General features: G+C 57.0%; 52 protein-coding genes, 2 tRNA genes and 1 riboswitch (2 of these 55 cut by a window edge). Of the genes, 24 read left to right on the forward strand and 30 right to left on the reverse strand.

Annotated features, from left to right (window positions below; all coding sequences use genetic code 11):
* Positions 1 to 219 carry the beginning of an ABC transporter ATP-binding protein gene (locus BLT38_RS07605; RefSeq protein ID WP_083344629.1) on the reverse strand. It extends 1,779 nt beyond the left edge of the window, so only the first 219 of its 1,998 coding nucleotides appear in the window; the start codon lies at positions 217 to 219; its stop codon lies off the left edge, out of view.
* Positions 220 to 298: 79 nt separating this feature from the next.
* Here BLT38_RS07605 and hemW point away from each other — a divergent pair, with 79 nt between their 5' ends.
* The 4 genes from hemW (at position 299) to BLT38_RS07625 (ending at position 6,383) form a co-directional block, all read left to right on the forward strand.
* Positions 299 to 1,501: a radical SAM family heme chaperone HemW gene (gene hemW, locus BLT38_RS07610; protein WP_083344630.1), complete on the forward strand. Its 1,203-nt coding sequence runs from the start codon at positions 299 to 301 to the stop codon at positions 1,499 to 1,501.
* Positions 1,498 to 2,577, forward strand: a complete 1,080-nt coding sequence (locus tag BLT38_RS07615; protein ID WP_083344631.1) for a threonine aldolase family protein — start codon at positions 1,498 to 1,500, stop codon at positions 2,575 to 2,577. Before hemW ends, BLT38_RS07615 begins: the two co-directional genes overlap by 4 nt.
* Before the next feature lie 38 nt (positions 2,578 to 2,615).
* Positions 2,616 to 2,860, forward strand: a riboswitch (cobalamin riboswitch).
* 34 nt (positions 2,861 to 2,894) lie between these two features.
* The gene (locus BLT38_RS07620; protein ID WP_083344632.1) at positions 2,895 to 5,339 is read left to right on the forward strand and encodes a TonB-dependent receptor; all 2,445 of its coding nucleotides are present in this window, start codon (positions 2,895 to 2,897) and stop codon (positions 5,337 to 5,339) included.
* Between the two features lie 102 nt (positions 5,340 to 5,441).
* Positions 5,442 to 6,383 carry a hypothetical protein gene (locus BLT38_RS07625; RefSeq protein WP_083344633.1) on the forward strand — a complete coding sequence of 314 codons (942 nt, stop codon included), beginning with the start codon at positions 5,442 to 5,444 and terminating at the stop codon, positions 6,381 to 6,383.
* A 73-nt stretch (positions 6,384 to 6,456) separates the two neighbouring features.
* On the opposite strand, the gene groL is transcribed toward BLT38_RS07625, so the two are convergent.
* Both groL and BLT38_RS07635 read right to left on the reverse strand, forming a co-directional pair.
* Positions 6,457 to 8,124 (reverse strand): chaperonin GroEL, encoded by a 1,668-nt coding sequence (gene groL, locus BLT38_RS07630; protein WP_083344634.1) that lies wholly within the window; start codon positions 8,122 to 8,124, stop codon positions 6,457 to 6,459.
* A 134-nt stretch (positions 8,125 to 8,258) separates the two neighbouring features.
* Positions 8,259 to 8,552 (reverse strand): co-chaperone GroES, encoded by a 294-nt coding sequence (locus BLT38_RS07635; RefSeq protein ID WP_083344635.1) that lies wholly within the window; start codon positions 8,550 to 8,552, stop codon positions 8,259 to 8,261.
* Between the two features lie 212 nt (positions 8,553 to 8,764).
* On the opposite strand from BLT38_RS07635, the gene BLT38_RS07640 reads away from it, so the two are divergent.
* Genes BLT38_RS07640 through BLT38_RS07655 form a run of 4 tightly spaced genes read left to right on the forward strand, consistent with a single transcriptional unit; the run spans position 8,765 to position 11,763 of the window.
* On the forward strand, positions 8,765 to 9,433 hold the full coding sequence (locus BLT38_RS07640) for a hypothetical protein (RefSeq protein ID WP_083346980.1): 669 nt from the start codon (positions 8,765 to 8,767) through the stop codon (positions 9,431 to 9,433).
* A 2-nt stretch (positions 9,434 to 9,435) separates the two neighbouring features.
* Positions 9,436 to 10,167 carry an SDR family NAD(P)-dependent oxidoreductase gene (locus BLT38_RS07645; protein ID WP_083344636.1) on the forward strand — a complete coding sequence of 244 codons (732 nt, stop codon included), beginning with the start codon at positions 9,436 to 9,438 and terminating at the stop codon, positions 10,165 to 10,167.
* Between the two features lie 35 nt (positions 10,168 to 10,202).
* Positions 10,203 to 10,985 (forward strand): hypothetical protein, encoded by a 783-nt coding sequence (locus BLT38_RS07650; protein WP_083344637.1) that lies wholly within the window; start codon positions 10,203 to 10,205, stop codon positions 10,983 to 10,985.
* On the forward strand, positions 10,975 to 11,763 hold the full coding sequence (locus BLT38_RS07655; protein ID WP_083344638.1) for a tetratricopeptide repeat protein: 789 nt from the start codon (positions 10,975 to 10,977) through the stop codon (positions 11,761 to 11,763). The genes BLT38_RS07650 and BLT38_RS07655 overlap by 11 nt, the downstream gene beginning before the upstream one ends.
* Positions 11,764 to 11,780: 17 nt before the next feature.
* Here the strand turns inward: BLT38_RS07655 and BLT38_RS07660 are convergent, their stop codons facing one another.
* The 9 genes from BLT38_RS07660 to BLT38_RS07700 all read right to left on the reverse strand — a co-directional run bounded on the left by BLT38_RS07660 (position 11,781) and on the right by BLT38_RS07700 (position 21,862).
* Positions 11,781 to 12,215, reverse strand: coding sequence for an Rrf2 family transcriptional regulator (locus BLT38_RS07660; protein WP_083344639.1), 435 nt, complete (start codon positions 12,213 to 12,215; stop codon positions 11,781 to 11,783).
* Between the two features lie 33 nt (positions 12,216 to 12,248).
* Positions 12,249 to 12,602 (reverse strand): globin domain-containing protein, encoded by a 354-nt coding sequence (locus BLT38_RS07665; protein ID WP_083344640.1) that lies wholly within the window; start codon positions 12,600 to 12,602, stop codon positions 12,249 to 12,251.
* Positions 12,603 to 12,707: 105 nt separating this feature from the next.
* Positions 12,708 to 14,456 (reverse strand): ABC transporter ATP-binding protein, encoded by a 1,749-nt coding sequence (locus tag BLT38_RS07670; RefSeq protein WP_083344641.1) that lies wholly within the window; start codon positions 14,454 to 14,456, stop codon positions 12,708 to 12,710.
* A gap of 2 nt (positions 14,457 to 14,458) precedes the next feature.
* Positions 14,459 to 15,142, reverse strand: coding sequence for an FKBP-type peptidyl-prolyl cis-trans isomerase (locus BLT38_RS07675; RefSeq protein WP_083346981.1), 684 nt, complete (start codon positions 15,140 to 15,142; stop codon positions 14,459 to 14,461).
* A 19-nt stretch (positions 15,143 to 15,161) separates the two neighbouring features.
* Positions 15,162 to 17,528 carry an LptF/LptG family permease gene (locus BLT38_RS07680; protein WP_083344642.1) on the reverse strand — a complete coding sequence of 789 codons (2,367 nt, stop codon included), beginning with the start codon at positions 17,526 to 17,528 and terminating at the stop codon, positions 15,162 to 15,164.
* Between the two features lie 93 nt (positions 17,529 to 17,621).
* Positions 17,622 to 18,368, reverse strand: coding sequence for a response regulator transcription factor (locus BLT38_RS07685; protein ID WP_083344643.1), 747 nt, complete (start codon positions 18,366 to 18,368; stop codon positions 17,622 to 17,624).
* On the reverse strand, positions 18,365 to 19,327 hold the full coding sequence (locus tag BLT38_RS07690) for a sensor histidine kinase (RefSeq protein ID WP_083344644.1): 963 nt from the start codon (positions 19,325 to 19,327) through the stop codon (positions 18,365 to 18,367). Before BLT38_RS07690 ends, BLT38_RS07685 begins: the two co-directional genes overlap by 4 nt.
* Positions 19,324 to 20,748, reverse strand: a complete 1,425-nt coding sequence (locus tag BLT38_RS07695) for a PP2C family protein-serine/threonine phosphatase (protein ID WP_172838182.1) — start codon at positions 20,746 to 20,748, stop codon at positions 19,324 to 19,326. Before BLT38_RS07695 ends, BLT38_RS07690 begins: the two co-directional genes overlap by 4 nt.
* A 127-nt stretch (positions 20,749 to 20,875) precedes the next feature.
* Positions 20,876 to 21,862 carry an acyl-CoA desaturase gene (locus BLT38_RS07700; RefSeq protein WP_083344646.1) on the reverse strand — a complete coding sequence of 329 codons (987 nt, stop codon included), beginning with the start codon at positions 21,860 to 21,862 and terminating at the stop codon, positions 20,876 to 20,878.
* 192 nt (positions 21,863 to 22,054) lie between these two features.
* On the opposite strand from BLT38_RS07700, the gene ruvC reads away from it, so the two are divergent.
* Positions 22,055 to 22,561 (forward strand): crossover junction endodeoxyribonuclease RuvC, encoded by a 507-nt coding sequence (gene ruvC / locus BLT38_RS07705; protein ID WP_083346982.1) that lies wholly within the window; start codon positions 22,055 to 22,057, stop codon positions 22,559 to 22,561.
* Positions 22,558 to 23,193: a hypothetical protein gene (locus tag BLT38_RS07710; protein WP_083344647.1), complete on the forward strand. Its 636-nt coding sequence runs from the start codon at positions 22,558 to 22,560 to the stop codon at positions 23,191 to 23,193. Before ruvC ends, BLT38_RS07710 begins: the two co-directional genes overlap by 4 nt.
* A gap of 1 nt (position 23,194) precedes the next feature.
* Here the strand turns inward: BLT38_RS07710 and rsmA are convergent, their stop codons facing one another.
* Positions 23,195 to 23,983 (reverse strand): 16S rRNA (adenine(1518)-N(6)/adenine(1519)-N(6))-dimethyltransferase RsmA, encoded by a 789-nt coding sequence (rsmA, locus tag BLT38_RS07715; protein ID WP_083344648.1) that lies wholly within the window; start codon positions 23,981 to 23,983, stop codon positions 23,195 to 23,197.
* A gap of 61 nt (positions 23,984 to 24,044) precedes the next feature.
* Between rsmA and glgA the strand changes: the two genes are divergently transcribed.
* Positions 24,045 to 25,499: a glycogen synthase GlgA gene (glgA, locus tag BLT38_RS07720; protein ID WP_083344649.1), complete on the forward strand. Its 1,455-nt coding sequence runs from the start codon at positions 24,045 to 24,047 to the stop codon at positions 25,497 to 25,499.
* A gap of 32 nt (positions 25,500 to 25,531) precedes the next feature.
* Here the strand turns inward: glgA and BLT38_RS07725 are convergent, their stop codons facing one another.
* Genes BLT38_RS07725 through BLT38_RS07740 form a run of 4 tightly spaced genes read right to left on the reverse strand, consistent with a single transcriptional unit; the run spans position 25,532 to position 29,780 of the window.
* Positions 25,532 to 25,993 carry a DUF3037 domain-containing protein gene (locus tag BLT38_RS07725; RefSeq protein ID WP_156785052.1) on the reverse strand — a complete coding sequence of 154 codons (462 nt, stop codon included), beginning with the start codon at positions 25,991 to 25,993 and terminating at the stop codon, positions 25,532 to 25,534.
* Positions 25,971 to 26,735, reverse strand: a complete 765-nt coding sequence (locus BLT38_RS07730; protein ID WP_083344651.1) for a HipA family kinase — start codon at positions 26,733 to 26,735, stop codon at positions 25,971 to 25,973. Before BLT38_RS07730 ends, BLT38_RS07725 begins: the two co-directional genes overlap by 23 nt.
* Before the next feature lie 5 nt (positions 26,736 to 26,740).
* On the reverse strand, positions 26,741 to 28,129 hold the full coding sequence (locus tag BLT38_RS07735) for an APC family permease (RefSeq protein ID WP_083344652.1): 1,389 nt from the start codon (positions 28,127 to 28,129) through the stop codon (positions 26,741 to 26,743).
* Positions 28,130 to 28,175: 46 nt separating this feature from the next.
* Entirely contained in the window at positions 28,176 to 29,780 is a 1,605-nt protein-coding gene (locus tag BLT38_RS07740; protein WP_083344653.1) for an ArnT family glycosyltransferase, read from the reverse strand.
* 120 nt (positions 29,781 to 29,900) lie between these two features.
* On the opposite strand from BLT38_RS07740, the gene BLT38_RS07745 reads away from it, so the two are divergent.
* Positions 29,901 to 30,833, forward strand: coding sequence for a neutral zinc metallopeptidase (locus BLT38_RS07745; protein ID WP_083344654.1), 933 nt, complete (start codon positions 29,901 to 29,903; stop codon positions 30,831 to 30,833).
* Here the strand turns inward: BLT38_RS07745 and uvrC are convergent, their stop codons facing one another.
* On the reverse strand, positions 30,834 to 32,780 hold the full coding sequence (gene uvrC, locus BLT38_RS07750; RefSeq protein ID WP_083344655.1) for an excinuclease ABC subunit UvrC: 1,947 nt from the start codon (positions 32,778 to 32,780) through the stop codon (positions 30,834 to 30,836).
* A gap of 244 nt (positions 32,781 to 33,024) precedes the next feature.
* Between uvrC and BLT38_RS07755 the strand changes: the two genes are divergently transcribed.
* Positions 33,025 to 33,762: an OmpA family protein gene (locus BLT38_RS07755; protein WP_083344656.1), complete on the forward strand. Its 738-nt coding sequence runs from the start codon at positions 33,025 to 33,027 to the stop codon at positions 33,760 to 33,762.
* A gap of 68 nt (positions 33,763 to 33,830) precedes the next feature.
* On the opposite strand, the gene ribA is transcribed toward BLT38_RS07755, so the two are convergent.
* Positions 33,831 to 34,466 (reverse strand): GTP cyclohydrolase II, encoded by a 636-nt coding sequence (ribA, locus tag BLT38_RS07760; RefSeq protein ID WP_083344657.1) that lies wholly within the window; start codon positions 34,464 to 34,466, stop codon positions 33,831 to 33,833.
* Between the two features lie 75 nt (positions 34,467 to 34,541).
* On the opposite strand from ribA, the gene BLT38_RS07765 reads away from it, so the two are divergent.
* The gene (locus BLT38_RS07765) at positions 34,542 to 35,888 is read left to right on the forward strand and encodes a sensor histidine kinase (RefSeq protein WP_083344658.1); all 1,347 of its coding nucleotides are present in this window, start codon (positions 34,542 to 34,544) and stop codon (positions 35,886 to 35,888) included.
* Here the strand turns inward: BLT38_RS07765 and BLT38_RS07770 are convergent.
* The gene (locus BLT38_RS07770; protein ID WP_083344659.1) at positions 35,885 to 36,754 is read right to left on the reverse strand and encodes a ChbG/HpnK family deacetylase; all 870 of its coding nucleotides are present in this window, start codon (positions 36,752 to 36,754) and stop codon (positions 35,885 to 35,887) included. The two genes, BLT38_RS07765 and BLT38_RS07770, sit on opposite strands and share 4 nt — an antisense overlap.
* A 321-nt stretch (positions 36,755 to 37,075) precedes the next feature.
* Between BLT38_RS07770 and BLT38_RS07775 the strand changes: the two genes are divergently transcribed.
* From BLT38_RS07775 to BLT38_RS07785, 3 genes are all read left to right on the forward strand, one after another.
* The gene (locus tag BLT38_RS07775; protein WP_231966811.1) at positions 37,076 to 38,515 is read left to right on the forward strand and encodes a sugar transferase; all 1,440 of its coding nucleotides are present in this window, start codon (positions 37,076 to 37,078) and stop codon (positions 38,513 to 38,515) included.
* Positions 38,516 to 38,557: 42 nt separating this feature from the next.
* The gene (locus BLT38_RS07780; RefSeq protein ID WP_083344661.1) at positions 38,558 to 40,228 is read left to right on the forward strand and encodes an NAD+ synthase; all 1,671 of its coding nucleotides are present in this window, start codon (positions 38,558 to 38,560) and stop codon (positions 40,226 to 40,228) included.
* Between the two features lie 305 nt (positions 40,229 to 40,533).
* Entirely contained in the window at positions 40,534 to 41,460 is a 927-nt protein-coding gene (locus tag BLT38_RS07785; RefSeq protein ID WP_083344662.1) for a DsbA family protein, read from the forward strand.
* A 68-nt stretch (positions 41,461 to 41,528) separates the two neighbouring features.
* On the opposite strand, the gene BLT38_RS07790 is transcribed toward BLT38_RS07785, so the two are convergent.
* Positions 41,529 to 42,842: an NCS2 family permease gene (locus BLT38_RS07790; RefSeq protein ID WP_083344663.1), complete on the reverse strand. Its 1,314-nt coding sequence runs from the start codon at positions 42,840 to 42,842 to the stop codon at positions 41,529 to 41,531.
* On the opposite strand from BLT38_RS07790, the gene BLT38_RS07795 reads away from it, so the two are divergent.
* The 3 genes from BLT38_RS07795 (at position 42,841) to nadC (ending at position 46,297) form a co-directional block, all read left to right on the forward strand.
* Complete coding sequence (locus tag BLT38_RS07795; protein WP_231966812.1) at positions 42,841 to 44,055, forward strand: DNA topoisomerase IB; 1,215 nt, start codon at positions 42,841 to 42,843, stop codon at positions 44,053 to 44,055. The genes BLT38_RS07790 and BLT38_RS07795 overlap by 2 nt on opposite strands.
* A 107-nt stretch (positions 44,056 to 44,162) precedes the next feature.
* Entirely contained in the window at positions 44,163 to 45,440 is a 1,278-nt protein-coding gene (gene nadA / locus BLT38_RS07800) for a quinolinate synthase NadA (RefSeq protein WP_083346983.1), read from the forward strand.
* Positions 45,440 to 46,297: a carboxylating nicotinate-nucleotide diphosphorylase gene (gene nadC / locus BLT38_RS07805; protein ID WP_083344665.1), complete on the forward strand. Its 858-nt coding sequence runs from the start codon at positions 45,440 to 45,442 to the stop codon at positions 46,295 to 46,297. The genes nadA and nadC overlap by 1 nt, the downstream gene beginning before the upstream one ends.
* Positions 46,298 to 46,344: 47 nt before the next feature.
* On the opposite strand, the gene BLT38_RS07810 is transcribed toward nadC, so the two are convergent.
* The 4 genes from BLT38_RS07810 to BLT38_RS07825 all read right to left on the reverse strand — a co-directional run bounded on the left by BLT38_RS07810 (position 46,345) and on the right by BLT38_RS07825 (position 50,649).
* A complete protein-coding gene (locus BLT38_RS07810) occupies positions 46,345 to 47,322 on the reverse strand; it encodes a carbohydrate kinase family protein (protein ID WP_231966813.1) in 978 nt (325 codons plus the stop codon).
* Between the two features lie 99 nt (positions 47,323 to 47,421).
* Positions 47,422 to 48,288, reverse strand: coding sequence for an inositol oxygenase family protein (locus BLT38_RS07815; protein ID WP_083344666.1), 867 nt, complete (start codon positions 48,286 to 48,288; stop codon positions 47,422 to 47,424).
* A 91-nt stretch (positions 48,289 to 48,379) separates the two neighbouring features.
* Entirely contained in the window at positions 48,380 to 49,399 is a 1,020-nt protein-coding gene (locus tag BLT38_RS07820) for a LacI family DNA-binding transcriptional regulator (RefSeq protein WP_083344667.1), read from the reverse strand.
* Between the two features lie 29 nt (positions 49,400 to 49,428).
* On the reverse strand, positions 49,429 to 50,649 hold the full coding sequence (locus tag BLT38_RS07825; RefSeq protein ID WP_231966814.1) for a GRP family sugar transporter: 1,221 nt from the start codon (positions 50,647 to 50,649) through the stop codon (positions 49,429 to 49,431).
* Positions 50,650 to 50,943: 294 nt separating this feature from the next.
* On the opposite strand from BLT38_RS07825, the gene BLT38_RS07830 reads away from it, so the two are divergent.
* Positions 50,944 to 51,261, forward strand: a complete 318-nt coding sequence (locus tag BLT38_RS07830; RefSeq protein WP_083344669.1) for a Rieske (2Fe-2S) protein — start codon at positions 50,944 to 50,946, stop codon at positions 51,259 to 51,261.
* Here the strand turns inward: BLT38_RS07830 and BLT38_RS07835 are convergent.
* The gene (locus BLT38_RS07835; RefSeq protein WP_083344670.1) at positions 51,258 to 52,901 is read right to left on the reverse strand and encodes an NAD(P)/FAD-dependent oxidoreductase; all 1,644 of its coding nucleotides are present in this window, start codon (positions 52,899 to 52,901) and stop codon (positions 51,258 to 51,260) included. The two genes, BLT38_RS07830 and BLT38_RS07835, sit on opposite strands and share 4 nt — an antisense overlap.
* 117 nt (positions 52,902 to 53,018) lie before the next feature.
* On the opposite strand from BLT38_RS07835, the gene BLT38_RS07840 reads away from it, so the two are divergent.
* The gene (locus BLT38_RS07840; protein ID WP_083344671.1) at positions 53,019 to 54,065 is read left to right on the forward strand and encodes an NAD-dependent epimerase/dehydratase family protein; all 1,047 of its coding nucleotides are present in this window, start codon (positions 53,019 to 53,021) and stop codon (positions 54,063 to 54,065) included.
* A gap of 54 nt (positions 54,066 to 54,119) precedes the next feature.
* Here the strand turns inward: BLT38_RS07840 and BLT38_RS07845 are convergent.
* The 3 genes from BLT38_RS07845 to BLT38_RS07855 form a co-directional block, all read right to left on the reverse strand.
* Positions 54,120 to 54,194 (reverse strand) — tRNA-Cys (locus tag BLT38_RS07845).
* 98 nt (positions 54,195 to 54,292) lie between these two features.
* A tRNA-Gly gene (locus BLT38_RS07850) sits at positions 54,293 to 54,367 on the reverse strand.
* A 114-nt stretch (positions 54,368 to 54,481) separates the two neighbouring features.
* On the reverse strand, positions 54,482 to 55,069 hold the full coding sequence (locus tag BLT38_RS07855; protein WP_083344672.1) for a class IV adenylate cyclase: 588 nt from the start codon (positions 55,067 to 55,069) through the stop codon (positions 54,482 to 54,484).
* 58 nt (positions 55,070 to 55,127) lie between these two features.
* Between BLT38_RS07855 and BLT38_RS07860 the strand changes: the two genes are divergently transcribed.
* A complete protein-coding gene (locus tag BLT38_RS07860; RefSeq protein WP_331711412.1) occupies positions 55,128 to 56,177 on the forward strand; it encodes an L-threonylcarbamoyladenylate synthase in 1,050 nt (349 codons plus the stop codon).
* Between the two features lie 18 nt (positions 56,178 to 56,195).
* Here the strand turns inward: BLT38_RS07860 and BLT38_RS07865 are convergent, their stop codons facing one another.
* Entirely contained in the window at positions 56,196 to 56,462 is a 267-nt protein-coding gene (locus BLT38_RS07865) for a hypothetical protein (RefSeq protein WP_083344673.1), read from the reverse strand.
* A gap of 164 nt (positions 56,463 to 56,626) precedes the next feature.
* Between BLT38_RS07865 and BLT38_RS07870 the strand changes: the two genes are divergently transcribed.
* On the forward strand, positions 56,627 to 57,043 hold the beginning of the coding sequence (locus BLT38_RS07870; protein ID WP_083344674.1) for a glycoside hydrolase family 88/105 protein. The gene runs 831 nt beyond the window's last position; only the first 417 of its 1,248 coding nucleotides appear in the window; it begins with the start codon at positions 56,627 to 56,629; its stop codon lies beyond the right edge, outside the window.

The following is a 57,043-nucleotide window of genomic DNA, read 5'->3' on the forward strand; positions in this document are numbered from 1 at the left end:
GTAGCGGTCGGTGGCCACCAGGACAAGGTATGGGCCTACGACGTCCGCGCTTGCTTTGAGCAGGATGGAAGCAAAGCTGAGGCCCGCATGGCCCGCATATGGGCGCATGTAGGTGAGCAGACGCTTCATCAGGCGGCTGTCATACGCCTTTCCAAGCACCTCTTCGTCGTGCGCGGACTTTGCGGTGGGTTTCGGCTTCTCTTTGCTTTTCTTGGCCATGCCTTGTCTGATTGTAGATGTCTTTGTGGCATGCTTCGGCTCACGATTTTTACAGCGCATACATGGGAAAATAGAAACAATGCACCCCCACGACGCCACGCTCGGCCTGTATATGTCTGTGCCGTTCTGTCGGCAGAAGTGTACTTTCTGCAACTTCGCGTCCGATGCGTTTCCCCCGGCGCGGATGACGGCGTATGTCGACAGGCTAGTAGCGGAAGTTGAAGCGTCGCGTGAGTTTGCCGCGCAACATCAATTAATCGTGCCGCAACGGGTCGATTCCGTGTTTCTGGGAGGCGGAACGCCGTCATTGCTGGAACCAGAACAGATGGCGCGTGTTTTTGCGGTGCTGCGTGCGACTTACCCCTTGGAGCAGGATGCGGAAATCACAGTGGAAGCGGCTCCGGGGCAGATTTCGGATGATTTACTCGACGTGTTGCTCCGCAGCGGCGTGAACCGCATTTCACTTGGCGTGCAGAGTTTTGTCGATGCCGAATCGCGTGCCGTGGGCCGAGTGCACACGGGCGATGCTTGTCTCGCGGAGTTGAATCGTCTGCGTGCTGCCGGGATTAGCAACCTGAACGTCGATTTGATTGCGGGATTGCCGCATCAGACGGCTGCGTCGTGGTCACATTCCCTGCAGACTGCGATGGATGCGGGCGTGGAACATGTGTCGGTGTACATGCTTGAAGTGGACGAAGATTCGCGATTAGGGCGTGAACTGATTGGCCCTGGTGTTCGTTATGGGGCGCACGCCGCGCCGACGGATTCACTTGTAGCCGATCTGTATACCCAAGCGTGCGAGAAGTTCGATACTGCAGGGCTTGCACAGTATGAGATTTCGAACTTCGCGCGTGCGGGCTATGCGTCGCGGCACAACCTGAAGTACTGGAAGCGCGATGCGTATTTTGGTTTTGGGCTGGATGCGCATTCCATGCTGCGCGCGCAAAACGATAGCCGCGCGTCGCGCTTTGCGAATGGCGATGAACTTGATCCTTACATCGCAGGCAGCGAAGCCGTCGAAGTGGAACACATCAACATGCTGGGCGAGTGGGAAGAGAGTATCTTCCTGGGACTGCGGTTGATTGATGGCGTTTCGATTGCGGAGTTGCAACAGGCGTTTCCTGCATCGTGGGTGAATGCATTTGCTGAGCGAGTGCAGAGCTTGCAACGCGATGGGTTGATGCGGTTGGAAGATGGTCGCGCCATGCTGACGCAGCACGGACGTATCGTGTCATCGAGCATCTTTGGTGAATTGCTGGCCGATGAGCCAGCGGTGGCATGAGTGCTCCCAAAGGATTAGGAGAAGTGACGATGGAAGTGATTGATCTGCGCAGCGACACCGTAACCAAGCCCACGCCGGAGATGCGTGAGGCCATGTCCACCGCCGAGGTGGGCGATGACGTGTACAGCGAAGACCCGACGGTGAATCGCCTGGAAGAGCGCGCTGCGGAGGTCTTCGGCATGGAGGCGGCGATCTTTGTTCCCACAGGATCCATGGGGAACCAGATTGCATTGCGCCTGCATACAGAACCGGGTAGGGAAGTTGTCTGCGAATCGCGTGCGCATGTGCTGGATTGGGAGATGGGCATGGCCGCGATGTTTAGCGGATGCCAGCTTCGCACGGTGCAAGGGGAGCGCGGCATTCTTCGCTGGAAAGACATTGAGCCTGCGCTTGCCACAACGGGTTTGTATTACAAGGCTCAGACTGGGCTGATTTGGGTGGAGAACACACACAACATGGCTGGCGGATCAGTTACGCCGCTGGCAGTGATGCGCGAGCTTCGCGATGGTGCGCATGGTCGCGGATTGCCAATTCATCTGGATGGTGCGCGCGTTTTCAATGCCTCCACCGCGTTGAAAACGGATGTCGCCACACTGACTGCAGGCTATGACTCCGTGAACTTCTGCCTGTCGAAGGGACTATGCGCGCCCGTTGGATCACTGCTTGTCAGTTCCCGCAAGAACATCGACAAAGCACGGCGTATTCGCAAGGCGCTGGGCGGCGGTATGCGTCAGGCAGGCGTGCTGGCAGCGGCTGGATTAATTGCACTGGATGTGATGTCGAAGCGGCTGGATGACGATCATGCCAATGCGAAGCTGCTGGCGCAGAAGATTGCGGATGTGGACGGTATCTCCGTTGATCCTGCGGAAGTGGAGACAAACATCGTTATCTTCCGCACGGAATTTGATGCGCCCGCCTATGTGGCTTCGCTGAAGGAGCGTGGCGTGTTGGCCAGCGCTATCAATGCAAATACGGTTCGTTTTGTTACCCATCATGATGTAAGCCAAGAACAATGCGCGTGTGCCGGTGAGATTGCTGTTGATGTTGCTGCGGAGATGCTTTTAGAAACCGCATAAAACAAGGCATTTACGCTGTACACTGGCAATACACGTTTTGAGTGCAATTCTGAAGAGGATTGCTTTGTTCAACACAAGCGCAGCGGAATGCATTGGGAAGCGCGGTGAGAATCCGCCACTGCCCCGCAACTGTAAGCGCGCATCTTCGACCATGTTTCGAAGACACATTCTTTTCGTGACACAGCTATCACTGCGTAAGTGGGAAGACAGCATGTGCAGGATACGAAGACTTTGTGCGATGCGCGTAAGTCAGGAGACCGATTCCGCTGCTGGTTGTAAGCCATGCTCCCGCGGGGGAAGCAGAGGAGAATTCTGATATGTATCGCATCGCTCAAAAGCGACGCGCAGCAGCGCAGTTATGTGCAGTTGCCGTGTGCGCTCTCACCGCATCGGTTGCCCACGCAGTTGTAGTCCGCGGCATGGTCCGCGATCCGCTGGGGCGTCCTGTCTCCACCGCGCATGTCCGCCTGGTCAAGGGAACGCAGGTCGTGGCCTCCACGGTCACATTGCCAGATGGTTCCTTTGAAATTCGTTCAACGGAAGATGGTCGTTTTCTGCTGATTGCGGATGCGCCCACGTTTTCTCCGCAGGTGAGTGATTCATTTTACGGACGCCCGCTAGATGTGGTGCAGAAGACTCTGCAACTCACGATCAGCCCCATCAAACAGGACATCACCGTCACAGCGACAGGCGAACCCACTCCTGTACAGCAGACCAGCGCAAGCGTGTCATTGATCGATCAGCAGGCTCTGAGTACTCGTGCCGATGTTGTGAGTGAACTTCGCCTGCAACCCGGTGTTGCGATGGTGCAGACCGGCCAGTACGGCGGTGTGACATCGATGTTTGTACGTGGTGCAAACTCTGACGCAAACAAGATCCTGATTGACGACGTGCCAGCAAACGATGTGGGTGGAGTATTCGATTACGGCACCGTATCTTCGACCGCAGTCGCTTCAATCGAGACGCATCGTGGCCCCGACAGCATCCTGTATGGAACGGACGCGCGTGCTGGTGTGGTGCGTTTTGAAACGCCGCATGGAACCACGCTGAAGCCCGTGCTGACGTACTCCGGTGATGCAGGCAATCTGCACACGTGGCGCAATGAAGGCACGCTGTCCGGTACTTATGGCAAGGCCGATTACTTCGGTGCTTTCTCGCGCTTTGATAGTTCCAATGCGCTGCCGAATGACCGTTATCACGTGGCAACTTCCGCGGCGAACCTGGGCTACAGCTTTACCGCAAAAACAAGCATTCGCGGAACCGTTCGCAATGCTGTCAGCGCTACTGGAATTCCCGGTGCATGGGACTTCCAGGGGCTTGCGCAGAACGGCAAACAGGGCGATCAGGACACCTACATGAGTGGCGTGTTGGACGACACACGCGGCAATGGTTGGCACAACACCTTCCGCTACATTGGCGCGCGCAAGCGTGAGCAGTCTCGTTACTTCGCCGCTGTGGGAACGCCGGATGGCTATGGCGAATACTTTGGCAACACCGTAACGATCCGTGGCGCCAACGGAACAAAGGCTACTGGCCAGGTCATCGTTGGATACGATCCGTTTCCCACTTACTACGAGATGGTGAACAACCGCGACGGTCTTGACTATCACACCAGCTACAGCTTCAATCGTCACCTATCTTTGGTGGGAGGTTTCCGCTTCCAGGATGAGCGTGGAGCATATCGCTATCCGTTGTATGGCGAAAACGACCAGGTGGGGCGCAGCAATTACGATTACACCCTCGCGTTCAATGGTGAAGCGTGGCATCGGATCTTCTATACCGTGGGCGGAGCGATCCAACGCAACTCACTGTATGGAACGGAAGGACAGCCGCAGATTGGGCTTTCGTACTACCTGTTTCGCCCGGCACGCGGATGGTTCCATGGAACACATCTACGCGTCCAGTTTGCGAAAGGTGTGCAGGAACCAAGCTTGAGTGCGCAGCTTTCTTCGCTGTTCCAGAAGCTGATTGGAATTGGAGATACCGCAGATATTGCGAACTTCCATGTAAGTCCGATTGGTGCGCAGCGCAGCCGCGTCTATGAAGGTGGACTCGATCAGAATATCTACTCTGACAGTGCCATTCTGCATTTGACTTACTTCCACTCGACCTATGGACGGGGGACTGAGGGCGTTCCTGTAACGCTCTACAACGCTTATTTCCATCAGAACCTACCCGTGGCGTTGGGAAGCTTCTATCTGAATTCCCTTGATACGCGGTCTACAGGCGTGGAGGCATCGCTCGAATACCAGGTGCTGCATCACCTGTTCCTGCGTGCCGGATATACGTACCAGGATTCACTGGTGAAGCAATCGTTCTCCAGCGATGCACTGGCGGCGTTAGGTGGTTCAACGACGATCAACCCGAACTATCCAGGTATTCCCATCGGGCAGTATTCGCCGCTGGTGGGGCAGCGTCCCTTCCGTCGTCCGCCGCAGACGGGATTCTTCATGGCCCAATACACCACGACGAAGTGGTCTGCAGCAGTGAAGGCCGCTGTCGCTTCACGAGCAGATGATTCCACGTTTATCGACGCTTATTCCAACTCGTCGTTCGATAACTCCATGCTGCTGCCCAACCGTAATCTCGATCCCGGATTTACCAAGCTGGATGCGAACTTCACGTATCAGGTGCGTCCGTCCGTTGCGTTGTTTTCGCAGTTAGACAACCTGCTGAACAACCAGCACATGGGTCCGATTGGTTATCCATCGTTGCCGTTTACCTTCCGTGTCGGTTTGAAGGTGCGTATCCCGCACGAGTAATCAATCGCGTTATGTGTTGAACATGCGCCATTACTGAAGCAAAAGGCCCACGCTGAGCGTCTCATCAGCGTGGGCCTTTATGATTTGGGCCGGAGGAATTTCATGTTGGCACGTCTTCGTTTTGCAAGTACTGCTTTGGCGCTGGTTTTTGCTGCGCTACCTTCTCATGCACAGGAGGGTCCGTACAACGTTCGCGTGGTGTTGCGCGCCGAAACAAAAGGGCAGCCCTCGATTCTGCAACCGGCCGATCTCCGCGTTCAGTTCGCCGGCAAGAAGATACCCGTGCAGCGGCTGGAACCATTGATCTCCAACCACAGCGCAAAACCTGTGCAGGTAGCCATCCTGATCGACGACGGTCTGCGCGGAAGCTTTGGCAACCAGATAGGTGAGATCCGCCAGTTTGCGGCCGATCTTGCGGCGGAGCATGTCGCCGTGGGCGTTGCTTATATGCAGAATGGCCGCGCTGTATTTGGCAACGGAGGTTTTACCTCTGACCCTGAAGTGGTCGAGAAGCAGTTGCGTTTATCCATGGGTGGTGCGGGCATCAGTGCCAGCCCATATTTCTGCCTGCAGGATCTGATCAAGAATTGGCCGGGAGATAAGACAGGACCGCGTGCGGTGTTAATGATCACGAACGGTATTGATCTGTACAACGGTGCTCCCACTCCGAACAACCAATATAGCCCATACGTGCAGGCGGCAATTGTGGATGCGCAGCGCGCAGGCGTGCCGGTGTATTCCATCTACTACGGTCGCTTTGACAATCATCCCGGCTTCGCCAGCTTCAGTGGACAAAGCTACCTGGGCGATCTGGCCGATAGCACCGGTGCAAACACCTTCAATCAGGGAAGCCTGAATCCGCCGAGCATCAGCCCGTACCTCAAGCAGTTTGAAAAGAACCTGAATGAGAGCTGGCTGCTATCGTTCCAGACGGGAACACGCAAGTTGGAACAACTCAAAGTCGATGGAGCGAAGGGAACCAAGCTGTACGTGCAACGCCTCGCGCAGGGGACGGAAGCAACAGCGGGTGCTGTGCTTCGCTAGAAGCTTTGTATGAAGTAAGCAATAAGAAAGCCCCGGATTGCTCCGGGGCTTTTCTATTGGTCGTGCTTGAGGTTTAGTACATGCCGTCCATGCCGCCGCCATGCGAGTGGCCGCCGCCTGCCGGTGCTGCCTTCTCCGGAATCTCTGCGATGAGAGCTTCCGTGGTGAGCAGCAGGCCGGAGATGCTGGCTGCGTTCTGCAGAGCGGTACGGGTTACCTTGGTGGGGTCGATGACGCCAGCGGCAACCAGGTCTTCGAACTGGCCGGTCGCTGCGTTGTAACCCTGGTTGTCCTTCGACTCCAGGATCTTGCCCACAACCACTGCACCCTCTTCACCAGCGTTGCCAACGATCTGGCGCAGCGGCTCTTCGATAGCGCGGCGGATGATCGATGCACCGATCTTCTCGTCGCCTTCGAGGGTCTTGATGAGAGCATCAACGTCAGCAGCGCAGCGAACCAGAGCCACACCACCGCCCGGGACGATGCCTTCTTCAACGGCTGCACGGGTTGCGTGCATTGCGTCTTCTACGCGTGCCTTCTTTTCCTTCATCTCGGTCTCGGTAGCAGCACCGACCTTGATGACAGCAACGCCGCCAACCAGCTTGGCGAGGCGTTCCTGCAGCTTCTCGCGATCGTAATCGGAGGTGGTCTTCTCAACCTGGCTGCGGATCTCACGCACGCGACCGTCGATGTCGGCTTCCTTGCCGGCGCCGTCGATGATGGTGGTGTTGTCCTTGTCGATGGAGACGCGCTTCGCGGTGCCCAGGTCCTCAAGCTTCACGGACTCCAGCTTGATGCCGAGGTCTTCCGTGATGGCCTTGCCGCCGGTCAGGATCGCGATGTCGCCCAGCATGGCCTTGCGGCGATCGCCGAAGCCAGGAGCCTTTACAGCAGCAACGTTCAGCGTGCCACGCAGCTTGTTGACCACGAGGGTTGCCAGCGCTTCGCCGTCAACGTCCTCAGCAATGATGATGAGGGCCTTGCCGGTGCGGGCCACCTGCTCCAGGAGGGGCAGGATGTCCTTCATCGCGGAAACCTTCTTCTCGTAGATGAGGATGTATGGATCGTCGAACGAAGCTTCCATACGCTCTGCATCGGTCACAAAGTAGGGCGAGAGGTAGCCGCGATCAAACTGCATACCTTCCACAACGTCGAGCTGGGTCTCCATGCTCTTCGCTTCTTCAACGGTGATAACGCCGTCCTTGCCAACCTTCTTCATCGCTTCGGCAATGATGGTGCCGATCTGCGAATCAGAGTTTGCAGAGATGGTGCCCACCTGAGCAATCATGTCACCGGAAACCGGCTTCGACAGCTTCGACAGAGCGCCGCCAGTGACGATGCCGTTCTCGTCGCGCTTGCCCACGATGGCCTCAACAGCCTTATCGATACCGCGCTTCAGAGCGGTCGGGTTTGCGCCAGCAGCAACGGTCTTCACGCCTTCGCGGTAGATCGCCTGAGCCAGAACAGTAGCGGTGGTGGTGCCGTCGCCAGCAACGTCGCTGGTCTTGGAAGCAACTTCCTTCACAAGCTGTGCGCCCACGTTTTCGATCGGGTCCTTGATCTCGATTTCCTTGGCGACGGTGACGCCGTCCTTGGTGATCGTCGGGGAACCGAACTTCTTCTCGATAACAACGTTGCGGCCCTTGGGACCGAGGGTGACCTTGACGGCGTCTGCGAGCGTGTTCACGCCGCGCAGAATAGCCTGACGGGAATCTTCACCGTGCAGAATTACCTTTGCCATTGTCTTTCTTCCTTTGCATTCGCGCTCATTGCGCGAGTTAATTCAAAATCTGTCACTGCCGTTTGAGCAGAAGGGAAGCTGAAGTATTCATTCCAGTCAACGAAGGCGCAAAGCGCATCCGCAGCATGCAATGACTACTTGAGGATTCCGAGGACTTCTTCTTCACGCATGATCAGGAAGTCTTCGCCGTCCAGCTTGATTTCAGTGCCGGAGTACTTGCCGAAGAGAACCGTGTCGCCAGCCTTAACGTCCAGCGGGAAGACCTTGCCTTCATCGTTGCTCTTGCCCTTGCCAACGCTGACGACGGTACCCTGCTGGGGCTTTTCCTTAGCGGAGTCGGGGATGATGATGCCGCCGCGAAGCGTCTCGCCCTCTTCCAGGCGGCGCACCAGAATGCGGTCATGCAGCGGTGTGAAAGTCGATGCCATGGTGTTTCGTTCTCCTTGGGTGGTGGTCGATGGCAGTGTTAGCACTCCATCATTCCGATTGCTAATGTACGAACTGGCAGTCACCCGCGTCAAGTGCTAATCGATGAAATGTGAGTGAAAGGCACTCACGTCCGAATCTGCGACAGTGGCAGCGTCAGAACACGCCACGGCTACCGCGACAGAATGTACCTCGAAACGATAGAATGCAGGGCATGTTGTCCCGTCGTGCGCTCCCCGTCGTTGCCACCCTGCTGCTCTCTGCCGCACCGCTGCTTTCCGCTCAAAATGAGCGCCACGGACGTAAGTACAAGGCGCCGCCGGAGACCAGTCATCTCGAAATCCTCGTAGTGCGCGACTTCAACGGCAAGGTGATTGAGAACGCTGGCGTCGTCTTCCACCCGACCAAGGACGGCATTGACGAGGGCAACCTGGAAGTAAAGTCCGGGCCTGACGGCAAGGCCTTCATCGACATCATCCCGACGGGATCGGATGTGCAGGTTCAGGTAATCGCAAATGGCTTTGAGACCTATGCAGGGAACCTCAAGCTGGATGCTGCCTCGAAGCAGTTGACCGTCCGTATGAAGCGGCCGTCGTCGCAGGTATCTGCCTACGACGAGAACGAAGGTAAGGGCAATCTAAAGCGCAATGTCGGTGTGCAGGAGCCAATCCGCACTGGTACGGCACCTACGGCAGCGTCAAAGCCGTTGTCGGCCAGCGAGCCGGTGATCAAACTGCCTGCGCTGCCCAAGAACAAGCCTGCGGATGGCGATGCTACCATCCAGCCCGGAACAACGGCTGCTCCCGCGTCGAAGCAGCCCACAAAGACGGGTAACTCTGCACCGGTTGCAGATGGCACCCCAGCTCCGCCGCAAACCAACTAAGCATGACTTCTTCGCACGAGAGCCTCCGTGGGCGCCGCGTCGTGATTACAGGCGGTGTACGGAGGCTTGGTCGCGCCTTTGCCTTGGCATTGGCGAATGCCGGAGCTGACGTTGTTGTCACCACTCGCCACTCTGACGAAGAAGCAACAGAACTGCTACAGGCCATAAAGCCACTGGGTGGACGCTACGCAGCGGTGCAGAGCGATGTGACGGTCCCTGAACAAGTGAGCCGTGCCGTGGAAGAAGCCGCTGGCTTTCTAGGCGGCATCGATTTGCTCATCAACAACGCGGGAATGTTTGAATCAGCAAAGCTGGAAGACCTGACGCCGGAGCAATGGGATCGAGTCTTTGCAACAAACACGCGTGGGCCGTTCCTAATGGCTCGGGCAGCGCTTCCGCATCTTCGCAGCAGCCAGGGAAGAATCCTCAACATCGGTTCGCTCGGCGGTATCCGTCCGTGGATCACGCATGGTCACTACTGTTCCAGCAAGGCCGCGCTGCACATGCTGACGCAGACCATGGCGAAGGCCTGGGCTCCTGAAGTCAGCGTGAATGCGATCGCGCCAGGCATGATTCGGTTTCCTGATGAGCCGGAGCGCATGGCATCGAAGACACCGATGCAGCGTGATGGTTCACCAGCCGATGTAGTGAAGGCCGTATTGTTCTTTGCGTCGGCGCCGCAGTTCATCACCGGACAGATACTGGCTGTGGATGGCGGCCTTGGGCTTGCCTGAGCCTCCGCTTCGATACACTGGAAGCTGAACTGCTCATGTCCTCTGAAATTGTTCTCAAACCCTCTCCGGATGCTATTTCGCTTGCAGAACGACGCGAACAGCTTGCTGCTGTGCGTACGCAACTTGCGGAGTTGGAGGCGGAGCTTGCGCAGTTTCGCGCGCAGCTGAAGGCTTTTGAAGGCCGTTATCTGCGGCAGGTGGGCGTGCTATACGCCGAGCTGGATGAATTGGAAGCACGCATCACGGAACACGAGGCTTCGCTCTATGGATCTGATGCAGCGAAGCAACGTGCAGAAGAGGCGAAGCAGCGCGCGCAGGAAAGCCACGACGCCGCATTCGGCGAGGCTCGCGAAGCAGAAGAGTTTGATCCACCCACAAGCCTGAAAACACTCTTTCGTGAAGTAGCCAAGCGCATTCACCCGGACTTTGCACGTGACGATGCGGAGCAGCAGTACTTCACGCTGCTGATGGCGCGTGCGAATCAGGCGTACCGACGCGGCGATACAGAAATGCTGCAGCGCATGCTCGACGATCATCTTGAAATTAATGCGGTTGTCGCGGGTGAAACCACTGCTGCGGAGTTGCTGCGTATTTCGCGACAGATGCAACACGCCAAGCGCGACATTGCTTCCTTGGAGATGGAGCGCTACACGCTGCAGGGCAGTGAGATTGCAATGATGTTTCACGATGCGGAGAGGGCTGCGCTTGAGCATCGCGACCTGTTGACGGAACTTGCCGTCAGCGTGCGCGAACAGATTGCAGAAGCGCAACGTCGCTTTGATTTGATTGATCGGCAGATAAACGTTCATGGAAGATAATCCGCAATCCGGCCTGCAGCATGTCCCCGCAGGGTCAGGCTTGTCAGTGCATACGGCACGTTCCGGCATGATTGCGCGTGGTCGCCGCGACGCCGCCAGTGCAGCGTCAAACCCGCATTACAAGCAGGCACTGGAGCAGTACAACGCAGGCGATTTTGCTGCGGCTGCTGCATCATTCAAGTTGGCTGCAGATCAGGGACACGCCGAATCTCAGTACATCCTAAGCACGCTCTACGACGAAGGCGCAGGTGTTGCCAAAGACGATGAACAGGCTTCGTACTGGGAGCGCAAAGCAGCCGAGCAAGGCCATGCGTATGCGCAGGCCAACGTAAGTTTTCGTTATTACGCTGCGAACGATTTTGCGGAGGCATTCACCTGGTGCCAGCGTGCGGCGTACAGCAAACTTGCGTGGGCGCAGTACAACCTTGGCCTAATGCATCGCAAAGGTGAAGGCACGGAACAGAGCGACACGCAGGCTGCGTACTGGTACCGCCTTGCAGCCGCACAGAACTTTGCAGAGGCGCAGCAGAAGCTGGCAGACCTGTATTACTTTGGCCAGGGCGTGCCTCAGAATTATGTGCAAGCCGCGTCGTGGTATCGCAAAGCCGCCGACCAGGACAATGCAGAAGCGCAGTTTCAGCTAGGCCATCTGTACGCCATTGGCGAAGGCGTAGAGCACGACTACGTGCAATCGCGTTACTGGATTCGCAAAGCTGCGCAGCAAGGCCATGAGCAGGCCGTGAAGGAACTGAAACGTCGCCAGTATCGCGACGCATAAACGCTTCGTTCGCGAAATTAACCAGTGATCTGCACCAGCTTTTGAAGCGATGGCGTCTTCGCCATCTGCGCAAGGCTGTATCGATCCAGCGCGCGAAAGAACGCTTCGTACGCTTCATCCAGTGCGCTCTTTAACAGGCAGTCTTCACGCAATGGGCACGGTTGCGTCCAGCAATCGATGAGTCCACCTTTTGGCTCGGTGATGCGTACGATCTCGCCAATGCGCAAGGATTCGGGGCGGCGGCCCAACCGTAGGCCACCACCCCGTCCCTTTGCGGTTTCCACCAGCCCTGCCAGGCCGAGCTGATATGCCACCTTCACCATGTGCGTGTAGGGAACATGGAATAACTCAGCCGCAGCGCGTACCGTCACCACCGTCTCCAGTGGTTTGTCACGACTGGCCAGATACAGCAGAAGGCGCAGCGAAAGATCGGAAAATCGAGTCAGTTGCATGGTGCGTGTTCACAGTCTACGGCGCATCATTCGTTACGCCAGTGCTGGCTCCTCCGCGTAAATCTCTTTCTCTCGCGCGATCATCACATCGGCAAGCTGCTGATATGCGGCCGCCCACGCCTCCAGCACCTCAGGCGTAATGGCGTCGCCCAACACAATCTTCATAGCCTGCAGGAGATACCGGCCTACGAGCGGATACTGCTCCGGCGTGACGTGCGTCTGCACATGGCGCTGCGCGATCTTCTCCACGGCCGGCCCAAGATTCTGCAGCCGATCCAGGTTCGCAACATAGGCAAGAATGGACTGCGCCAGGCGCTTGGACTGCGCACCCGACTGCTGATCATCCATGTTGAACTGCGACTTCAACTCCGGATTCTCACCGATCATGTTTGCGTAGAAGACGCGCGTAATCTCCTCACCATGTTTAAGATAATGATTAAGAGGCGAAAGATTCAGTGACCTGGGTCACGCTGTTCGTTTATCGGAGCGGAGTTATTCTGCGACGATTTCTTCTTCGAGTTGCTGCTTCTCAAAGAGCTCTGCGTAATAGCCGCCTTCAGCAAGCAGTTCTTCGTGCGTGCCAAGCTGGGCGATACGTCCGTTGACCAGCACAGCGATGCGATCAGCGGAACGAGCTGTGGAGACACGATGTGCAATCAGGATCGTAGTGCGATCCTGCATCACCTCGCGCAGACCTTTAAGGATCTGCTCTTCCGTGTATGTGTCCACGGAAGCAAGCGCATCATCAAGGATGAGGACGCGCGGATTGCGCAGGATGGCTCGGGCAATCGATGTCCGCTGCTTCTGACCACCGGAAAGCGTTACACCGCGTTCGCCAACAAGTGTGCCGAAGCCATGCGGGAACTCAAGAATTTCCGCGGCAATGTGCGCGCGTCGTGCTGCTTCTTCAATCTGTTCATCCGTTGCGTCAGGCACACCAAAGGCGATGTTGTCGCGGATGGACGTAGAGAACAGGAACGTCTCCTGTGGCACAAAACCAATGGCACGACGCAGCGTCGCAAGCGGCCATTCGCGGATGGGCAAGCCATCAATCAACACTTCACCTGCGGGCGCATCCAGCAAGCGCGGAATCAGGTTCACAAGCGTCGTTTTACCGCTGCCAGTAGGACCAACAATCGCAAGCGATGATCCTGCTGGAATGGTCAGGTTCACACCATCAAGAATCTTCGGACCGCTGCCATAAGCAAACGTAAGATTACGGAACTCAATCTCGCCCTGCGGAACGGCATCAATTGCGACTGCGTTGCCGCTCTCATCCTGAATCGACGGAACAGCCTTCATCAACTCATCGATGCGCACAACCGAAGCAGTTCCACGCTGGAAGAGGTTGATGACGTAACCAAGAGCCAGCATGGGGAAGGTTAACTGCACCATGAAGACCATGTAACTGGTGAATTGACCCGCCGTAACGCGGCCGAGAACCACCTGATGTCCACCGACAAGCAGCGTCAGAACGATCGATAGTCCAAGAACAAACTCCAGCGTTGGCCACAACATGGCCATGATGCGTACAAGGAAAAGTGATCGACGGATGTATTCCTGATTCGCTTCTTCAAACGAACGCACCTCCGCCTCTTCCTGCGCGAAAGCGCGCACCAGTCGCACACCCGAGAAGTTCTCCTGAGCCTTTGCGCTGATCTCGGAGAACATGGCCTGAATACGCTCAAAACGCTGATGGATTCTGCGTCCCATCAACTGCACCACGACAGACGCAATCGGCAGCGGCAGGAACGCCAGCAACGTAAGCCGAGGCGAGATGCGAATCATGAAGGGAAGCGCCGCAGCCGTAAAGACCACAGTGTTTGCCGAGTACATGATCGCCGGTCCAAGCAGTTGGCGAACAGCATTCAGATCGTTGGTCGCACGCGCCATGATGTCGCCCGTGCGATGTTCATGAAAGAACGTGATGGATTGCTTTTCCAGCGATGCGAAGAGATCGTTGCGCAGATCGTATTCAATCTCGCGTGATGCTCCAATCAGGATCCATCGCGTGGCATACAAACAGACAGCGGCGACGCAGGCAATCGCAACCAGCAAGATCACATTTCGTGCGACGATGCCTTGCACTCCGTGATGAACCACGTCGTCCACCGCATGGCCAATGAGCAGCGGCATCACGACCTTCGATGCGTTGTAAAACAGAACGGCCACCGCTCCACGGACAAGATGTCCGCGATAACGGTTCAGGTAAGGGAACAGTGGCCGCAGTTTATCCAGCATCGTTACTCGTGGCGCTCCTCAGGACGTTCGGCAGGCTTTGCAGCAGGTGTTTGGCTTGCCGCGGGTGGAATCGTGGGACCTGCAGCGGGCTCTTCAAAGTGCGTTCCCGTAACAGGCTGTGGTGTATTGCCCTGGCCCACAAGCTCAATGTCAAAGACAAGGTCAGCCTTCTCAGGAATGACCGGCGGATGGCCTGCAGCGCCGTACGCAAGCTGCCACGGAATAATCAGGCGACGCTTGCCGCCTACACGCATTCCCTCAAAACCTGTGTCCCATCCGGTGATGACACGCTTCAAACCAATCGGGAAAACGATGGGTTCACCGCGATCAACAGAAGAATCGAACTTGGTGCCGTCAGTGGTCCAGCCGGTGTAATGCACGGTGTAGAAGACCACCTTGTCGGGTGGCATGGAGGGGCGAGCTTCTTCGCCATCACCAACCTTCAGGTCAATGAAACGCATGGAAAACAATTGAGCGGGTGTGCCGGTCGCGGCGGGCATGGTGCCCACGGCGGCGACGCCTTCGTTAGCTTTAGGATCTGCTGGCATAGGACGTGTCGGTGAAGTCGGTCTCAGTTTCTGTGGAGCCGTGGCGCTTTTCGCAGCCGTTGTTGCAGGCTTCTTTGTGGTGGTGGTTTGTGCCGCCAGCGTGGTGCTGACGATCAGTGCTGCTGCCAGTGCTCGCATCGTGTTCCTCGAATCCATTCTACGTCTGCGCTTTCAGCAGCAGGTATCCACCAGCCATGCCAAAGAGCAGGTCCGGCGACCACGCGGCAATCACAGGCGGCAGCGCATTCACGTTGCCCATGGCTTCAAAGATGGACGCAACCACCTGGTACGCAATCGCCATACCGATGGCTGTTGCAAAACCTGCAAGCGAGCCACGTTTACCCATGGTGAGCGCAAACGGCACAGCAAAGATTGCCATAACAAGCGTGATCAGCGGATACGCGAGTTTGCGATTCAACTGAACGCGCAAACGCATCGTGTCGAAACCGCTCTGCTGCAGATCGTTAATGTAGTTATTCAATTCGCCGAAGCTCATCTCCTGCGACTGGCGGTTGTCCTTCTTGAAGTACACAGGCTGCTCGCGTATCTCAGGGAACGATGCCACATCAAATGGCTCGTAAGAAGCGACGCTGTCGCCGTGGAAATTTCTCTCCCAGCCGTTCTCAAGCACCCATCGCTGCGCATGATTATCCCAGTGGGCAGCGCCCGCAAAGATACGACGACTCAGGTGGAAACTGTTCGGCTCAAACTCAAAAACTGTCAGGTTGGCAAAAACGTCTTTGTCTGGATCGAAGAACTGGTAATAGAAAATACGCGTGGGTTCGCCTACGGAATCCTGTTGGCCGCTGATCCATTTGCGATCGGGTCGAAGGAAGGTCTGCGCAGGCTTGCCTTTGATCACAGAACGTAATGCTTCCTGACGCCGATTTGCCTGTGGCAGGTAAAGCTCGTCAAACGTAAATAGCGACACAGCCAGGATGGCAGCAAGCGCCAGTAACGGAATGATCAGTCGATACAGGCTGACTCCACTGGCCTTCATCGCAGTCAGTTCACTGGAGCGGCTGAGCGCACCAACCGTAATCAATACCGCCAGCAGAGCGCAGAGCGGCGTCAGGTTGTACAGCATGTAGGGGATCAGATTCAGCAGGTAATCGCCCACGGTGATCAGTGGTGTGCGATTGCGGAAGATGTCCCCAATCAATTCGAAGAAGCTGAAGATCAGCGAGAGCATGATGAACGACGACAGCACCAACCCAAACGTGGTGAGGAACTGCCGCATCATGTAGTCGTCAAAGATAAGCGGGAAGCGGCTTTGCCGCGTGGGACGATGAACGGTCGTTGCGGCACGGTGTTCACCGCTCTCATCCGCTGGTGCGACGTGCACGCTCCGCATGCGTTTCGGTAGACGACGTTCAATCCAGACACCCACCGGAGCGAGTCCACGCGCCATGGTGGCGATCAGTCCCGTCTCTCCGCGCGACATCTGCCGCAGGAGAACTATGCCAACCGTGGCGAAGACCACATTCGCGGCCCACACGCCGACTACAGGTGCAATCTTCCCCTGCTTCGCCATGGCAACACCGATGGACGAAAAGAAGTAATAGACAAAGACGAGAGCCACCGTAAGTACGAAGCCGGTACTCTTACCGCCGCGCCGTGACGACAAGCCTAGCGGCACACCAACCAACATGAGAACAATGCAAGCCACTGGATACGACAGGCGCTTGTTCCACTCGATCATGTAGGTGCGGCCCTGTTCTTCATGACGACGCTGCCATAGCTCCGTAGCAGACATGGCAACCAGCGGAGTATCCGCATGACCCAGCTTCAGGTCTTCTTGCGAGCCAATCTGGATGGGGGTATCTGTTTCAGTAAACGTCGAGATGTCGTATTGGTTTGGATCTTTCGGTGATGTTTCGTGCTTGGTACCGTCACGGAAGTGCAGACGCAATTCGTTGCCGGGAGCAGGCAGCACAACCGCATCTTCCGCCGTGGTGATGCGCGGTGTTGCCGGATTCGTCAGATCGGCAAGAAACACATGCTGCCACAGCGACGCACCCTGACCTGGGCGCGTGTTCTGGACATAGAGCACGTAGTTTTTGAAGTCTTCGTAGAAGACGCGCGGCTGCACTTCAAAGCCGGCCTGCTGCGTCTTCAGGCTGTCTTCCAACCGCAGCAAAGCCGCAGCCGAACGAGGCGCCACATAAAGCGAATTGAACAGTCCGATCCCAAGGCCAATGCTGGCCGCGATAGACACAATCCCGACAAAGTGCAGTACACCGACGCCCGCCGCTCGCATGGCGGTGATTTCGCTATCCGCAGAAAGGCGCGACAGGCCAAGCAGGATACCGACCAACACCGTCATCGGAATCGTCAGGATAAGCGTGGTGGGCAGCGTGTAGAAGAAAACGTCCGCCACGGCTTGAAGCGATGCCGAACCGCGCACCAGCAGTTCAAGGATGTGCCCCAGGTCGCGCATGAACAGCACAAACGTGAAAAGCACGCCGCCCAGCAGGGCATGCGACAGCACCTCGCGCAGAATGTATTTCGTTAGAATCCGCACAATTTCAGCGCCGCCTCTAGCATCCGTACCAGTTTAGTAATTTGACGCTGTGGACATCGCCTGAGGTTCGCAAAATCTTCGATTTTCAGTCGATTACGCCGCCCCATCGCCTACAACAAACCGGTAACCGACACCGCGCACCGTCAACAGATGTTTCGGCTTAACGGGATCGTCTTCCAGATAGCGCCGCAGCCGGACAATGAAGTTATCAATGGCGCGGGTATCCGTGTCCTCGCGGACGCGCCAAACCTCTTCCAGAATCTCCTTGCGCGACACCACGCGGCCCTCCCGTCCCAGCAAATACCGCAGCAGGTCTGCCTCCATCAGCGTAAGGCGGGTGACCTTGTCCCCAGCGCGGATTTCGAGCGTGTCAAAGTCGATGACCTTGCCCTCAAACTCATAGATATTTCGAATCGGTTCTGGCTCGACTTCGGCTGCGGGAGGAGCCGATCGTTCCTGCCACTGCATCCGTCGCAACAGGCTGTTCAGGCGCGCCAGCAGAATCGACAGGTCAAACGGCTTGTTCAGATAGTCATCCGCGCCAGCCGAAAAACCCTCCAGAACATCCTCCGGACGGTCACGGGCGGTCAACATCAGGATGGGGACGTAGTTGTCCGCAGCCCGCAGTTGCCGGGCAATCTCAAAGCCGTCCATGCCGGGCAGCATAACGTCCAGCAGCACCGCGGCGGGGCGTTCCGGCGCGTGCATCAGCCAGTTCAATGCAGCTTCACCATCGGCTTCGTGATGTGTGCGATAGCCTTCCAGCTTCAGGTTAAAGAGCAGGGCTTCAGCCAGATGCTCTTCGTCCTCCACCAGTGCAATCAGCGGAGCTTCACTCATGCAGTCGCTTCCTCCGGTGCAGGCTCGGTCTTCAGGCCCGCGGTTGTGATCAAGGGAAGCTGTAGCGTAATCGTCACACCGCGACCTTCACCGTGGCTTTGGGCCGTTGCATCACCGCCATGTTGCCGCGCAATGGAACGAACAATAAACAAACCCAGTCCCGTGCCTTTCACCTTGGAGAGCGACACGCCGCCCACCCGATAGAAGCGATGAAAGATACGCCCAATGTGCGCAGCCGCAATCCCTACACCCTGATCCGTAATGCGTAGTGTCGCGGTATTGAAGCGCGGCGTACCCAGTTCGGCTGTGATGTGAACGCCGTTGGGGGAGTACTTCACCGCGTTATCCAGGATGTTCAAGATGGCAGTGCGCAACGCGTCCGCATCGCCCAAAACCTGAATCTGTTTCCCCACGGCGCGATCCTCAAACTGCACCGCGTCCGGCGATAGGTGATGCCGCCGGACAGTCTCCTCAAGGCAGGTTTGCGCCAACGCTCTCAGATCTACCGGCAATCGAGCCCTCAGGTTGCGCTTTACGCCTTTGGCGCCAGCCTCGCCCGCACGCAGAATCTGCTCCACCGTAGCCAGCAGGCGATCATTATCCTCGCGGATGCGGCTATAGAACTCCTGCCGTTGTGACTCCTCCAGCGGACGCCGCTGCAACGTATCCAGATAAAGCCGGATGGAGGCAATCGGTGTCTTCAGCTCATGAGTCACGGCGTTCAAAAAGCTGTCCTGGCGTTCATTGCGGCGGATTTCGCGCACCAGAAAGATCGTGTTCAGAACAAGGCCAGCAATGATGACGGCAAAGAACAGGATGCCTATCACCAGCAACGCAACCCGGCGTTCCGTCACGTTGAGGATGATCCAACCAACGTTGAGGGCAACCGCCAATCCCACCAGGCAGATACCCAGCGTGATGAAGAAGGCAATGGTGCCGCGTCTGCGGGTGATATTCATGCAGCGGCTCCTGCAAACTCATTGCGGTAATCGCAGACCATCACCGTCAGATCATCGGATTGGGCAGCCGACCATTGCATCACCGTCTTCATCATGCTGCGAGCACACTCCTCCGCGGAGAGGTCACGATTATCTCTCAGGAGAGATGCCAGGCGCTCCACCCCGAACTCTTCCCCTGCGGTACTCTCTGCTTCCAGCATGCCATCCGTATACAACAGGATGCGGTCACCATGTCGCAGGGGAAGTGTCCTGGTTGTGTATTCAGCAAAGCCAAACGCACCCAGAAGGAGGCCATTTTCTTCGATGGGCAGTATCGTGTTTTCCCGCAGCCACAGCATGGGCGGATGAGCAGCAGCACTGTAACGCAGTTCGCCGGATTCGCTATTCAGATAGACATACGCAGCGGTGACGAACTGTCCCTGAACATTGCCACAGAGGCTTCCATTCATCCGTCGCAACACTTCCGCAGGATCATCTGCAACTGCGCGCAGAGAGGCCGCAACCGCCTTCACCATGGATGCAATGAGAGCTGCTGGAACCCCATGACCTGAGACATCGGCGATGAATAGGGCAACCTCTTCGTTACGGAGTGAGATGTATTCGTAAAAGTCGCCCGCCACGGCAGTCATCGGCTGGTATTGCGCAGCCACCTCGAAGAAGTCGGAAACTGGCGACGCTGTGGGAAGAATTGAGCGTTGAATACGCTGCGCAATATCGAGTTCATTCTCAATCGTGCGCAGCTGCTGTTCCCGTGCAAGTGTCCGACGGGCGGCGACTGTCCCAAGCACTACGAGCAGCACGAGGAATGCGAACGGCTCTACGTTGAAATACGGGATGGTATGGACGAAGTCCGCAAGGTTTTCATACAACGCGCCAACGATGAACAGGATCAGGCCCTGCTGAATCAGGCGCGTCTCTCGCGATACCGATCGATCCAGCGCCAGTTCCACGGCAGCCACTATCAGCGAGATCGACACGACAAAGGTGTAGATGTTTGCTATCTGGTAGTGGGGGCCGGTAACCAGCGTGAGCAACGACAGCACGATGAGGATCGGTGCCACCGCATAGAGCAAGATCCGTCCAATTCGATGGAAGAGGTTCAACTCTTTGAAAAAGAGATACGCCGGAATCGGTACAAGATAGCCAAGGCCAATGGTCAGCCATAGAACAAGCCGAGATTGTGAGTGCAGTTGCCACGTCGGCTGGTGACGGACGACGAGTCGTACGCCATAGAGAATGGAAAACAGCGCAAACCACAACAACAGCGGGTCTGCCTTGCGGCGCAGGATGCACACTACTGCGGCGACCAGCCCTGCGAATGTGATGACCGTACCCAGGCTTAGAAATACCTGGTCGTAATTGAAGAGGCGTAGGGCCTCTTCAACAGGGATCTGCACTCTGGGCACTGCAGCAATCAGCATTCGTTGTGCGGCCCCCGTCCCGATAGCCATTATCTACCGGAGCATCAGGCGACAGATACTCCCGTGTGCAAGAGAAAGGCGCGACGTTGAGCAACGTCGCGCCTTTTGATGTTGTTTGTGGATAGGGTTATGCGCCAGCCGGTTTCGGGTTCTTCGGATCCCACTTGGCAACCTGGACCTTCTTCGCCAGGCCAATCTTCTCCAGGAGCCAGATGCCGTAGTAGTTGGGGTCGAACTCGTACCACACCAGGCCGTGACGAACGCTCACTGGATGCGCATGGTGGTTGTTGTGCCAGCCTTCGCCACCGGTCAGAATGGCAACCCACCAGCTATTGCGTGAGTCGTCCTTCGTCTCAAAGCGGCGACCACCAAACATGTGCGTCGCGGAGTTCACCAGCCAGGTGGCGTGAACGCCGATGCAAACGCGCAGGAAGGTACCCCACAGAACCATGCCCAGCATGTCGTGAACGCCACCCATCCAGTAGCCAATGCCCATCTGGATGAAACCAGCAACGGTCAGCGGCAGCCAGTGATACTTGCTCAGCCAGCGCTGCGCGGGGTCGCGGGTAAGGTCAGGAGCGTAGCGACCCAGCAGGGCGGTCTCGCTATGCAGGGCGCGGCCGGTGATGATCCAGCCGATATGAGCCCAGAAGGTGCCATCGTTCGGCGTATGCGGATCGCCGTCGTGGTCGCTGTGCTGATGATGAACGCGGTGCGTGGCCACCCAGAAAATCGGTCCGCCTTCCAGCGCCATGGTGCCGCAGGTGGTCAGGGCAATCTCAAGCCAGCGGGGAACGCGGTAGCCGCGGTGCGTCAGCAGGCGATGGTAGGTCATACCGATGCCCACATTGATCGCAAGGAAGTACATGACCGCAGCGCAGATGACATACTTCCACGACCAGAAGAACAGGGCAGCAAAACCCAGCACGTGGAAGATGCTGAACGCAATGGTCGTGATCCAGTTGATGCGTCCCTGCTGGTGCTCACGCCCCATGCGCAGGTCCTGCTTCACCTTTTCGCGCTGTGCAACGGCGGCCGCAACGTGGCGCGCGGGCTGGTCGGCGGGTGTTGCTGTAGATGTGTTCTGCTCAACCTGGTCAACAACTGGTGACATTCTGCTCTGCTTTCCGGCGGAAGGTTTCTGGTTCCGCTCTACACCATTGACCCTATCGCGAAGGGGACCCTCCCGTGTGTAAGAGTTCTGTCAGGGCCCTGGTACATGAAAACTCAGGGCTTTACGGGGCCGGTTATCGACTCGACCACCTCCCGTCGCCGTTCACGGCCTGCTAACGATACACTCGTCACCATGCGGGTTTTCGGCATCGATTGCGGCACGGAATACACCGGCTGGGGGGTTGTCCAGGTGGAGGAAACACCGCGCGAACGCCGTCTTGTGCCAGTGGCCGCCGGGGCCATCCGCCTGAATAAAAAAGAGCGCACACCGCTGCGGCTGCAGCAGGTATACGTCGAGTTAACAGGCCTGCTGACGGCGTATCAGCCTGATTGTGTCGCCATTGAAGACGTCTTTTTCGCCGCAAATGCCAAAAGCGCGCTGAAACTGGGCCATGTGCGCGGCGTCGCCATGCTGGCGGCAGCATCCTGCGGACTTTCCGTCAGCGAATACGCACCACTGTCCATCAAGTCCGCTGTTGTGGGCTACGGACTGGCCGCCAAGGAACAAGTACAGTTCATGGTGGCGCGCTTGCTGGACCTTGAAAAAGCGCCAGAACCCGCCGATGCTGCGGACGCTCTGGCCATTGCTATCTGCCATGTTCATACTGCCCAGACACAGATGGGTGTCGGAGTCCGATGAAGCGATTGTTCCTTGCAACACTCTTGTTTGCCTTGCCGCTGCACGGACAGTCGACCTACAGCGTCACCATGACCTATGACCGTGACGGCCTGACCGTGCCGCATTGGAAGATCATGATCCCCGAGCAGGGCGAAGCGCAGTACACCGGCAAGCCGATCAAAGGAGTAGACCCCGGACTCGTCAGTTTCCGTGTGTCAGCCTCAGGACGCGAAAAGCTCGGCTGGCTCCTTGGCCAGTCGAACAACATGCAACCCTGCGAAACCAAGAGCAAGGGAATTGCGAATATGGGCCAGAAAGACGTCACCTATTGGCCCAGCGGTGCCTCCGAAGTCCATTGCAGCTTCAATTTCACTGACAATAAGGCGCTCGGCCAGTCCACTGACTACATCATGGCCCTGGCCAACACGATCCAGACCGGAGTCGAGCTAGATCGCCTGCATCGCTACGACCGCCTCGGCCTGGACGCAGTCATGCACCGCCTCGTAGCCGATGTAAAAGAGCATCGCGCAGTCGAAGTCATTGCGATCCAGCCAACGCTCCAACGACTGGTGGAAGATGACGCGCTAATGGATCGCGTACGCGCCAACGCACAGAGTCTTTTGACTCTGGCCACCCAGGAAGCTGCTAAGTAAGTCAGATGGCGCGATAAAGCGCGGCGAAGCGATCCAGCGGCAACGCCTCGGCCCTCGCAGAAGGCTCAATCTCCGCAGCACCACATGCCTCTGCAATCTGCTCTGAGGTATATCCAGCGGCACGCAGATTGTTGTTCAGCGTCTTGCGCTTCTGCTGGAAGCAAAGCTTCAAAAAACGATCAAACCCGGCGGCATCCGTAATGCCCAATTCCACAAAGCGCGGCGCAAAGCGCATCCGCAACACCGTGGAGTACACATCCGGCGGAGGATCAAACGCACCCGGCGGCAGCGTGAACACATTGGCCACCTCCGCATGCATCTGTACTGTGGCAGACAACAGCCCAAAGTCACGATTACCCGGCTCTGCGGCCACACGATCAGCCACTTCGCGCTGCATCATCACCACGGCCAGTTCCATGGCAGCTTCATGCGCGCACAGATGCAGCAAAATGTCGCTGGTGATGTAGTACGGCAGATTGCCAATGACCAACGCTTTTTCGCCTGCCGGAACCAGCGCGGTGATGTCCGTCTCCAGAATGTCCGCTTCAACAATCTCCACGTTCGGATGATTGCGAAACTTGAAGCGCAGTTCCGGGACCAGCGACCGATCCAGCTCAATGCAGGTCAGCTTTTTCGCTCGTTCAGCCAGAATCGTGGTGATGGCGCCGTGTCCTGGGCCAATCTCAATGACCGTGCGCGTGGACACATCACCCAGTGCATCCGCAATGCGATGCCGGGCGTTATCGTCCACCAGAAAGTTTTGTCCGAGCTTTGGTTTGCGTTGCTGCATCTGATACGGTGTGCGTGCTCCTCTCGTTAGGGTAACGTGGAGCATGGAAGCAGGAGTGTAGATGCACATCGTATTTGCAGCATCGGAGTGTGTACCCTGGGCCAAGACCGGCGGCCTGGCGGACGTGGTGGGCGCATTGCCGCCCGTGCTGGTACGTATGGGACATCGTGTCACCACCTTCGTGCCGTATTACCGGCAGGTGGCGAAAAAGCTGTCAGACCTGCCCGTAGTCATCCCCAGTCTCACCATGCCGTACACGTACTACCAGCGTTACGCGCGTGTACTGGATGGCGGTGTACATGAGGGCGTGCAGATTTATTTCATCGACTGCCCGGAGATGTTTGACCGCGAAAACTTTTACGCCACCCCCAGCGGCGACTATCCCGACAACTGGGAACGCTTCGGCCTCTTCAGCCGCGCCGTCATTGAAGCAAGCAAGATTCTCGGTGTGCCCGACGTCTTCCACGCACACGACTGGCAAGCCGCGCTCATCCCCATCTTCCTGCGGTCCATTTATTTCTTTGACCCCGTTCTGCGCCGCGTGCCATGCGTCTTCACCATTCACAACGCGGGATACCAGGGCTGGTTCCCATCAAGCATCATGCCGCGCCTGTTGCTCCCATGGGACATGTTCACCATGGACAAGCTGGAAATGTACGACCAAGTAAACCTGCTCAAGGGCGGCTTGGTCTATGCCGACGCACTCACAACCGTCAGCCGCCGCTACGCGGAAGAGATTCAGACCAGCGAATTTGGCAACGGGCTCGATGCGATCTTCCGCCGCCGCAGCGCAGATCTGTTCGGCATCCTGAATGGCGTGGATTACGAGGAGTGGGACCCCGCGCAGGACAAACACATTGCCGCACATTATTCGGCGGACAATCTCAAAGGCAAGAAAGAGTGCCGCCGCGACCTGCTTCATGCCTTTGGCATGGATGGAGTAGACGATAAGACCGCAGTGCTTGGCATCGTTTCTCGCTTCGCCACGCAGAAGGGCTTTGATCTTCTTGCAGCCATCATCCACGATCTGGTGCAGGACGACATTGTTCTTCTAGCACTCGGCACAGGCGAGGAGTACTACGAACGCCTGCTCGGCGAACTCGCACTCCGTTATCCAGACAAGGTGCGTGTGCAGGTCCGATATGACAACACCATGGCGCACAAGGTGGAGGCAGGCAGCGACATCTTCCTCATGCCGTCACGCTATGAACCCAGCGGCCTGAATCAGATGTATTCCTTGCGCTACGGCACTGTCCCAGTTGTTCGCTCCACCGGCGGCCTGGAAGACACCGTCTATGAAGAGCACGACGGCGAAGGCAACGGGTTCAAGTTCCACGGTTACAACCCGCTGGACTTCCTGGATGCTATCCGTCGCGCACTAGCCACCTTCCAGAACAAGGAACAGTGGGAAGAGATCATGAAACGCGGCATGGAAGAAGACTTCTCCTGGGACAAGCCAGCCGAGGAATACGCCAAGATCTACGAGCGCGTCGTGGCAAACCGTACCTGGAGTTAACCCACATCACTTCATCAAGCCCACGTCTTGTTTTAGGACGTGGGCTTTTCTGTTGATGAGCGAAATATTGAGCGCTGCGAGGAAATGCCTCGAACCAATACGGTCGATGCGATCTCGAACAGACGTTGATCCAGCGCGTCGTGTGACATACCCTCACGCGAACAAATACCGGTACGAATACTTGACGTCTGCAGCATGGTGCTTCGAGGTGCAGTTAACCAATGAAAGCGTTCGCGCTGCGAAAGCTTCGCCATCGGTCCGCCTTCCGGAGCACCCAAACATACCTGCACGACTGCGTTCAGGTGTTGCTTAATCGCTTCTGTATCCACGTCAGGGGCCAGGGCACGCAGACGCTCGAAATCCAGCCCGATGCAGCATGCAAGATATCGCAACTCCTGGCTGTACAGGATCACGCCCGCATTCACAAACTCTTCGCGCTCCACGCGTGGCACCACGCGCAGCACGGCGTAATCAAAGCTGACGTTCACGTGCACGGATGGCCTCCTGTTCAAAGATGTCTGCGTGTTCCAGTCGCTCCACGAAGAAGCGAAGATACGCTTCGCGAATACCCTCGGCATCGCTACCCAGGAAATCATCCGGTACCAGCGCGAGAATATCGCGCAGTACGGATTCATTTAGCCGTTCACGAGCCACCACACCAGCCTCGACAATCTCACTGGCAAACGGCAGCAGCACATGCTGATCAATCTGCGGAAACGGCGACCGCGCTTTGCCCGGCATCGTCTCCCAATGATGATGGAAATACATCGCCGCACCATGGTCGATCAGGTACAACTCGCGATGCCACATCAACAGATTCGGATTGCGCGGAGTGCGATCGACATTCTGAACAAAGCTGTCGAACCACACGGCAAGGGAAGCGGTCTGGGCAGAAACCTTGTCGCCAGCGGCTGCAACAAAATCAGTAGATCCCGGCAGATAATCCAAACCCACATTCGTTCCTACGCTTGCCTTCAGCAGGTGACGAATCTCAGCATCCGGATCGCTGCGACCCAGCACAGGATCAACTTCCACCAGCACAATCTCCGGCACCTTTAAGCCAAGTGCGCGGCCAATCTCTCCGGCGATAATCTCAGCGGTCAAGGCGAACAATCCCTGGCCCGCACCGCGAAACTTGGTGACGTACATGCCAAGATCGTCAGCCTCCACAATCGCAGGCAGTGAACCGCCTTCACGCAATGGAAGAACATACCGTGTTGCCAGAACAGACCGCATGTTTCTTAGTGTATCGAGAGCGCCGCTGCATTCTTCTTCCGCTCAAAGTAACGGAATAGGGGAATGCCAAGCAGAATGACGATGCAGCCAAGCAGAGTGTTCTTCGGATCGTCCACAAGTTGAAAGACGGTCAATGCAATCGCCGCAAGGATAAAGAGAATCGGCACCACCGGATATCCCGGCGTCGAGAACAAACGAGCGCGGCCTGAAATCGCATCACGTTTACGGAAGACAAACACCGTACTCACCGCAAGCCCATATGTAATCCACTCCGCAAAGATCGCCAGCGAAAACAGCGCCTGAAACTTGCCAATGGCAAAGATCAGCAACGAGCCAATGGCAGACTGCACCACCAGCGCAAACGCCGGTGTTTGATAGCGCGGATGCACATTCGCAATACGCGCAAAGAACAATCCATCACGCGATGCAGCAAACCCAATGCGCGCACCGGAAAGCGTTGTTCCAACAAGCGTCGCCGTGATGCTGATGGCCATACCAATGCTGACCAGCGCCGCGCCCCACGCAATGCCGTGCTGACCCAGCACCGTCCTGATCGCGTCCACTGCAGGCCTATCCGCAGCAGCCAGCGCAGATGCCGGCAACACATACTGAATTGCCGCATTGGTCAGCATGTACAGCGCACCCACGATAAGGATGCCGCCGATGTAAGCCACCGGCAGATCGCGCTGCGGCTTCTTCACCTCGCCAGCCAGCGTCGCCACATCGCTCCATCCGTCGTATGCCCACAGCGCCGCAATCAACGCCACCATAAAGCCAGCGAATCCGCCGCGCGCCCCGCCAAACACGGTTGCAAAGTTATGCAGCGTCCCCACAGGCCCGGAGAAGACAAAGCAACTCACTCCAATCACCAGAATGATCGCGACCTTCAACAGCGTAAGCGCCGCCTGCACATCCGCAGCCTTCCGAGTGCCAACAATATCCAGTCCGGTCACAAGCCAAAGAGCTACCAGCGCTGCAACCTGTCCCCAGTTCATGCCAAGGAAAGCTGGATTCGCAAAGAAAGAAAACATCGCAAACGTAGCCAGTGTTCGCGTAAGTCCACTCACGACTGTGGCAATCGAAGCAGGCTTCGCAATCGTCCACCAAGTCCACATGTGCAGGAAGCCAACCAGATCGCCATAGGCTTCGCGCAGGAAGGCATACTCACCGCCATAAGCAGGACGCCCTGCGGAGATCTCCGCATAGGTCAGCGCACCAAATAAACTCAGAAGACCGCCCACGATCCATACCGCATACAGCGTGCTGCTCTTGCCGACAGCAGCCACCATTTCGCGCGGCACCAGGAAGATGCCGCTGCCAATAATGATGCCCACCACCAGGGCCATTGCGTGGCGTGCGCCAAGTACGCGAGGAAGTTCGTGATCAGAGTTCATGCGGTGCAATCGAGCCTAGCATCCACCGCGCTCCACACCAAATTCTTTAGTAGTAGAAGCGGCTCGCAGCCCAGTCCGGCGCCAGAGGCACCTTCCGGTGACGCACCAGGTAGATGTCATGTTGCTCGTACCACATAGACAACGGGTTATCGACATGCCCCACCACCTGCACGTCCTGGTAGTACTCCTGCAGCTTCGCCACGCTGGTCTTGCGATCAATGATCATCACTTCCGCGTCGAGTCCACGTGTACCCCACAGCCAGTAGTTGTTGTGTTCTGAAATCACAGTCGGCAACGCAATACCTTGCACGCTGCTTAACCATTCCAACGACGCTGCTTCGCCATAATTACCACCGAAGATACCCACCTTCGCGCGATCCTCCGGCGAGAGGCTATTCACAATGCGCGTAACCTCCGCCAGATTCTCCTGCCACCCATAGCGATCCGCATAGAACTGCGGCAGAATCTGATGACCACCGGTGTTTTCAGACTCCGTACTGGGCAGATGCAAGGCACGCTGATACGCAACAAACGTATCCGGCGGCAACACAAAGATCGCAGTCGGCAGCACCAGCGCCGTTAAAACAATCATCGTCACGAAAGCAACCGGAAACGCAACCACACGATCCTGCTGCACCGCCACACGCGAAGCAAAACGATTCGTCCAGGCAATCCCACCAGCAGCAAACAAAATGGGATAGATCGGCGCAAAGTAATAATCCTTCGCTCCCAGTGCAATCATCAGCACCAGAAGGATCAGCCACGTAAGACCCAGCCAGCGGCGATCCGCACGTTTCAACAGATGCGCCAACCCAGGAATCCAAACGAAAGCCGTCCAGGGCCCAAGAACCATCAACTGGTTCAGCACCCAAGCCGCAGGATTCAAATGAACATTCTTGCCCTTCACACGCCCGTTATGTAGAAACTCCAGCGTGGGCCAATGATTGTGCATTTGCCACAAAAGGTTCGGCATAGCAATCACAGCCAACAGCACAATGCCAAACACAGCCTGACGCGTAAACAGCACGCGACGCTGCGGCGTAACAAGCAGCGCAATTCCAAGGCAGAAAAGAAAGAATGCCATGGACGGCTTATTCAACAAACCAATTCCGGCGGACACGCCAAAGACGCTCCACCACATCCAGCGCCGATCCACGCCCTCGCTTTCGTCGCGCAACAGAAGAATGACAGCCAGCAGGCAAGTCATCCAGAACAGGCTCTCAAACGAATTCATGCTCAGATAGCTGTCAATGCCGAGATAGATCGGTATGCAAATGCAACCAAGCATCGCCAACGCCTGCGCGCTCCGTTTGCCACCCAGCGACCAGCAAAGCAATCCCGTAAGAAAAATACGTCCCGCACCCGCCATCGCCGACAACATCCGGATGCCCACCATCGAGTGCCCAAAGAGCGTCTCGGCAATGCGCGCCTGCACGGCAACAATTGGCCCATGATCCACATAGCCCCACGCCAGGTGCCGTCCGCACATCAGGTAATAAAACTCGTCGCGGAAATAACCCACGCCAATGTGCCGTTGCCAAAGCGTGCCTGCAATGTGCAGTAACAGCTTGGCCAGCGCAAACCACAATGAGAGACGAATCGCCGAACGCAACGATGCGTCCACAGGACGGACAACCGTCGAGCTTGTCATGCAGGAAGCATACGTGCAACGCAAGCGATTGGTTCCGCGTTATGCTTCCCGTGAGGCATTCGGAAAAGCGCATCGCGCATCCAACCCGATGACTCCAACGAATCACAAGAGGGAACTGCAATGGAATGGACGCCCGGAGGCACCAGCAGCGATATTGAAGACCGTCGTGGAGATTCAGGTGGCGGAGGCGGATTCAATCTCGGTGGAGGCGGACTCGGCCTCGGCGGATTCATCCTCGTCGTCATCATCGGACTAATCTCTGGTCGAGGCTTCATCGGCAGCCTGCTCGGCGGCCTTGGCGCAGCGGCAGGCGGCGGAGGCGGACAACAGGTCCGTCACAGCGAACCCGGCCAACCTGTACAAGAAAGCGCCGCCGAACATCACGACGTACAGCTCGTCTCCTTCGTACTGGACGACGCGCAGAAAACCTGGACCGCGATTCTGCCAGAACAAACCGGTCGCAACTATCGCCACGCAAAGTTAGTGCTCTTCCGCAACCGCACACAATCCGGCTGCGGCAACGCGCAGTCAGCCACCGGTCCGTTCTACTGCCCTGAAGATGAGCGCGTTTACATCGACCTCGGCTTCTGGGACGAATTGAAACAACTAGGCGGCAACACCGGCGAGTTCGCACAGGCCTACGTCATCACGCACGAGATCGGCCACCACGTGCAGAACATCCTCGGCACGGAGCAGAAAGCTCAGCAAGCCATGCGCAATCCCGCCACACGCTCAAAGACCTCGGTCGAACTCGAACTCCAGGCCGATTGTTACGCCGGCATCTGGGCACATACAACGCAGCAGCGCATGGTAAACGGCAAGCCAATCCTGGAGCCAGGCGACATCGATCAAGCCATGCAAAACGCCGCAGCCGTTGGCGACGACCACATCCAGAAAATGCAGCGCGGCACAGTAAGCCCGGAAAGCTTCACGCACGGCACCAGCGCAGAACGCCAGGGATGGTTCAAGCGCGGCTTTGAAACCGGTCAGGTAAAAGCCTGCAATACCTTCGATGTCGGCGCGGACGGCTATCAGTCGTCCACCGCAAACTAACTACTGCAAGATCCTGAACTCAGGCGGCGTTTCGGTCTCAACCGGAACGCCGTTTCCGTCGATAGCGGCCTCCCGCTCACCATCAAAGTAAGCGCGAATCTTCTTCGCCGTCGCAGCATTTACCACGGCAGTCAAGGCATCTGGTCCCGCGGCCTTAATGCCACGCAGACTTCCGAAGTGTTCAATCAATCGCTTGCGTGTCGTCGGTCCTACACCCGGAATCTGCAACAGTTCGCTGTCACGATCACGCATCTCACGACGCTTCCGGTGATAGCTGATCGCAAACCGATGCGACTCATCGCGAATACGCTGCACCAGATGCAAAACAGGAGAACGACGATCCAGCACCACCGGATCATCCTCCTGCCCGTAGACGTAAATCACTTCCTCACGTTTCGCGATGGAAGCCAGCGGCTGCAGCGTCACACCAATACTCTCCAACGCCGCATACGCAGCATGAAGCTGCCCCAACCCACCATCAATCAGGATGAGTGAAGGGAAGGGCTCATTGTTCGCTTGCAGCTTTGAATAGCGGCGCACCAGAATCTCGTGCATCGAAGCAAAGTCATCCACGCCGGTCACGGTCTTCAGTTTGAACTTGCGATAGTCCGCCTTCTTCATATCGCCGTTCTCCCACACCACCATGCTTGCCACGGTCTCCGCGCCCTGAATGTGCGAGATGTCGAAGCACTCAATGCGTGTCGGTACTTCCGGCAAGTTCAAAGCATCCTGCAACGCTTCCGCAATCGCTTTCTTCGAAGGCTGTAGCGTGCGGAATCGCTGGTCGTAACTCTGCTTCGCATTCGTGCCAGCAAGATCCAAAAGCGAACGCTTATCACCACGCTGCGGCGCAAGAATCTCCACCTTGCGCTTGCTCTGCTCACTTAGTGCGGAGGTCAGTGCAACACGATCCGGAAACTCCACCGGCACCAGAATCTGTCGCGGAACATAAGGCTGATCAAGATAAAGCTGCTTCAGAAATGCTGAGAAAAACAACGTAGGCGAAAAGCTCTGCTGCTGCGAAGTCACATCCGCGTCAGCCAAAGAAGCATCGTCTTCCTCCACACCCATTTCAAAGCTCACATCCTGCAGGTCTTCCCAGAAGAAGTCGCGCTTGTCCACGATCTTGCCTTCGCGCATATGGAACTGCGCCACGGCCAGCATCTCTTTGTCGAAGTGGAAACCGAACACATCGGCATCCTCGTTCTCGGTAGACGCAATGCGCTGCTTCGCCTGCAACTCTTGCAGCGTGATCAATTGATCGCGCATCTTGGCTGCAAGCTCAAACTGCTCATTCGCTGCAGCCTCGCCCATGCGCTGCTTCAGGCGGCCTTCCAGTTCGCCTTCCTTGCCTTCCAGAAACAACTGCACATCGCGAACCGCCTCGCGATACGCCTCCGGCGCAACCAGGTTCTCCACGCATGGCCCCAGGCACCGCTTGATGTAGTACTCCAAACAAGGCCGCGGATGGTAGCGATTCAAATCCACCTTGCAGCTCGGAATAAGAAACGAGCGATGGATCAGATCCACAATGCGATAAGCCAGATTCCCCGGGAAATAGGGCCCAAAGTACTGGCCACCATCCTTGCGTAGTTTGCGCGTGACAAAGACCTTCGGATGACGATCACCCATGGTCAGCTTCACATACGGATACGTTTTGTCATCGCGCAGCAGGATGTTGAAGCGCGGCTTACGCTGCTTGATCAGGTTGTTTTCCAGCGCCAGCGCTTCGTGGTTGTTCGCCACCTGGATGTAATCCACATCCACGGCCTCACGCATCAGCGTGCCGGTCTTCGCATTCGCCTGGTTCGCCTTCAGCAGATAGCTGCTTACGCGGCTCCGAAGGTTCTTCGCTTTGCCAACATAGATGACCTCACCCTCGGCGTTTTTGTACAGGTACACGCCGGGTTGCTGGGGCAACGTCCGAATTTTCTGATGGAGATCCATGTTTGGTTCGCGCAGGCGAAGATATCTTCGCGTCTGTGCAACAGTTTAGATGGAATCATGCGCTGGAAGATTCTGCCGGAAAGAAAGGGAATTTGTACCTTAATCCGGCATTCATAAAGTCCGTCCAAAACGGTTTATCTGCAACAAATGGCACCACTTAATCGTTTGGCATGGGGCGTGCATTCATCTAGGCCGAACAGGCATTCTCCCCAAGAGTGCCGATGTAAGACCGGAGGAAGCTGGAATGACTATGAAAGCAGACAAGATGACTCGCGCTACTGTGGCGGCCGGATCGGCTGCCCTGATTCTATTTCTGACCACGGGTTGCAGCACCAAGAACTATGTACGTTCGCAGGCCGCTCCCATCATCCAGCAGACGAACGAACTGGATGCTCGTACCGCCACCGACCACCGCAACATCGTGGACACGGACCAGCGCGCACAGGCTGGCATCGCCCAGGCTCAGAGCGCTGCTGACGCAGCAGACCAGCATGCAGCGGTTGCCGGTCAGTCCGCTGACAAGGCACAGGCAAACGCGAAGGATGCTTACAACCGCGTAGACACCCTGACCGGTGTCGTTGCCAACCTCGACAACTACAAGTCCATGCAGGACGTCAGCGTAACCTTCGGTTTCGACAAGTCGGCACTGACTGCATCGGACAAGAAGCAGCTCGACGAACTCGCAACCAACCTGCAGTCCAGCAAGCACTACATCCTGGAACTGACCGGCGGTACTGACTCCACGGGTGATGCGAACTACAACTACAGCTTGAGCCAGAAGCGTGCTGACGCCGTGGCTTACTACCTGCAGAGCAAGTACGACATCGCTCCGCACAAGTTCTACCTGGTAGGTATCGGCAAGGATCAGGCTGTTGCCTCCAACCAGACCGCAGACGGTCGTAAGCAGAACCGCCGCGTACAGGTTCGCGTGCTCTCCAACCTGCAGGACCAGAACAGCATGACCGCCAAGGCTGGTCAGTAGAGTCTGAATCTGCAGCTCAAATGAAAAGGCGGCCTTCGGGCCGCCTTCTTTTTTCTGTGTTGAAGGATTTAGAGCAGAGAACCGATCATGTGGCCCATCTTGTCCCGCTTCACTTCCAGGTACTTCTGGCTGGTCAGTTCAGCGGCCACTTCAGCGCTGATGCGCTCCGCCACCTGAATGCCATGACTCTCCATTGCCTGTACCTTCTCAGGATTGTTCGTGATCAACCGGATTGAACGAATACCAAGCTGGTTCAGAATCTCCGCAGGCAAAGTGAAGTCGCGATGATCCGCGCGATAGCCCAGTTCCACGTTGGCTTGAATGGTGTCACGTCCAGCGTCCTGCAGTTCGTAAGCGCGTAGCTTGGCCATCAGACCAATGCCTCGGCCTTCCTGCGCCTCGTATAGCAGGATTCCCGAACCATGCGCCGTAATCGTATCCAGCGCCAGTTCCAACTGCTGACGGCAATCGCAGCGCAGCGAATGAAACACATCGCCCGTCAGGCACTGCGAATGCACACGCACAATGGGCGACCCATTGCTGACATCGCCGTAGATCAGCACCACGGCCTCATCCACGGTATTACCCATGGGCCCCGGCGTTGCATCGGGGGCAAGATGCCCCTCAAAGCCAAGGATGCGAAAGCTTCCCCAGCGAGTGGGAAGTTCGGCTTCTGCGACTTTTTCAACCCGGCTGTACTGCATAGTCTCGATTCTATAGATGCCGAAGCCTCCATGTGGATGCAGGGCTTTCCATCGCCGGCGGGGTAAGCTGAAGACGTGAATCCACTTGAGCCCAAGCTCGTCCTCATCTCGTTGCTGATTCAGCTTGGCGTGGCTGCTGCTGTTTCCAGTTCGCTTGCGCGCTCCACGGTCTTTCGCAGACTCCTGCTCGCAACCGATCGCACCCCCATCGATCGCATGCAACTGATGTTGCTGATCGTCACCCCACTCACTCTGGGCGTGTGGATTCGTACCGTCGTACCGAACTTCTTAGCAGCCGACATTTCCTTCGCCACCACCATCCTGCTCGGAGCCATCCTCGGACCCTCCGCCGCCGCAGTGGGAGCGGTCATCCTGTCGTTCCCGGCGCTACTCCACCACGAATTCCTCGCGCTTCCGGTCAATCTCGTCGCCGCAACCGTCGCAGGAGGCTTCTATCGCTTCGCTGACGTGGAAGCGATCTGGACGTTTTCCCCCATGATCGACCTCAGCCTGTACCAGTGGGTGCGCCGCAATCTCCGCCGCCCGCACTTGGACCGGCAGGTTCTGTTGTTGCTCATCATCATGCTGCTGCAACTCGGCGCCAGCGAAGTGGCCATGTACCGCCCGCGCCGCTACTTCGCCCTGCGATCGAACCTCTGGCTCCTGCAACTCGCCATCGCCGCCGCCGCCCCTGTCATCGTCGGCATTCCATTGAAGATCTGGAACGCCATCCGCATTGAAGACAAGCTGGAACAACAAGCGCGCCTACTACTGGAAGCCCGACTCGACGCACTGCAGCGCCAGATCAACCCGCACTTCCTGTTCAACACGCTGAACTCCATCGGTTCGCTCATCCGCCTCGAACCCGAACTCGCCCGCGAGATGATCGTGCGCCTCGCGAACATCCTGCGCATCTTGCTCAAGAAGCGCGAAGCCTTCGTTCCATTCCGTGACGAATTAGCCTTCACCGACGACTACCTCGCCATCGAAGTCGTCCGCTTCGGCGAAAAGCTACGCGTCGTAAAGGAAATCGCACCAGACACCCTCGACCTAGTAGTTCCCAGCATGCTGCTGCAGCCACTCATTGAAAACAGCATCAAACACGGTCTGGAACCCCGCATCAGCGGCGGCACCGTCACCCTGCGAAGCCGCATCCGAGGCGAGCGCCTATTGCTGGAAGTTGAAGACGACGGCGTAGGCATCGCCCCCGAACGCGACGTCGCCATGCCCGTCAGCGGTCTGCGTCGCCCCGGCAACGGCATCGGCATGAAGAACGTCCGCGAGCGTATGGAAGTGCTCTACGGCAGCGATGCTGTCCTCGAAATGGAAAGTCGCCCCGGCCGAGGCACCCGCATCACGCTCGAAATGCCAGTAGTCGCAACCACCGACCTGCAACAAACTCCGGCAGGCGCCCGAAACTAAAGCTCGTCGAACCCAATCAACTCAAAGCGTCCATCGCGAACAGCCGCAGGGATCTGCGCCAACAACGCATTCCGTTCCACATCGCGCTCATTCCGCAGCCGAGTCCGAACCGCCCCCAGCGCCGCGTCGTTATATCCGGGATGACACACCAGCTCCCAGGTCCCTTCCGGCATCCCGTCCAGCAGCCGCTTCAGGTTCGCCTCATCCAGCGTCCCCGTAGCTGAAACGCCAATTGACCCCGCCGTCGTCTTCAATCCCGAAGCCCGCAGTAGCTTCTGAAACGTGTTGCTGAAATTACGAAGCGCCGCAACCTCCAGCTTCCGCAGCAGCGGGCCACGTGTCAGCCGCGCAGACCACGCCTGCTCAAACGGATTCCGAATCGCCGAAACCCCACATTGCATAGCCGCCCGGATCAACGGACGAGCCACCCGCGGAAACAGGTGCGTATGTTTATGGGTGTCCACATGCGTGACGGTCACCCCCGCATCCTGCAGCCGGCGAATCTGCGCGACGGCCTCCGCTTCAATCTGCGCTTCCGGAATCTTCCCGCGCTGCAAATCAGCGATAAACCGAGGCAATGAGTTCCGTAGCTGCCCCTCGCCACCGTCAACAAGCGCCCGCACCGTCTCGGCTGGCGCCACGCAGAAACCATCCACCAGCACCACGTGGCAACCCACACGCAGATTTTTGTACTCCTTAGTAGTACGAACAGCGTCTTTAAAGGCGGCGCCCGCCGACATCAACGTGCAAGACCTCAGGGCACCAGCTTCAGAAAGCTCTCCAATGGCACGATTGACCCCCTCGGTGAGGGCAAAATCGTCTGCATTTACGATCAGACGCCGTTGGGCATTTCTATGGGAGGACATCAGGGGCAGTGTAACGGCTGCCTTCCGGATTGCAAAAATTGGGAGAAAGGCAAACTCTGTCGGGAATCCGGCATTTACGCATGTAACAGATATGGTGCGGGTTGAACGAAATAGTCGGCTGGTTGGGGTATCCTCAAACAAAGGTCTGTTTAGCGATTTACCGTCCCGTCATCCTGTACTCGTAAATCAGGTTGAGGTACATCCACCCCCGGATGCCTGGATCGCATCCAACGGCATACAAAAAGGTAGCGAATGCCAGCACAAGAGTACGCGCAGGGAAGTGTCATGACCACAGAGGCACCGTCCTTTAGAGGCCGTGGCATGTCTATGGCGGCGGGCGTACTCGAACAGCCAACCATTACAGGTGCAGCCTGGGCCGGGCTCGATGTCCTGACCGCGTATATCGGCAGCCTCATCGCCATGCACTTCCGGCTGGATATCGTGCATGAGAGCGGTGGCCTTACGCAGACCAGCGTCCTGCACCTCATGTGGAGCCAGTACGGCGCGTACATGACGTTTTTCGCGCTCTGCCTCGCGTTTTTCTCGCGATCCTACGGTCTCTATGGTCCCATCCAGAACCGCAGCGGCCTGAACGAGCAGCGCCTCACCATCCAGGCCACGCTCGTCGCAGGCCTTCTTCTCTGCGGCAGTATCTACCTCCTCCGCGGCGAAACCGTCTCGCGCATCGTCGTTATGCTGTCCGTAACCCTGACGGGAACCATGCTCTGCGCACGCCGTGCCCTCTGGCGCTCCATGGTCTATACGCGGTATCGCGACGGCGTCGATACCCGGAACGTCCTCATCATTGGTTCCGGTCGCGTGGGCCACGCCCTGCGAAATCACCTCGAATCGCTCCGCCATCTTGGCTTCCGTTTCCGTGGCTTCATCGCTCTCAACGAGAGCGAAGTTGAATCAGGCGACGCCGACACCGTCGGCGACATGACCAACTGCCTCACCATCGCGCGAGCGCTCTTCGTCGATGAAATCTTCTTCTCCACACCGGCAGACAAGAAGGTCGTGATCGATCTCGTGCAGGAAGCGCGCGAACTCGGCATTGACGTCCGTGTAGTGCCTGACCTTTACGACGGTTTAGCCTGGAACGCGCCTGTCGAATACGTCGGCCAGTTCCCAACGATCCCTCTGCATCGCCGCGAATTCCCAATCGGGTCGTTCATGGTCAAGCGCACGCTCGACCTCGCCTTGTCATTCCTGGCGCTTGTCATCCTCAGCCCCATATTGTTTCTGATCTCGCTTGCAGTTCTGTTGGATTCGCCGGGCCCCATCTTCTATCGTGCACGCCGTATCGGCCGTAAGGGACGCACCTTCAACTGCTACAAGTTCCGCACCATGGTCCAGAACGCGGATCATCTGAAGGCGCAACTGGAGCACATGAACGAGCGCGACGGCATCCTCTTCAAGATGACCAACGACCCGCGCATCACTCGCGTTGGCCGGTTCTTGCGTAAGTATTCGCTCGACGAGATTCCGCAGTTCTTCAACGTCCTCAAGGGCGACATGAGCCTGGTGGGGCCGCGTCCTCCCATCGCCTCAGAAGTAGAGCGTTACGATCTCTCCCATCTGCGCCGCCTCGACGTACTCCCGGGCATCACCGGCCTCTGGCAGGTTGAAGCGCGTCAGGACCCGTCGTTTGACAGCTATATCTCGCTCGATACGGCATACGTTGAGAACTGGAACCTCTGGCTCGATCTGAAGATTCTCATCCGCACCATTAGCGTCGTTATCAGCGGCACCGGCAGCTAAGGGCACTCGCAGCAACGGCACTCACCGTTCCATAATGGTGATGTGAAGATTGCACTGGCGCAGCTGAATCCCACCGTAGGCGATTTCAAAGGCAACACCGCACGCATCCTGGACTATGCGAAACGCGCTGGAGAACTCGGCGCGGATCTGGTCGTTTATCCGGAGCTTGCTATCCCCGGCTATCCGCCACAGGATCTGTTGGAAGACGAAAATTTCCTCGCCAACTGCCAGCATTCACTAGACACCATTGCAAAGGCCACAGCGCAGCCCGGAATGCCCGCCATCCTCTGCGGCACGGCGCTCGCGTCCGCAACAAATCCCGGCAAACACGCGCGCAACATAGCCGCTCTCTGCTACGACGGCAAGGTGCAGTTCATTCAGCAGAAGATGCTGTTGCCCTTTTACGACGTCTTTGACGAACAGCGTTACTTCCAGCCCGCAGAGTCGCAGTCGCTCATCGAGTTTGGTGGCGAAGTACTCGCCGTCACCATCTGCGAGGATGCGTGGAATGACAAGGACTTCTGGCCCGAGCGTTTTTACCCCAACGACCCCGTAGAGCGCCTGCTCACGTCTACTCTCAATGGACGCAAGGCTTCGCTACTGCTGAACATCTCCGCATCACCATACTGGGAAGGCAAGCAGCAGGTGCGCCGCAGCATGATCGGTGCCATCGCTAAGCGCCACAGTGTTCCGGCGGCCATGTCTGCGCAGGTAGGCGGCAACGACAGCCTCCTCTTTGATGGCGCTTCGTTCGTTGTCAACCGCGACGGCGAAACAATCGCAGCGGCAAAGAGCTTCCAAGAAGATCTGCTCCTCTTTGACACCGCACTTGCCGCATCGCCCATCGTTGCACCCGTCGTCGACGACGTAGAAGCCGCATGGAAGGCGCTCGCCATGGGCATCCGCGACTACGTGCGCAAGTGCGGCTTCTCCAAGGTTCTGATCGGCCTCAGTGGAGGAATTGATTCCGCTGTCGTCGCGGCGCTGGCGGTCGACGCAGTCGGCAAAGAAAACGTCATGGGCATCGGCATGCCCAGCGAATATTCCTCCAGCGGCTCCGTCGATGACGCTCTCGCACTGGCGAAGAACCTGGGCATCCAGTGTGAAATCATCGCGATTCGAGAGACATTCAATGCAATGGATAAGGCTCTCGGGCCGTTGTTCGCAGAGACACCATTCGGTCTTGCGGAAGAGAACATGCAGGCCCGCATCCGCGGCACATTGCTGATGAGCGTCTCCAACAAGTTTGGCCACCTCGTACTGACCACCGGCAACAAGAGCGAGATGTCCGTGGGCTACTGCACACTCTACGGCGACATGGTCGGCGCACTGGCGGTCATCGGCGATGTCTGGAAGACGAAGGTCTATCAGCTTGCGCACTACGCCAACCGCGAGCGCGAAGTGATCCCGCAGAACACCATCACCAAGCCGCCAAGCGCGGAGCTTCGCCCAGACCAAAAGGACACAGACTCACTCCCGCCGTACGAGATACTCGATCCGATCCTGCAGGCATACGTGGAACGCTACGAATCGGCAGACGAGATTGTGTCTTCGCAAGGCGTGGACCGCGAACGAGTTGAGCAGGTGTTACGGCTCGTGGAACGCAGCGAATACAAGCGTCAGCAGGCCGCCCCAGTCCTCAAAGTGACAGCGAAGAGCTTCGGTACGGGCCGCCGTTTCCCACTCGCCGCACGCACGCGCCAGCAACTCTAAATGTTGTCAAGCCCTTGAGGCCTCAACCTCAAGAAAGTAAAGCAAATAGAGTTGGCATGCTATTTCGGCGAAACCTCTAAAATAGAAAACAGAGACAAAAGGGCTGCGCGTAGCGCGGCCCTAACTCGTTTAGAAAGACGATTTTGCCTCTAACCCTAATGGGCAGACGATTTTAGCGCCACCCCCGCCGTAACTCCAATGGGAAGACGATTTTAGAAAAACAGGGGAGGGGGAGGGGGTAGCGCAACCCGGCGCAGTGAAAGACGATTGCGCCATCGCTCTCGGGTGAGAAGATAAACGTGATCATGCGAACCCAGTCCTTGCTCTCCTTTGCTGCTGCCGTGGCAATTGCGGTTGGTTCTGCCGCTGTTGCTCAGGCTCCCGCCGCTGACCCATTTCCGGCTATCAATCAGAAGTACTTCGACGCCGCGTCTCCCACCGCAGACGACGTAAACGCGTTCCTCAAGGCAATCTGGGGCTACGACACGAACCGTTCATGGAAGGTGATGGCCATCCAGAAGACACCTGCTCCCGGCGTGAGCAAGGTGACCATCTTCGTGGCAGACAAGAGCCAGGGCAACAAGGTCGACAGCGTACGCTTCTTCGTCACGCCCGATGGCAAATACGCCATCGCTGACACGGTCTTCCGCTTCGGAGCCCATCCCTTTGAGGACAACGCCAAGGTGCTAGCCGCCGAAGCCAACGGCCCCGCAACTGGAGCCGCCGACAAGAAGATCCTCTTCGTGGAGTTCGCCGATCTGCAGTGCCCGCACTGCAAGGAAGCGGAGCCAGTCATCGAGCAGCTCCAGAAGGACTTCCCACAGGCTCGCTTCGTGTACCAGAACTATCCGCTGGTAGAGATTCATCCCTTTGCCTACAAGTCCGCGGCAACGGGCAACTGCATAGCGCAGACCAAGGGTGATGCAGCCTTCTTCACCTACATCAAGGACGTCTTCGCCCACCAGGAAGGCCTCACCGACGCCATGGCAGACACCACCATTGCCAACGCCGTAAAGGCCGCCGGTGCAGACCCTGCCGCCATGGCCACTTGCGCCGCCTCACCCGCCGCCAAGACCAAGCTGGACGGCCAGATAGACCTGGCAGGGAAGTTGGGTGTTGACCAAACCCCTATGCTGGCGGTCAACGGCCACCTGATGCCCCTGGGTGGCGTACCCTACGAGACCCTGAAGCAAGTCATCGACTGGGACTTGAAGCAGGAAGGTTTGAAGTAGTTCTTCGCATCGACTGAATAGAAAAATGGCCGCAACGCAAACGTTGCGGCCATTCTTCGTGCACGTATTTAGTGATGTGACAGGAAGAGGAAACGAGCAACAAACAGCGCAGCCAACACAAACAGCAGCCAATCTTTGCGCGATGACTGTCCACTGAACAACCTCAACAACGCGAAGCTCGTAATGCCGATTCCAAGTCCATTCGCAATGGAATATGTGAGCGGAATCATCACCAGCGTCAGGAACGCCGGAATTGCAACGGTCGGCTCGCTCCAGTTCACCTCGGCAATAGAGCCCAGCATCAACGCACCCACAATGATCAGCGCAGGCGCAGTAGCCGAACTGGGAATCGCTCCCACGAGAGGCGCAACAAACATGGATACGAAGAAGCACAGCCCCGTCACGATGGCCGGAATACCAGTCCTTCCACCAGCAGCAACACCAGCAGAAGACTCAATATAAGAGCACACAGTACTTGTTCCAGCCAGTGATCCCGCAATCGTCGCGGTCGCATCGGCGAAGAAGATACGTGACAACCTCGGTATCTTCGCGTCGTCCGTAATCAGTCCAGCCTTCTTGGTCACGGCGACAAGTGTTCCCACGTTGTCGAACAGGTCCACGAAGAGGAAGACGAAGATGATCTCCAGCGCGCCCGTATGCAAAGCGCCCGGAATGTCCAAGTGGAACGCAGTCGACGTAATTGCCTTGAAGGAGAACGGCTGAGAAGCCAGATGCACCTGACCAAAGACATATCCAGTAAGCAACGTCCCGGCAATGCCAATGAGAATGGAGGCGCGCACACGTAGGATCTGCAGCACACCAATCAGCAGCAACCCGAACAACGCCAGCGCCGTTCCCGGAGCACGAAGGTTACCCAACGCAACCGTGGTATCCGGATCACGCACAATGATCCCCGACTCCATCAACCCGATGAAGGCAATGAACAGTCCAACACCGCCCGCGACCGAAGCATGCAGCTCACGAGGAATCGCCTCCACCAGCAACTGCCGAATACCACCAAAGGTAAGCAGCAGGAAGACCACACCGGAGAGGAACACAGCACCCAGCGCGGTCTGCCAGGGAATATGCATCTTCAGGCACACGGTGTAGGTGAAGTACGCATTCAGCCCCATACCCGGCGCCAGTGCCAACGGATAGCGCGCCAGAAACCCCATCAGGATGGAGCCGAACGCGGCGCAAAGACAGGTGGCCGCCGTCACCGCAGCAATGGGCATTCCGGTCTTCGACAGGATCGCGGGGTTGACGAAGATGATGTAAGCCATCGTCAGAAAGGTAGTTAGACCCGCAAGGATCTCCGTGCGCCAGTTGGCGTCGAGGCCTGGGAAGTCGAAATAGCGCTCTAATGCCTGGCGCAAAAGCATGTCCTTTCCACGGGAGGGGATATGGCAACTATACGAGACATCCATCCCACAACACACCGGTCACCCCGGTTGCGGATTCTGCATCCCATTCGTTGCGATGAAGAAGGCAGTCGGAGTCAAAGCGCCGGAAATCATTCTGGATCCGGTGGAAGCGGCCAAGTCAGCAGGACTTCGCTACACAAGCGATCGTCAACCTGGATACCACCGGACGCCGCATGGCAAGACATTCCGTTACACCACGCCAGATGGCAAGGTGCTGCGTGACAAGCAAGCCCTGTCACGTATTCGGTCGCTCGTGATCCCGCCTGCATGGACCGATGTCTGGATCACCACACACGACAACGGCCACCTGCAATGTACCGGACGGGATGCCCGGGGGCGCAAGCAGAGCCGCTACCATCCGCGCTGGCGTGAAGTCCGCGATGAGACGAAGTATGAGCGCATGGCACTTTTCGCGGAAGCATTGCCCATCATTCGTAAGCGTGTCTCAAACGATCTAGGGCATCCCGGATTGCCGCGTGAAAAGGTGTTAGCTACTGTTGTGCGCCTGATGGAGGAGACGCATATTCGTGTTGGCAATGAAGAATATGCGCGCACCAACAAGAGCTATGGATTGACCACGATGCGGACGAAACATGTGGAGGTTCACGGAGCGCACGTTAAGTTCGACTTTCAAGGCAAGAGTCGGGTTCATCACACCATCAACCTTCAAGACCGCAGGCTTGCGAAGATCATTCGCCAGATTAGCGAGCTTCCAGGCTATGAACTGTTTCAATATGTGGACGATGAGAGTAATCGCCACAGCATCGGTTCCACTGATGTGAATGACTACCTGAAAGACATTACGGGCGAACACTTCACAGCAAAGGACTTCCGTACGTGGGCAGGCAGCGTCCTGTGCTGCTCCTTGCTCAACGAGTCAGAACCGGCAACGTCCATGACGCAGGCGAAGAAGAACGTAGTGCAGGCCATCGCTCAGGTGGCGTCCAAGCTGGGAAATACTCCCAGCGTTTGCCGCAAGTGCTATGTCCATCCAGCAGTTCTGGAACGTTATCTCGGTGCCATTAGTGCCGAAGAAGCAGAGAAGCGCTTGGAGAGCGAGATCGCCAAAGAGCGCAAGAACGTAGCTAAACATGCTGCGGCATTACGCGCTGAGGAACGCGAATTGGTCAATCTGCTACGCCAGCAAGCGCTTTTGAAAAAGGCGGCCTGACACGGAGCTTCACAGAACGTTTATCCTTGGTAGAAGCGCGTACACGCGGTGCATCGGAACATCGAGTGCCAGCGGAATCCCGGGACGCGTGGTTACGAGGATTTGGCGTGGCTTCCGTTAACAACACTCTCCGGCTGATTCGTATTGGCGAACAGCAAGGCTCCAGTTGCTCTTCCGCACTTGCAGATGATCCCTGGCAGTACGACGCCGTCACGGGTTATGGCCCAGGTGCGTCACAGCGTGATGCTCTGCCTGAAGGCTCGCCTGCGCAGGGTGTGATTCCGCGTGAGTATCGCAATGCATCTGCTGCGGAGCTTGATCTGCGTATCCGTGCGGCAAAGCACGCGCTAGGCGATCGACTGGTAATCCTTGGACATTTCTACCAGCGCGATGAAGTCGTAAAGTACGCCGACTTTGTTGGTGACAGCTTCCAGCTTGCGAATGCAGCAAAGACTCGACCAGATGCGGAATACATTGTCTTCTGCGGTGTTCATTTCATGGCAGAAACGGCAGACATGCTTTCGAAGCCGGAACAGTCGGTAGTGCTGCCAAACCTTGCAGCCGGTTGCTCCATGGCTGACATGGCCGACTTGGATAGCGTGCAGGATTGCTGGGAAGAGTTGATGGACCTGTATGGCAACGAGCCGGATGCTGACGGCCGCGCACCTGTTATCCCTGTGACCTACATGAACTCCTCGGCTGCGCTCAAGGCGTTCTGCGGACGCAATGGCGGCATTGTGTGTACTTCATCCAATGCCGCGCAGGTACTGGAATGGGCCTTCGCGCGTGGACAGCGCGTGCTGTTTTTTCCGGACCAGCATCTTGGACGCAATACGGCAAAAGCCATGGGGATTCCGCTGGAGCAGATGCCGGTGTGGCAGCCGGAGCAGAAGCTTGGTGGCAATACGGAAGCAGCAATGCGTGATGCTAAGGTCATCCTGTGGCACGGCTACTGCTCAGTACACAAGCGCTTCACCGTGGAGCAGATTCGCCATGCACGACTCCGGCATCCTGGTGTTCGTGTGCTTGTGCATCCGGAATGCCCTATGGAAGTGGTCGACGCGGCGGACGAGTACGGTTCTACGGACTACATCAAGAGACGCATTGAAGGTGCGGAACCTGGTGGTGTATTTGCCATCGGTACTGAGATCAACCTGGTGCAGCGACTTGCAGATCAGCATCCGGAACACACCATCGTCTGCCTGGATTCGATCATCTGCCCGTGCTCTACGATGTATCGTATTCACCCCAGCTACCTGGCGTGGGTGCTGGAGTCGTTGGATCGCGGTGAGATTGTGAATCAGATCTCGGTTGCGGATGACGTAGCGGAGCCCGCACGTGTTGCGCTGGAACGCATGCTTTCCGTGAAGCCCAAGGTTGCATAATGACACTCGCCGCAGACGCTATCGATCGCATTGTCCGCATTGCACTGGATGAGGACGCACCATGGGGTGACGTTACTTCCGAGCTTCTTATTCCCGAGGATGCGCAGGTGACAGCGATTCTCGCGGCCAGGGAAGATGGCGTACTTGCGGGTGCGCAAGTCTTCGCTGCGACGATGCGTTTGGTAGATCCTGCAACGCTCGTCACGTTTTCAGTTCGGGACGCGGAACCGTTTACCTCCGGTCAGGTGTTGGCCACGGTGAGTGGCTTTGCCCGCAATGTGCTTCGCGGAGAGCGCGTTGCGCTGAACTTCGTCCAGCGAATGAGCGGCATTGCGACTCTTACTGCGAAGTATGTTGCGGAGACAGTTGGTACGAAGGCGCACATCGTAGACACACGCAAGACCACTCCCGGATTGCGGCTATTGGAACGCTATGCGGTTCGCTGCGGCGGTGGGTTTAATCATCGCTACTCACTGTCAGATGCGGTGCTGGCGAAGGACAATCATCTTGCGATCGTTACCGACGGTGGCAAGAAGGATCTCACTGCTGCTTTGATCGAGGCACGCAACCGTCTTCCGCACACAACGCATTTTGAGGTGGAAGTGGATCGTCCCGATCAGATTGAACCTGTGTTGGCTGCGGGTGTCGATACGATCATGCTGGATAACTTCACAACCGAGCAGATGCGCGATGCGGTAAAGCAGATCAACGGCCGTGCACTCGTGGAAGCAAGCGGTGGTGTCCAGTTGCCACGCATCCACGAGATTGCGGAGACAGGCGTCGACATTATCTCCGTGGGTGCACTGACACACAGCGTCCGCGCACTCGATCTTGGTTTGGATATCGAAAACAACTAAATTGAAGCCCGCTGGTTCGTGAGCGGACCTCGTCTTAATTCAACAAATTAAGACGAGGTTGTGGCTTCTCTGGCGATCGCATTTTGAATGGTGTATCGCTGATCCGCAAGCATGATGCGCGTGATCTCTTCCACTGTTCCAATGCGACCACGTGCGCCGGCGCGTGTGCAGTTCAATGCCGCGGCGGCACAGGCGTAATCAAGCTGACGCTCCAGCGGCCAGCCCTGCAGCAAGCCGTAGATAAAGCCTGCATGGAAGAGGTCGCCCGCACCTGTGGTGTCCACAGTGGAGACGCGATATGCGGGGCGCTGCAGAATCTGCTTTCCGTTGAAGGTGAGGACACCATCAAGGCCCAGGGTGATGCCGGCTAGATTGCAATCTGCGCGTTCCTGAAGGAGCTTGAGAGCCTTCAATGGATCAGGCTCGCCGGTAAGGGCGGAAGGGAACTCGCGGCTGGCGAGAACATAATCAACCAGCGGCAGCAGGTCATCTACGCCGGGACGAATCACATCCAGATCAGCAATGACGGGGATTCCGGCCTCACGGGCCCAACCTGCTGCAGTGATAGCAGCAGTGGTGTGATATCCGTCTACGAGCAGCGCGCGGGCAGAGGTGATCCACTCTCGGTGAAGATCTTCCGGTTGCAACGTTAGGCGCGGATCGCGATGGCAGAGAACCGTGCGCTCGCCAGAGCCGTCAACAAGGATCAGCGACTGAGGGCTTGCCGCGTCTTCTACAGCTGTAATGTGTGTTTCGACACCGACGTCATCAAAGGCAGCGCGGTGCAGGCGTGCAGCGTAGTCGTCTCCAAGACGTCCGATGTAACGCGTACGAAGGCCCCAGCGGCGGCAGGCGATGACGGCGGTTGAGACTTCGCCACCAAGAAGGATGCTGCGCTCAGAATATTCGGTCTTAGAACCGAGGGCGGGGAAGCTGGCAAGGGGAATGACAGTGTCGGTGGCGTTCAGACCCACGCCTACCAGATCGACCTTTGTGCTCTTCGGTTTGTGCGACATCTCCTTCATCGTACTCCCCTGAAAAGCAAAAATAGAACGCCATATTGTTGGCCACACAAATGAAGGCCCCCGGATAACCGGGGGCGCTGGAGAGAAGAGGGTACTGGTTTACCAGTCGAGCTTTTCGGGGAAGAACTCCGCAAAGAGATCGTCGTAATAGGGCTTCAGCTGGGCCATATCTGGCTTAGTGTTGCCCTTCGAGTACAGGTCATAGGGGTTGAAGCGAAGTACGGAAGGCAGCATTGCGCGATCCTGTTCGTTGCACAGGTGGTCATAAGCGCCGTGGCGGTGCCATGCGTAGAACGAGTGGTAACGAAGCATGTAGAGCGCCTCCATGGGGAGGTAATTCTTCATGACTTCGTAGATGTAGCCGTCGTGGCCAAAGCTCATCTTCACCTTGTCCAGTCCACAGTTTGGCTCGTAGATGCCGTACTTGGTCTGGTATAGGGGGTTATTGTAATCCGGATTTGCCTTGAAGTATTCGGGGAAGACTACCTGGTCGGAGTAGGCGCAGCCGGTGGGGAAGGTGTCGCCCACAACGCCCCACTGCGGTTCGCCGTACAGGCAGAGGCACTTGCCCAGATCATGAACGAAACCGGTTGCCACCATCCAGCGCGGCTCGTTGTTGGCGCGCATGGCTTCGGAGGTCTGCAACAGGTGCTCGATCTGGGTCAGATCGGTGTCGGGGTCGCTGTCGTCGACGAGGGTATTTAGATATTCGGCCGCTTCCCAGATGCTCTTCTTGCCGCGCGTGAGGCCGAAGTATTCCTTCTCTTTGCCCAACACGTATTCATGCGTCTGGTAGGTATGGTTCAGGCGGTAAAACTCTGCAACACCAGGGTTTGCCTCCGCGTCATAAACGCGGAATTCTTCCTGATTCTTGCCTTCTTTGTAACGGCCCTGAAGGAACTCTTCCCACTCGTGCTCGATCGGTAAACCGTTCTCACCCACAACATCAACAACTGCAGAACCCATAACAACCCCTCCCAGCTACGCCTTTCCTACGGGCGTTTAGTTAGCGGTAACTATACCCAGTAACTGAGACGGTATGCAAGGAGAAAAGTTCTTATTTGGCAGAAGTTGTCAGAGATGATTCGCGGATTACCAAAGTGGGCTCCAGGAGGACCGAACGGGGTTCCAAATTGGGTTGTTCCGCGAGCTGAATCGCGAGTCGACCGGCCTGCTGACCGAGGCGATCCGTACCGTGGTCAATGGATGTGAGCGGCGTGCGCAGGTAGCGGGCATACCGCATGTTGCCGCAGCCAACGAAGGCGATATCGCCGGGGATGGAACGGCCGGCGTCGCGAGCAGCTTCCATGGCGCCAATGGCGGCAAGGTCGTTGTAGCAGAAGACCGCGTCCACGTCCGGGTGCTCCTGGAGCAGACGCTGCATGGCGGCGTAGCCTTCGCGGTCGCCGGCTTCGTCCATGTGATCGAAACGGACTACGAGCGATTCATCCACCGGGAGCTGATTTGCAGCAAGAGTTTCGCGATAACCGCGTGCACGCTCCAATGACGGGCTCAGCGGGCGTCCCGTGATGTGAGCGATACGTTTCCTGCCAGTGTCGATGAGGTGCTGCGTCGCCATGCGGCCTACACCAAAGTCATCACCGCCAACGAAGGGTGCATCCAGTTCCGGGTAGTTTCGGTCGATCAGCAGGTACGGCGTACGCTCATCGCCGGACTGGTAGATGCTGGTCAGGTTCTGTTGGCACGAGGCCACGAGCAATACATCAACACCACGGCTGAGAATCGTGCGGATTTCTGATTGCTCAATCGCTGGGTTGTCTTCTGACGACGCAATGATGAGAGCGCGACCTGTCTCTCGCAGAACTTCGGAGAGGGACTTTGCAAACTCTGCAAAGTAGGTCTGAACAAGGTCCGGGACCACAAGGCCGACGGTGTAGGTGCGGCCACTGGCCAATCCGCGTGCCAGCATGTTCGGCTGATAGTTCAGCTCCTGCATGCGTTGCAGCACACGCGCACGGGTGGCTTCGCTGATGTCGGGGTTGCCGCGCAGCACTTTGGAAACGGTCACGGTGGACACGTTCAGATCACGCGCAATGTCTTTCAGTCGTACGGCCACAGTGAATCCAGTTTACGGTGCGGTAGGCATCAGGAAAAGCGAGTCTCGCGGCGAAGGCGCAACCCGGCGGCGATCAAACTTACCACCAGAACGACACCCAACGCAGCCATCCAACGGAAGCTCATCTCCAGCGGCGGTACTACAGCACGAACTGCAAGGAAGATGAAGAACCCGGTGGCCACCGCGACGATGAGGTAATCCCACCACCGGCGCTTTTCCTCGCGTCCTGAAAACTCGTCGCCCGCCTGAGCAAGCAGCGTTTCGCGGTAGTCCAGGCCATAGCGGTCGCACTCGCGTTCCAGTGCTTTGTTGCGCGATGTGTGTTCACCAATCGAGGCCTTCGCTGTACTGATGAAGAGTGCGCCAAGGATCATGATCAGCGATCCGGCGATGACCAATGCCTTATGTTGGCCGTCGGCATTACGAAGCTCACCAAAGACCAACGCGCCCCACGCCAATCCCCAAAGCTGGTTGGTGTTGGAGAGTGGAATGCCGCGGCCAATGCCGAGGTACTTCGTTGCGAATTGCTGGAACAGATCACCAATCACCCAGACAAAGCCGCCGAGAAAGAGCCAGAACAGCAATGGCCCGCTTTGAGCGAGAGTGAATGCGGAAGAATGACGTCCGCCATCCAGCGTCCAGGTGAGAGCAAACATCGTGAACAGTTCGCCCACGGTGAAAGCCGTCACAAAGGACAGGGGATTCATACCGCTGAGATAGGCCTTGCGATACGGCACATACATGGTGCCCCACATGAGGCTGGCTCCAATGGCAGCAAGAACGCCGCCGAGTGCGTTATGGCCCGTGGAGGTGGCTCCATGAATGGTGCTGAAGCCAAGCATGATGGCTGCGATGATGATGCAGGTGGTGCCAAGAATGACCTTCGTTGTGGTCTTGCCGTCAGCACCTTGCAGTTCACGAAAGAGAACTCGTCCCCAAAAGAGGCCAACGAGCGAATTTGTGTTCCACATGGGAAAGGCGATGGCCAGGCCCACATCACGAATGGCGAACACCGTCAGCGTATTCGCAACAGCCCATAGGGCGCCTGCAAGAATGGCCCAAACCAGCAAGTGCTTACGAGCCATCAGATCGCGAAAGACGTAACCTGTGCCTTTGAGCAGCGTGGGGAAGGTCCAGCGTGCGGTGAAGACTCCCGCCACCATGCAGAGCGAGATGGCAAAGGGCGAAAAGCCTGCAGTGACGAGTTTGGTGGGCGCTTCCGCGGCTCCCAACCAGACACCTGCAGTCAAACCGCAGAGAACGCCCAGGGAATGCAGCGACGACGCATTGGATGAATGTTCTTGTGACAGGGCAGTAATCCTGAAGAGAAGATGGCGCTTTAGTGAAGCGCGATAAGCAGCGCGAGGCCAAAGCCGAGAACGGCGACTGGCACCCAGAACTGAACGTCGGTGACAATGGCTCTAAGGGTGCGGCCTGTGGATGACGATGTGCTCAAACGGTCCTCGCTACAATAAGTGCTTTGCGAATGTCACGTTAGGATGCCGTGCGGACGATGTCAAGTTCCGCCATGAAAAGGGTTCGGAATGATTGCGAAACTATGCGATGCGAAAGACCTGCCAGACGCAGGGAAAATGAAGAGTTTCGCGGGTCGCAATGGACTGCAGATCTGCGTTACGGAGATCGAAGGGAAGCTGGTTGCATTCGACAACCACTGTCCGCATCAGGGAGCGCCTTTGTCCGCAGGACATCTGGACGGATGCATGGTGGTATGCCCGTATCACGCGTGGCGGTTCGATGTGACGAACGGCAAAAGTGAAAATATTGCCGACCCTGATCTGGAAACCTACGAGATTCGTCGCTATGACGATGAAGTGTTCGTTAGGCTTCCTAACTCCGTCTAGGTCGTCGGGGCGCGCATGGAATCTTCTTCAGCGTCGGGTACTTCTTCGGCATCCTTCTCTTCGTGATAAACCATCTCCGAATTGATCTTCCAAAGATTGCGCTTGTCCGTGATGCCATGGATCACGTTGTCTACGGCACGCATCGCAGTCAGCATGGAATGATCCTGGTTGTTGTACTTGTGCATGCCATTGCGGCCAACAAGGAAGAGATTCTCAAACTGATCGGTGAAGGCACGGAGTTCGTCGAAGCGATCGTAGGTGCCGAAGTACGCAGGGTATGTCTTGGGAACGCGAACCACATGCGCATCTTCAAACTGCGGCGAAGGCAGAATACCGATCTTATGCAGTTCTGCTGCGCCAAGCTGCTTTAGCTCGTCATCCGGCATGCGCCATAGAGGGTCTGTCTCATAGCAGAAGTACTCAAGACCAATCCAGACTTTGTCTGACGCGACGAGATACGGGCTCCAGTTATTGAAGATCTGCAAACGACCGATCAGGACATCGGGTTCCTGGATATAGATCCATGTGTCTTTCAGCAACGAGCCATCAGTTTCTGTAACTGCGAGGCGATCTACGAGAAGACCGATCGTAATGAAGTCGCGGTAAACAAGGCCTTCTGCGACTTGTTTCACGTTCGTAGGAATGGCCGTTCCGGTGCGTTCCATCGCTCGAATCAAATCACGCATCGGCATCGTGGAGAGAAAGACGTCCGCAGGGTAATTCGTAATGTTGCCTTGTGGATCTGTAGCGTCCACCGAGATGACGCGTTGGCCATCGGTGTGAATCCCCACTACGGTGCTTTCCATATGAATCTCGCCACCGTTAGACACGACGGTATCCGCGACATGTTCCCAGAGTTGACCGGGGCCGAACTTGGGGTACAAAAAACGCTCAATCAGAGATGTATCTGTCTTCTTCTGCTGAATATCTGTTGAATCAGCGCCCCTCTTGCTGAACGACTTCTTCAGGAAATGTTTCACCGCAGTGGTCAGCGACAATCCCTTGATACGCTGCGCGCCCCATTCCGCGCTTATTTCGTCGCATCGCGTGCCCCAAACCTTCTCTGTGTAGCTCTTGAAGAAGGTGAGGTAGAGCTGCCGGCCAAACCGATTAATGAGAAAGTCTTCAAGCGACTTTTCATTTTCAATTGGCGCAAGCCGCGATTCGATATAGCTGATGCCGATGCGCACTGCTCGCAACAGACCAAGCTTTTCCAGCGTGTCGCGTGTAAGTGTGATGGGGTAATCGAAAAAGCGGCGCAGGTAGTAAATGCGGCTTTTACGCGGGCGGATGAGCATTAGCAGATCCGCTTCCTGCGCTGTCTTGTCAGAATTTTCTGCAAGACCGGCAATCGAGCGAGTGTCGTTTTGGTACGCGATGGCCGCCTTGCTGTCCGCTCCACGTTCGGTTGGCATCTGGTCCAGCCACCACTTCATCACCTGATCATTCTTGGAGAAGAAGCGATGTCCGCCGATGTCCATGCGGTTGCCCTTGTATTGCACAGTGCGCGAGATGCCCCCGATTTCGCCGGATGCTTCCAGGACGACGGGGTGAATGGAGCTCTGCTTTTGGAACTCCAATGCTGCAGTGAGGCCGGCGGGGCCTGCGCCGATGATGAGGGCGGTTTTGCGGGACGACATTGCTTCCTTCAAGGCTTACTCACGCTAGTGTACGGATTGCATCGCGCGAGTGTCTTCTATTGTGACGGTTCGGCTCCGCAATGGTGTATTTCGGTACGATAGAAGGCAGGACTTTCTGTGGCTCACTATCTCGTAACCGGCGCATCAGGATTCTTTGGCGGAGTATTAAAGCGCAGACTTCTGCGCGAAGGCCATACCGTCGTCAACATTGATCTCGAGCGCGATGAAGATGCAGGGCTCGCCGGATTGACCAGCATTCAGGGCGATCTGCGTGACCGTACGCTGATGGAACGCACCTTTGCCGAGCATCGCTTCGACGCTATCTTTCATGCGGCGGCGCAACTCGCCCACGGTATGAAGCTGGATGAGCACCTGATGTGGACCAGCAATGTGGATGCAACGGCACTGCTGGCAGAGTTGGCGAAGAAGCACGACGTGAAGCCGTTTGTTTTTGTCTCCACGAACTGCCTGTGGGCGTCGAACCTGGGACATCCGGTTCACGAAGAAAACGACACACCTGCCCCCGTGGAGCTTTATGGCCGCTCCAAGCTTGAAGCAGAGCATCGACTAAAGCCGTTCATGGACGACTTGAACGTGGTGATCATTCGTTGCCCCACGATCATGGATAGCGGACGTTTGGGATTGCTCGCCATTCTCTACGAGTTCATCGACGATCACAAGACGGTATGGGTCGTGGGCGACGGCAGCAATCGTTACCAGTTCATCTACGCTGAGGATCTGGCAACCGCCTGCATTCAGGGCGCGGCCTACCAGGGCAGCGGTATCTTCCACATCGGTTCAGACAATGTGAAGTCGATGCGCGAGGTGTATGAAACCGTTATCGCTGCCGGTGGTAGTCGCAGCAAGGTGCGCTCGCTACCCAAGACCCCGACGATTGCAGCAATGATGCTGGCGCACAAACTGAAGGTGTCGCCGTTGGGTCCGTATCACTACAAGATGATTGCGGAGAGTTTCATCTTCGATACCACTAAGATCAAGCGCGAACTTGGCTGGCAGCCGACTCTGACCAACGAAGAGATGCTGCTGCGAGCGTATGACTACTATAAGCAGAATCGCCTCGAAATCGCCGCGCGCACCGATGTAAGCGCACACCGCAAACCAGCAGAGATGGGAATCATTCGTCTATTGAAATGGATTTCCTAGCGAGATATCTGCTGCTGAATTCGTAGAAAAGGAAATTCGATACGCGGTAGGGAGTGGAGGCGCGGGTCGGGATCGAACCGACGCATAAAGGTTTTGCAGACCTCTCCCTTACCACTTGGGTACCGCGCCATTCACACATTCAGGAGAAGAGGAATGTGCAATCTATCTTACGCTTGCTTCGATAGTCTGAAGCCGGTATCAGCACGCCGGAGAGGCAAGGCTGGAAATGGAGCGGGAGACGGGATTTGAACCCGCGACATCTTCCTTGGCAAGGAAGCACTCTACCACTGAGCTACTCCCGCTCAACAAGATTAACTATATCGAATGAGAAGGCTGAGGTCAACGTGCGCTGGCCCTTGGAATAACATCTGCTGTGGAAAGCAGTTACATGTTTTGATTCCTACCAAAGTATGGCTTTACACCAGAGCGCGTGAAGATTCGATCTCTTCAAAGGTCATATTCTCTGCAAGTGACGCACTGCGTTGCTTCCAGTCCAGGAACATGCGGCCATAGCTATCGGTGAAGCAAAGCTCGCGAGAGATATTCAGGCGTTCCAGAGCCTGGTCAATCCAATCCGGTGTACCTTCCAGTTCCGCAAAGATGCCGATGGGAGTCTCATCCAGCAAAAGCTCCCCTTGGCCATCGTGAAACTCGGTACGGAACTTCTCATAGCGAAACACGGGACCGTAGCCAAGCTCAACAAACACTGTGGCCAGCGCGTCCGGGTCGGCAACATCGGTCTCGGTTTCTACTCGTTTTTTGTAGAACGACGTGTCGTCGTTATCCGCTGGTGGCTTTTTATGGGTCAGCAGATTGCGGCCGTTGTATTCGCGAAGCCGTAGAATCTGCCGCTCCGAGAGCAGGCGGCGTTCCGGTGTGTCGAAGAGAGTATTGCGTTCAAGCGTGCGTTCAGTATGAATCTGGAAGCCGGCGTGCAGAGCGCGCGTATGGAACTCGCGCACATCGCCGACACGGAACTTGAGCTCAATCTCCGCATGCTGCATAACAAAGTATAGGCATGGGTACTTGCGAACGGTACGGGAAAGTGGGCAGTATAGTCCGGTGAAAATTGCGACATCTTCTTCCTCTGCACAACGAACGCTGCATCTTCAGGCAGATCAACCCTCCGACATTGATAAAGCGGCAAAGATCCTTCAGGATGGTGGCCTGGTCGCCATGCCAACTGAGACCGTGTATGGTCTGGCCGCTAACGCTCTGGATGAAACGGCCGTAGCTGCGATCTTCGCCGCAAAGAAGCGCCCAAGCTGGGATCCGCTGATTGTCCATGTGAGTGACATGGCGATGCTCTCGCGCGTTGTGCGCGAAGTGCCTACCGCAGCGCTGATGCTGATGGAGAAATTCTGGCCCGGACCGCTGACCCTGCTTCTTCCACGCCATCCGAACCTGTCGCATACGGTGACCGCAGGGCGAGAGTTGGTGGGCGTAAGGATGCCTGCTCACAAGACACCGCAGGAGCTGATTCGCCGCGCCGGGCTGCCCCTGGCCGCTCCCAGCGCCAACCTTTTCGGCCATGTCAGCCCTACGACCGTTGCACACGTGCTCGCTGATCTGAATGGCCGGATTGACGCTGTGCTGGACGCAGGCCCGTCGGAGATCGGCGTGGAGTCTACCGTTCTGGACCCCGTTGCGCGCGTGTTGTATCGCCAGGGAGGCGTGAGCCGAGGCCAGATTGAAGCGGTATTGGGCAAGCCCGTTACCGTCTATCACCGACGAGAGGACGTCACGAAGCCCGCGGCCAAGCCGGAGAGCCTCCCGTCACCGGGAGTAGGCATACGGCACTACGCACCGAAGGCAAACGTGATGTTGGTGCACACACAGGCGGATATGGACGATTTGCTGCTCCACGTTACGCCGGAACACACAGGCGTGATGTTGCCCAGAGGCTGGAAGGCAAGTGGATGGAGCGGCAAGGTATTTGGATGGGAATCCTGGAACGATCCTACTGCGCTTGCGCGGACACTTTACACGGGGCTGCGAACGTTGGATGAGAAGGGCGTGCGGACAATCGTCTGTCCGCTTCCTGCTTCCAGTGAAGAACCGCTCGTGGAGGCCATTCGCGACCGCCTGCTAAAGGCCGCGCGCGACGCGTAGATCAGCTGCTAAGGCTTATTAAGCCTGTGCGACCGCGGGATCGTCGATCTCCAGTGGCTCTTCAGGCGACGGTGGATCGACCAGCATGACACCGGCACGACGGACAAGCTGGCGCACCGCCGGCTCAGCCAGACGTGTTGCGTCGTACTCAAGCCCGATGGTCTTGGCACGTTCGTCTAGCGTGACGCGGCGGATGCCGTAAACCTCGCGAATGCGGGCAATTGCTAGAACGGAGCGTTCGCTCGGGGCGATCTCGAAGTGGTAGAGCACGTCAACGGTAGTCATCTCAAGGGGAAGAATATCAGGCTGAGCTACCGCTTCGTAGCATATTGCGAAGTGACCGATCTGACGGACGTGTGTTTCTTGCCGTAGTATGTGGGCGTGGGATTCTAAAAACGTTTTTCTCACCGCAAGGTATAAGTGAAAAACGTTGGTCCAGAAGAGGTTTCATGCTGCTTCGAGTCTTCGGTATTCGCTCGGCTTTGGCTGTAGTTGTTCTATCGGCGGTTGCGTCGGTACACGGGCAGGCTGTTGATCCTGTTGTGAAACGGGCCGCTGCTCAAGGCGCAGCGATGGCAAGAACGGTAGAGCAGGAGTGGCCAGCGGGCGTCATCACCACGCAAGCCAGGCCGGGCGCTTGGGCATATGAGGTGGGCACACTCCTGGACGGTATGACCGCGCAGTCGCTGGCAAGCGGCGATGCGAATGCATTTGCTTATGTGCGAGCAACAGTCGATCGTTGGGTAGACAAAGATGGCAATGTAACGACGGAGCCGGGTAAGCCTTTTAATCCTGAGTTGCATACATTGGACAATCTCGAGCCCGGCCGCGCCGTACTAGCGGTGTACGAAAAGACTGGAGATCTA

Source organism: Terriglobus roseus (genome assembly GCF_900102185.1).
Classification (GTDB): Bacteria; Acidobacteriota; Terriglobia; order Terriglobales; family Acidobacteriaceae; genus Terriglobus; species Terriglobus roseus_A.

What these genes read in the sequence shown, in the direction of transcription:
- hemW (WP_083344630.1), top strand. Translation starts at nt 299, where the DNA reads ATGCACCCCCACGACGCCACGCTCGGCCTGTATATGTCTGTGCCGTTC.
- BLT38_RS07615 (WP_083344631.1), top strand. Translation starts at nt 1,498, where the DNA reads ATGAGTGCTCCCAAAGGATTAGGAGAAGTGACGATGGAAGTGATTGAT.
- BLT38_RS07620 (WP_083344632.1), top strand. Translation starts at nt 2,895, where the DNA reads ATGTATCGCATCGCTCAAAAGCGACGCGCAGCAGCGCAGTTATGTGCA.
- BLT38_RS07625 (WP_083344633.1), top strand. Translation starts at nt 5,442, where the DNA reads ATGTTGGCACGTCTTCGTTTTGCAAGTACTGCTTTGGCGCTGGTTTTT.
- groL (WP_083344634.1), bottom strand. Translation starts at nt 8,124, where the DNA reads ATGGCAAAGGTAATTCTGCACGGTGAAGATTCCCGTCAGGCTATTCTG.
- BLT38_RS07635 (WP_083344635.1), bottom strand. Translation starts at nt 8,552, where the DNA reads ATGGCATCGACTTTCACACCGCTGCATGACCGCATTCTGGTGCGCCGC.
- BLT38_RS07640 (WP_083346980.1), top strand. Translation starts at nt 8,765, where the DNA reads ATGTTGTCCCGTCGTGCGCTCCCCGTCGTTGCCACCCTGCTGCTCTCT.
- BLT38_RS07645 (WP_083344636.1), top strand. Translation starts at nt 9,436, where the DNA reads ATGACTTCTTCGCACGAGAGCCTCCGTGGGCGCCGCGTCGTGATTACA.
- BLT38_RS07650 (WP_083344637.1), top strand. Translation starts at nt 10,203, where the DNA reads ATGTCCTCTGAAATTGTTCTCAAACCCTCTCCGGATGCTATTTCGCTT.
- BLT38_RS07655 (WP_083344638.1), top strand. Translation starts at nt 10,975, where the DNA reads ATGGAAGATAATCCGCAATCCGGCCTGCAGCATGTCCCCGCAGGGTCA.
- BLT38_RS07660 (WP_083344639.1), bottom strand. Translation starts at nt 12,215, where the DNA reads ATGCAACTGACTCGATTTTCCGATCTTTCGCTGCGCCTTCTGCTGTAT.
- BLT38_RS07665 (WP_083344640.1), bottom strand. Translation starts at nt 12,602, where the DNA reads ATGATCGGTGAGAATCCGGAGTTGAAGTCGCAGTTCAACATGGATGAT.
- BLT38_RS07670 (WP_083344641.1), bottom strand. Translation starts at nt 14,456, where the DNA reads ATGCTGGATAAACTGCGGCCACTGTTCCCTTACCTGAACCGTTATCGC.
- BLT38_RS07675 (WP_083346981.1), bottom strand. Translation starts at nt 15,142, where the DNA reads ATGCGAGCACTGGCAGCAGCACTGATCGTCAGCACCACGCTGGCGGCA.
- BLT38_RS07685 (WP_083344643.1), bottom strand. Translation starts at nt 18,368, where the DNA reads ATGAGTGAAGCTCCGCTGATTGCACTGGTGGAGGACGAAGAGCATCTG.
- BLT38_RS07690 (WP_083344644.1), bottom strand. Translation starts at nt 19,327, where the DNA reads ATGAATATCACCCGCAGACGCGGCACCATTGCCTTCTTCATCACGCTG.
- BLT38_RS07695 (WP_172838182.1), bottom strand. Translation starts at nt 20,748, where the DNA reads ATGCTGATTGCTGCAGTGCCCAGAGTGCAGATCCCTGTTGAAGAGGCC.
- BLT38_RS07700 (WP_083344646.1), bottom strand. Translation starts at nt 21,862, where the DNA reads ATGTCACCAGTTGTTGACCAGGTTGAGCAGAACACATCTACAGCAACA.
- ruvC (WP_083346982.1), top strand. Translation starts at nt 22,055, where the DNA reads ATGCGGGTTTTCGGCATCGATTGCGGCACGGAATACACCGGCTGGGGG.
- BLT38_RS07710 (WP_083344647.1), top strand. Translation starts at nt 22,558, where the DNA reads ATGAAGCGATTGTTCCTTGCAACACTCTTGTTTGCCTTGCCGCTGCAC.
- rsmA (WP_083344648.1), bottom strand. Translation starts at nt 23,983, where the DNA reads ATGCAGCAACGCAAACCAAAGCTCGGACAAAACTTTCTGGTGGACGAT.
- glgA (WP_083344649.1), top strand. Translation starts at nt 24,045, where the DNA reads ATGCACATCGTATTTGCAGCATCGGAGTGTGTACCCTGGGCCAAGACC.
- BLT38_RS07730 (WP_083344651.1), bottom strand. Translation starts at nt 26,735, where the DNA reads ATGCGGTCTGTTCTGGCAACACGGTATGTTCTTCCATTGCGTGAAGGC.
- BLT38_RS07735 (WP_083344652.1), bottom strand. Translation starts at nt 28,129, where the DNA reads ATGAACTCTGATCACGAACTTCCTCGCGTACTTGGCGCACGCCACGCA.
- BLT38_RS07740 (WP_083344653.1), bottom strand. Translation starts at nt 29,780, where the DNA reads ATGACAAGCTCGACGGTTGTCCGTCCTGTGGACGCATCGTTGCGTTCG.
- BLT38_RS07745 (WP_083344654.1), top strand. Translation starts at nt 29,901, where the DNA reads ATGGAATGGACGCCCGGAGGCACCAGCAGCGATATTGAAGACCGTCGT.
- uvrC (WP_083344655.1), bottom strand. Translation starts at nt 32,780, where the DNA reads ATGGATCTCCATCAGAAAATTCGGACGTTGCCCCAGCAACCCGGCGTG.
- BLT38_RS07755 (WP_083344656.1), top strand. Translation starts at nt 33,025, where the DNA reads ATGACTATGAAAGCAGACAAGATGACTCGCGCTACTGTGGCGGCCGGA.
- ribA (WP_083344657.1), bottom strand. Translation starts at nt 34,466, where the DNA reads ATGCAGTACAGCCGGGTTGAAAAAGTCGCAGAAGCCGAACTTCCCACT.
- BLT38_RS07770 (WP_083344659.1), bottom strand. Translation starts at nt 36,754, where the DNA reads ATGTCCTCCCATAGAAATGCCCAACGGCGTCTGATCGTAAATGCAGAC.
- BLT38_RS07775 (WP_231966811.1), top strand. Translation starts at nt 37,076, where the DNA reads ATGTCTATGGCGGCGGGCGTACTCGAACAGCCAACCATTACAGGTGCA.
- BLT38_RS07785 (WP_083344662.1), top strand. Translation starts at nt 40,534, where the DNA reads ATGCGAACCCAGTCCTTGCTCTCCTTTGCTGCTGCCGTGGCAATTGCG.
- BLT38_RS07795 (WP_231966812.1), top strand. Translation starts at nt 42,841, where the DNA reads ATGTCCTTTCCACGGGAGGGGATATGGCAACTATACGAGACATCCATC.
- BLT38_RS07790 (WP_083344663.1), bottom strand. Translation starts at nt 42,842, where the DNA reads ATGCTTTTGCGCCAGGCATTAGAGCGCTATTTCGACTTCCCAGGCCTC.
- nadC (WP_083344665.1), top strand. Translation starts at nt 45,440, where the DNA reads ATGACACTCGCCGCAGACGCTATCGATCGCATTGTCCGCATTGCACTG.
- BLT38_RS07810 (WP_231966813.1), bottom strand. Translation starts at nt 47,322, where the DNA reads ATGAAGGAGATGTCGCACAAACCGAAGAGCACAAAGGTCGATCTGGTA.
- BLT38_RS07815 (WP_083344666.1), bottom strand. Translation starts at nt 48,288, where the DNA reads ATGGGTTCTGCAGTTGTTGATGTTGTGGGTGAGAACGGTTTACCGATC.
- BLT38_RS07830 (WP_083344669.1), top strand. Translation starts at nt 50,944, where the DNA reads ATGATTGCGAAACTATGCGATGCGAAAGACCTGCCAGACGCAGGGAAA.
- BLT38_RS07835 (WP_083344670.1), bottom strand. Translation starts at nt 52,901, where the DNA reads ATGTCGTCCCGCAAAACCGCCCTCATCATCGGCGCAGGCCCCGCCGGC.
- BLT38_RS07855 (WP_083344672.1), bottom strand. Translation starts at nt 55,069, where the DNA reads ATGCAGCATGCGGAGATTGAGCTCAAGTTCCGTGTCGGCGATGTGCGC.
- BLT38_RS07865 (WP_083344673.1), bottom strand. Translation starts at nt 56,462, where the DNA reads ATGACTACCGTTGACGTGCTCTACCACTTCGAGATCGCCCCGAGCGAA.